Genomic DNA, 57,671 nt, shown 5'->3' with positions numbered 1-57,671 from the left:
TCCAGCGCGCCGGAGAAGAGCGACTGCCAGCAGGTGCACGTGCGGGGCCTGCGGGTCTATCCGCCGGACTCCTACCAGGCGGCGTTCGTGCCGCTGCCCGGCGTGACCTGCGCATCCGGTGGTCCGTACCTCACGGTCGGTCCGGTCAAGCCTGGCTCGGGCAACACGGTCTGAGACCCGGTCGGCAGCCGACCGCTTCACATACCCGGTGGGGGTATATGGTGGCGGGTATGGCAGTGAATCCGAAACACGTCCGACGTATGACACCGGCCGCCCTGATCGCGTCCGCCGCCCTCGTCCTGGCCGGGTGCTCCTCCGGGGGCGCGGCGCCGGCGCACCACGGGTCCTCCATGTCGTCCGCGATGTCGTCCGCGAGGTCGTCGTCCGCGATGCACCACGACATGTCCGGCAGTGCCGTGCCGGCGGGTATGACGAAGGCGAAACACCCGAAGTTCGCCCCGGGCAGCACCGTGGTGCTGACGGCGGACCACATGGAAGGCATGCAGGGTGCGAAGGCCACCGTCGTGGGCGCCTACGCGACCACCGCCTACGCGGTCACGTACACCCCGACCACCGGTGGCGACCCGGTGGTCGACCACAAGTGGGTCGTCCAGGAGGAGATCCAGGGTGCCGGCGACAAGCCGTTCCCCAAGGGCGCCGAGGTCACGCTGCTGGCCGACCACATGAAGGGCATGAAGGGCGCACACGCCACCATCGACAGCTCGACCCGCCAGACCGTCTACGTCGTGGACTACACGGCGAACGGTATGACGATGAAGAACCACAAATGGGTGGTGGAGGACGAGATGCGTGCGCCGTGATCCCTTGCGGCGGCTGCAGACTCGGCGGAGCGGCTCGGTGGTCTCTGATGAAAAGAAGGAGGACCCCGACGCGCTGTGCGTCGGGGTCCTGCTTCATCGGGCGGTGGCGGTGGGATTTGAACCCACGGTGGAGTCGCCCCCACACAACATTTCGAGTGTTGCACCTTCGGCCGCTCGGACACGCCACCGCCGAAGAGGCTACCTGACGGGCCGCGCGACGCCAAAACGAGGTGGTCGGATCCGATACGCCGCTCGACCAGCGCGGACGGCTGGGACCTCGAGACGCTCGTTCCTCGCACCTCGGCCACCGCTTCGAGGGTCGCGGGGACCTCGAGACGCAGCGGTCGTGCATGACCGGCAACGGTCGCTACGCACCGGCGACGCGCCCCGTTCCTCAGGAACCGCTACGGAGCAGCCGGGCAGCCGGGCGGGGGCGTGACCGTGGTGGGCGGCGCGGAAGGCACCTTGGCCGCGCTGGCACCGAGGACCAGGTCGACCGAATCGTCGGTGCGGCCGTCCTCGACCAACGTGGCGTCCGGCGCATACTTCTTGACGTATTCGGTGGCGTTCTTCTTGCCCTTGGGCCCGAAGCGGATCTGCCCGGCACCGGTGAGGTGCTCCTTGTAGGGGTCGTTGCTCACCGTGCCGATGCGGAAGCCGTGGGATGTCATGGCGATGCTCGTGTCCTTGGCCTGGCCGCTGTCCGGTGAGGCGTTGTAGACGTTGAGCACGAAGACCGACTGCGGGGGAGGCGTCGGCGTCACGTCGCACGAGGACGACGGTGTCGGCGCCGCCTGGCTGTGCCGGTTCATGTAGCTGACGGCATACAGGAACGCACCCAGCACCAGGGCAACCGCGACCGCGATGACGATCATCGACCTGCGGCGGCGCCGGCGGCGTGCCTGGGCGAGGCCGCCGTCCTCGCGTACATAGCTCACAGCATTAGGACCCGCGCGTGCAGCACAGGTCGTTGTTGCAGCGCTGCTCGCAGCGCGCGGTGCAGTCCGTCCTCAAGATAAAGATCCCCCTGCCACGACACGACGTGCGCGAAGATGTCGCCGTAGAAGGTCGAGTCCTCCGACAGCAGCGTGTCCAGGTCGAGCGTGCGTTTGATCGTGACGAGCTCGTCCAGACGCACCACGCGCGGTGACACGGTGCGCCAGTCCTTGGAGCTCACCAAGCCGTGATCCGGGTAGGGCCGCCCCTCGCCCACAGCCTTGAAGATCACAAGGGACAGCTTAATGGCGAGGTGTCGCAGAACCCCTCGGTCACCGGCGTGGCGTGGCTATTCTCGGTCAATGTGACTGAATCCACGGCTGACGCCCAGCTCGCACAGCTCAAGAGCGGCTACTCCTTCGACGGGGCGGTGATCGAGCTCGGCGCCGCCGTGATCGACGACGCTGCGCATCCGGACACGCCGATCCGGCTACCGCTGTCGATGATGAACCGCCACGGTCTGGTGGCCGGCGCCACCGGCACCGGCAAGACCAAGACGTTGCAGTTGATGGCCGAGCAGCTGTCGACGGCGGGCGTGCCGGTCTTCCTGGCCGACATCAAGGGCGACGTCTCGGGCATTGCATCCCCCGGCGAGGGCGGCGAGAAGATCGACGCTCGCGCCAAGGACGTCGGTCAGGAGTGGAAGGCCACCGGTTTCCCGACCGAGTTCCTGTCCCTGGGTGGCAAGGGCAAGGGTGTCCCGGTGCGCGCCACCATCACCTCCTTCGGCCCGACGCTGTTGTCGAAGGTGTTGGGGCTCAACGACACTCAGGAGTCCTCGCTCGGTCTGGTCTTCCATTACGCCGACAAACGCGGGCTGAGCCTGCTGGACCTGAAGGACCTGACGGCGGTCATCCAGTTCCTCACCTCGGACGAGGGGAAGGCCGATCTCAAGGGGCTCGGCGGACTGTCCGCGTCGACCGCAGGCGTCATACTGCGCAACCTGATCGCGTTCTCCGACCAGGGCGCCGACGTGTTCTTCGGCGAGCCGGAGTTCGACACGGCGGACCTGATGCGGGTCGCCGAAGACGGCCGCGGAGTGGTGACCTGCCTGGAGGTCCCCGGCGTGCAGGACAAGCCGGCCCTGTTCTCGACCTTCCTGATGTGGTTGCTGGCGGACCTCTTCCACGACCTGCCCGAGGTCGGTGACGCGGACAAGCCGAAGCTGGTCTTCTTCTTCGACGAGGCGCACCTGCTCTTCAGCGACGCTTCCGATGCGTTCCTGCAGGCGATCGAGCAGACCGTGAAACTGATCCGGTCCAAGGGCGTCGGCATCTTCTTCGTCACCCAGACGCCCAAGGACGTCCCGAACGACGTGCTCTCGCAGCTGGGCAACCGGGTGCAGCACGCGCTGCGGGCCTTCACCCCGGACGACGCCAAGGCACTCAAGGCCACCGTGCAGACGTTCCCGACCAGCGACTACGACCTGGCCAAGCTGCTGACCGCACTGGGCACCGGCGAGGCGGTCGTGACCGTGCTGTCCGAGAAGGGCGCCCCGACGCCGGTCGCGTGGACCCGGATGCGGGCTCCGTTGTCGCTGATGGCGCCCACCCCGGCCGAGGCGATGGACGGAATCATCGCCGCGTCGCCGCTCGCGCCGAAGTACTCCCAGGCGGTCGACCGGGAGTCGGCATACGAGATGCTCAACAAGAAGCTCGCCGCCGCGCCGACCGAGGACACTGCCCCCGCGGACGCCTCGGCTTCGGAGAAGAAGCCTGCGCCCACCCAGCAGGACGAGCCGAGCATCGTGGAGCAGGTGGTGAAGTCCTCGGCGTTCAAATCGGCGCTGCGTTCGGCGGGCACAGTGCTCGGCCGCGAGATCACCCGCAGCCTGTTCGGCACGGCGCGTCGCCGGCGCTGAAGCCCGGCAGACTCAGGAGGTCTTCGTCGGCATCGTGCACGTGGGCGTCGTCGGCGACGGCTTCGGCGGCACGGTCGCCTGCGCCGCCGGCACCACGGCGCCGTCGGACCACTTGCTGCCGATCACGATGTCGATCGTGGTGCCCTTGCGATGGTCCTGCACCATGCGCACGTCGTGGAACTGCAGCGCGAGCCGGCGAGCTGCCGGCTCGCCACGAACGCCGTAGCGCACGATCGCCGCATGGTCGGGGTAGAAGTCGCTGGTGTCGTTGGCGACCTTGGCGACCGTGAAACCACGCTTGCGCAGCGTCGACGCGAGCTGGCCCGCCGCGCCGGGTATGACGTAGGCGTTGTAGACGTTGACCGTGATCTTGGACGGAGCCGGCGGCGGCACCGGCACCAGCGAGAAGTTGCTGCCGATCACCACGTCGACGCTCGGGTTGGTCCGGTCGTCCTGCTGCAGCGTCGCGTCCTTGATCTGCTGGGCCAGCGTCAGCGCGATCTGCTTGCCGTTGGCGCCATACCGGATCTCGGCGTGCTTGGGCGGCTCGCCGCCGACCGGGTCGTTGCCGGTGTCGATGATGTGCACTCCGCGCCAGGACAGCTGCGAGGCCACGCTGGCCGCCTGTCCGGTCTTGCCGGCGGCGTTCCAGACGTTCGCGTGGATCGTGGTGAGCGCGATCTTCATCGACGGGGTCGACGGGGTGGTGACGCACGACTCGCTGATCGCGTGACCCGGTGCCGAACTGTCGCACGCCGCGAGCGCCGGCAACGCCAACGTCATCACGACCGTGGCCCCCGCCACGCGCCTCCCGGTCATCCCCATGTTCCCACCTGTGCGCCCCGACGATCCTTGTGGCACACAGTATGAGTCGTGTTGATGTGAATCCCGTGCACCCCGAGGTGGCGGTTCGGTCACAATGCAGATGGGGCCCGACACCGAGGAAGGGCGTCCCCGAACTCGTTCGGGAACGCCCTTCACAGTGCTGCGAGGAGTCGAACAAGACGACTCAGCGGCGGAGGATAGGGGATTCGAACCCCTGAGAGCTTTCACTCAACACGCTTTCCAAGCGTGCGCACTAGGCCACTATGCGAATCCTCCGCCGAGGAGAATACCTGCTCGCCGCCCGGACGCCGAATCGGCATCCGGTGGCGGCCTCGATTGCGTATGACGGCGCCGCGTGTTCTACAGTTGGCGCCGGACCCCTCGTGCGGTGGTACCTCTCCGAACTCCCCCAGGGCAGGAATGCAGCAAGGGTAGGAGAGCTCTTCCAGGTGTGCGGGGGGTTCACTCATGCCGCGGCACGTCCGCCCCGAGCGGACCCGGTCAGCGGGTGGGGCTCGGTGACGAGGACGGTGACGTCGTCTCGTCCGGCGACACACATCCGGGCGGCTGGGAGCGCACCGGTGTGAAGTCGCTGGTCAGCCGCACCTGTCTGCTGACCGGCAGGGTCACCCGCAGCCAGCCGTTGTTGTCGACGATGCACGCGGTCAGCGGTTTCTTGGTGCGCGGATCGACCGCCCCGATGTATGCCGAGTAGCGCACCTTGAGATCGATCGGCCGGCTCGCTGTCGCGTCGAGGGTGACCCCGTGCGAGTCGATCGTGACCACCGTCCCGCCGGTCGCCAGCGGCGCCGGGTTGATGACCCGGAAGAGCCGCCAGTCCGAGTTGCTCCAGGTCAACTTCAGGTAGGGCAGGCCGCCCAGCACCAGCTTGGCCTCATCCCGCGAGGCGTAGTCGATGGGTGCCTTCGGCACCGCGACCCAGCCCACCGCCAGGGAGTCCAGCCACTGCCGATAGCTGACCGGGTTGAGCAGTCCCTGCTGGTAGAAGATCGGGTTGTCCGCCTGATCGGCCTGCCGGTCCCAGCCGCGGGCGATCGAGAAGGACGCGAGGTAGACCGAACCCCAGTGGTTCTTGGTGTCCACCACCTCCACGCGCCGGCCGATCGCCGCGGCGCCGACCTTCTGCTGGTCGGACTTGAGCGCCGTCGCCAGTGGTTGGTAGTAGACGTAGCTGCTCGAGGGCTGCCCGGCCAGATGCAGCTGGTTGACCAGGTCGCTCACCGGCCAGACCGCGACGACCAGTGCACACAACCAGGTGAGGGAGTCGCGGATCTCGGCATACGCGATGATCACCGGCACTGCGGCGAGCCAGGCCAGCCGGGTGGCGTTGGTGCCGATGGCCAGCGGCACGACCAGCAGCGGCAGGAACGACACGGCCAGCAGCAGGGCGGTGGCGCGGATCAGTTTCTGGTGACAGACGCCGAAGACGACGATGCAGCTGAGCATCGCCGGCGCGGCGTCGCTGATCGGGAACGGCATCCGTCCGGTGCCGGGGAACAACACCGCCATCGCGAGTCCGGCGGCCAGCAACGCGGCCGCGCAGATCAACGCCGTCCGCCGCAGGTCCTGCCGGAGTATGGCGACCACGATCGCGATGATGCCGACGAAGAAGCCGGCCAGCGGCGAGCCGAGGAACGACAGGAACGCCAGCACCACGGTCGTCTTCTCGTGCCGATTGCGCAGCGCCACCAGGGCCCAGATGCCGACCGCGGCACCGACGGTGAAGGTCACCCGGCCGTTGAGCAGGTCCGCCGCCTGGGCGAGCGCGATCGCGACCGCGCCGGCCCGTGGGCGAGGGGCGTTGCGGACGAGCAGCGCCCCGCCGTACGCGCTGAGGATGACGGCCGCGACACCGGTCAGCCGGATGCCGAACGTCGCCATCGAGAACGGCACGAACGCGCTGTAACTGGGTAGCGTGATGCCGCCGAACCAACCGCCCCACCACACCGGCGTGCCGCCGACCCGGGCCACCTTGGCTCGGGCGACCTGTGCGGCCAGGTCGGGCACCTGCGGGGTCCAGAAGATGTAGACCAGCGCGAACACGACAGCGCACGCCGTTGCCAACGTCGTCGGCGAGCGCAGCCGACGCGACGAGAGCATGGGTCCACGCTACCTTCCGCCCCTGAACGGGCTCCGTCGATGATCCGCTCACGGATCGCTGATGAGTGCCTGCTTGTCCCTGCTGAATCCCCTGGTGCCACACCCATGATCGCACCGCGCCAGCAGGTGATGCGCACGGATCGCGAGGCAGCGAGAACGCTGGCCCGGCGCGTCGCGCTGCTTCGACACCGAGCCCTGACGCCCTGTGGGCGAAGGAGAATAGAGTCGGTCCCGTGAGCACCGCGCTGTACCGCCGCTACCGGCCCGAGACCTTCGCCGACGTGATCGGCCAGGAGCACGTGACCGAGCCGTTGATGCAGGCTCTGCGCACCGGGCGGGTCAACCATGCCTACCTCTTCAGCGGCCCCCGCGGCTGCGGCAAGACCACCTCGGCACGCATCCTGGCGCGCTGCCTCAACTGCGAGCAGGGCCCGACGCCGACACCCTGCGGCGTCTGCGAGTCGTGTGTCGCGCTGGCCCGTGGTGGGTCGGGCACGGTCGACGTGATCGAGATCGACGCGGCCAGCCACGGGGGCGTCGACGACGCGCGTGACCTGCGGGAGCGGGCGTCATACGGCCCGGCGCAGTCGCGCTACAAGATCTACATCATCGACGAGGCGCACATGGTGACGCCGCAGGGCTTCAACGCGCTGCTGAAGATCGTCGAGGAGCCGCCGGAGCACGTGAAGTTCGTCTTCGCGACCACCGAGCCGGAGAAGGTTATCGGCACGATCCGCTCGCGGACCCACCACTACCCGTTCCGGCTGGTGCCGCCGGCGCGGCTGACCGACTACCTGCAGCAGCTGTGCGACGCCGAGGGCGTGGCCGTCGAGCCCGGCGTGCTGTCCTTCGTGACACGGGCCGGCGCCGGGTCGGTGCGTGACTCGCTGTCCGTGCTCGACCAGCTGATCGCCGGGTCCAGCGAGGAGGGCCTGACGTATGCCGGGGCCGCCGCGCTGCTCGGGTTCACCGACGGCGAACTCCTGGACGCGACCGTCGACGCGCTGGGGGTGCACGACAGTGGCGCGGTCTTCCGGCAGATCGACCGGGTCGTCGAGTCCGGCCACGATCCGCGTCGGTTCGTCGAGGACCTGCTCGAGCGGTTGCGTGACCTGATCGTCATCGCGGCGGTGCCGGACGGCGCTGCCCAGGTGCTGCGCGGGGTGCCCGAGGACCAGTTGGAACGCATGCGGCAGCAGGCTGCGTCGTTCGGTCCCGGCGAGTTGTCCCGCGCGGCGGACATCGTCAACACCGGCCTGTCCGAGATGACCGGCGCGACCGGCCCGCGGCTGCAACTGGAACTCATCTGTGCGCGCGTGCTGCTGCCGGCCACCTCCGGCGAGCAGGGGTATGCCGCCCGCCTGGACCGCCTGGAGCGTCGCATGGACATCGGCGGCGCACCGCCGGCTAACGCTGGTCGAGTAGGCGGGGGGAGCGCAGCGGAGGAGGCCGTATCGAGACCCGAGCCGGCCGCCGCACCCCCGGAAACCGTCGCCGAACCCGCGCCGCAGCCGGCCGATGCTGGTCGAGTAGGCGGGGGGAGCGCAGCGGAGGAGGCCGTATCGAGACCCGAGCCGGCCGCCACAGCGGCGAGCGAGCAGCCCGGCGACGCTGGTCGAGTAGGCGGGGGGAGCGCAGCGGAGGAGGCCGTATCGAGAGCCGAGCCGGCCGCCGCCCCCGCAACCGTCGCCGAACCCGCGTCGCAGCCGGCCGCGCCGACGGGCACGGTGACGACCGACGCGGTGCGCCGCGCCTGGCCGGACGTGCTGGATCGCATCGCCCGCACCAAGCGCGTGACCTGGGCGCTGCTCAGCCAGCACGCGCACGTCGCTGAGTTCGACGGCGAGACACTGGTGCTGGGCACCAGCAGTCCAGGGCTCGCCTCGGCGGTCGAGCGTGCGCCGCACCCGGACGTCGTCGCCGCCGCGCTGTATGACGCCCTGGGCGTCCGGGCTCGGGTGCAGGCCCGGCCGGATGCCGGTGCGCCGGCGCCGCATCTGCCGCCGGAGCCGGATCGATCAGGCCCCCCGGCATCGGGCCCCCCGGCATCGGGCCCCCCGGCCCAACCCGGACCTGACCAACCCAGACCTGACCAACCCAGACCTGACCAACCGCGACCTGAACAACCGCGAATGACGGCGTCCTCGCCGACCGACGGTGCGATGCCGCCGTCACTCGCGGAGCAAGCCGTCACTCGGCAGAGTTCGGACGGTCCCGGTGGGCCGTCGAGCGACGACGCCGACATACCGCACGCGGCGCCGGCGACTTCGCAGCCCGCCCGGCGTTCCCGTGCGGCCGAGGCGCTCGCTCAGGCCGGGCTCTCGGCTGCCTCGGGGGCCATGGACAGCGGCGGTGGATGGGGTTCGGTCAACGCGCCGCCGCCGGAGTGGGCGACCGCCGAGAACCCCGCTGCGCCGGCGACGTCCGCGGAGCCGGACAAGCCCACGGAGGACGAGATCACCGAGTCGATGGACGACGAGGACGTCGACGATCCCGGCCAGGTGGGTCTGCCGGTGATGCAGGCGGTGCTGGGCGCCACCGTGATCGACGAGCAGGTCGACTGATGAGCGAGCGCAGCGAGCGATCGAACAAGGGCAGGGCTCATGACCGCACCCGAGGAACGAGGGGTCGGTCATGAGCGGCGGTCCGCTCTACCCGTTGTCGCGGATGACCATCTCGCCGATGCTCCGCGCGATCTGGCGGCCCCGTGTGGAAGGTGCGGACAACATCCCGAGGACCGGTGGCGTGCTGATCGCGAGCAACCATCTGACGTTCATCGACAGCGTCGTCATACCGCTGGTCGCGCCGCGCAAGGTGATCTTCCTGGCCAAGGCCGAATACTTCACCGGCAAGGGTGCGAAGGGCATTGCCATGCGCGCCTGGTTCAACGCGATGGGGATGATCCCGGTCGAGCGCGAGGACTCCCGCGCCGCCGTCAATTCCCTCGACCAGGCGTTGCGGGTGCTGCGGGAGGGCGAGGCGTTCGGCATCTACCCGGAGGGCACTCGCTCCCGGGACGGGCGGCTCTACCGTGGCCGGGTCGGTGTCGCACATCTGGCGATGCAGGCCGACGTGCCGGTCGTCCCGGTCGGACTGATCGGCACCCCGGACGTGCAGCCGAACCCGTCCGGTATGCCGCGGCTGGCGAAGGTCACCGTGAGGTTCGGCGAACCGCTGAGATTCGGCGACGACTACCGGACGATGCCCGCGGGCAAGGCGCGCCGGCAGGCCACCGACGAGATCATGGACGCCATCGCGGAGCTGTCCGGTCAGGAGCGGGCCGCGTCATACAACGAACGTCCGCCGGGCTAGTCCGGCGCGTCGGGCGTCGATGCGGGCGGTGTCGCGGCCGAGGATTAGGCTCGACCACTGTGTATGAGGGTGTGGTCCAGGACCTGATCGACGAGCTCGGCAAGCTGCCGGGCATCGGTCCGAAATCGGCACAGCGCATCGCCTTCCACCTGCTGCAGGCCGACCCCGCCGACGTCTCCCGGCTCACCGAGGTGCTGGCCGTCGTCCGGGAGAAGGTCCGCTTCTGCGAGCGCTGCTTCAACGTCGCCGAGGACACCCTGTGCCGCATCTGCCAGGACCCGCGCCGCGACGACAAGCTGCTGTGCGTCGTCGAGGAGCCCAAGGACGTGGTCGCGGTCGAACGCACCCGCGAGTTCCGGGGCCGCTACCACGTGCTCGGCGGCGCCATCAGCCCGATCGACGGCATCGGCCCCGACGACCTGAAGATCACCGAGCTGGTCCGCCGGCTCGGCGAGGAACCGGTCGAGGAGATCATCCTGGCCACCAACCCCAACCTCAACGGCGAGGCCACCGCGACCTACCTGTCCCGGCTGCTGCGCACGATGGGATTGCGCGTCACGCGGCTGGCATCAGGCCTACCCGTCGGGGGAGACTTGGAGTATGCCGACGAAGTGACCCTCGGCCGTGCATTCGAAGGACGGAGAGTTGTCGATGCCTGAGACACCGGACACCGAAGCCCTGCAGGTCGGTGCGCTGGCCGCCGAGACCGCGCAGGACGCCCGCGCGTTCTGCGAGTCCGTGCGTCAGCTCGCGGCCGGTTCCGCGCCGGACGCCGCCCTGCCCCTGATGCTGCTGATGCTGTCGCAGCTGCAGGTCGCGGGAGCACGGCTGGGCGCCATACAGGATGTGGTGCCGGAGGAGCGTTACGAGGCCGACCCCGGCCCGGAGAGCAACCTGGACGCACTGCGGATGGGGCTGGCCAACATGCTCGACGGGATCGACGACTACGCCGACGTGGTCGACGCCGTCACCTCGGTCGAGCCGGCGCGCGGCGCGCTGTCGGACGACCTGGCTGACATCGTCGGAGCGCTCGAGCACGGACTGGTGCACTTCGACCACGGACGCCTCACCGAAGCGCTCTGGTGGTGGCAGTTCAGCTACCTGTCGCAGTGGGGTGTGCGCTCCTCGGCCGCGTTGCGCGTGGTGCAGACGATCCTCGGGCACCTGCGACTCGACGCCGACGAGGACACGATGGCCGACGCGGAGTTCGAAGCGCTGCACCCCTGACCGGCACACGCCGTGAGCGTGAACGCGGCGACGGGACGAATAAGTGACGACAGTCGCGCGATCCTCGCCGGATCCACTCCACGCTGGCGAGTAAGTGACGACAGTAGCGATCTTTCGGCCGCAACTCGCTCTAGAGCGCGAGTAAGTGACGACAGTAGCGATCTTCGCCGGCACCCCGACGAGCGGAACGCCGAACCCTCAGACGGAGGTCTTCGCGGATGCGTCGGTGTCCTCGTGCGACGCCGATGCGACGGCGTCGCCGACCTGCTCGGCCTCCGGCGACTCACCGCGCAGCAACTGCGCCTTGTCGCGCGCCGGACTCCACGGGCTGTGGCCGAACAGCAACCACACCGCCAGCACCGAGACCGCGACGCACGCGTAACCGGCGAATGCGTCGAAGATGAAGTGGTTGGCCGTCGCCATCACCACGAAGACCGTCCAGAACCCGTAGGCCAGACCGACGATCCGGACCAGCTTGTGCCGCGCGACGAAGAACACCGACAACCCCACCCACAGGGCCCACGCACAGTGCAGGCTCGGCATGGCGGCATACAGGTTGGAGTGCTGCGCCACCGTCGGGCTGCCCCACGACCCGAAGGTGTTGAAGTAGACGACGGTGTCGGTGAATCCGCTGCCGTGCAGCAGCCGCGGCGGCGCCATCGGGAAGAGCCAGAAGCCGATCAGTCCCAGGATGGTGGTGAAGACCAGCACCGTGCGCGCCGTCTTGTAGACGCGCCGGTGCATCCAGAACAGCCAGATCAGCACCGCGCCGGTGATCGGCAGGTGGAAGAAGGAGTAGTCGTAGTTCGCGATCTGCGCCAGCCACTCGTGCCGCATCACGAAATGGTTGAGGGTCAGCTCGATGTCCAGCCCGATGCGCTGCTCGAAGTCGAAGAGATCCCAGCCGCGGTCCAGTGCCGCGGCCTCCCGCAGCGGGACCAGATTGCGCAGGTGCTCGTAGACGAGGTCGAGCACGACCAGCACGATGATCTCGAACCACCAGCGCGGTCGTCGGTAGGCGCGCCAGCCCAGCGGCAGCAGCGCCGGTCCCGATTCGGGTCGGCGCCGCTTCACGCTGAGGCCGTCGACCCCTCCCGAACGATTCGACACATGACCAATTCTGTCACTGAACTCTCACAGTCCGAAATCGCACTCTGTTCACGGAGTGTTCGTGTTATCGCCCGCGTGACGTGCGTGGGCGCGGGCGCGCCGTGCTGTGGTGTCCGTATGACGGAGCCAGGTCCCGACATGCGGGCGGCACCCGGCGGCCCGGGTGCGCTCGTTAGACTCTGCACATCCCATTTCCGTGATGTCGACCCGTGAAGGGAACCCCGACCAGTGCCTCTCGTGGTCCAGAAGTATGGCGGCTCGTCGCTCGCCGACGCCGAAAGCATCAAGCGGGTCGCCCGGCGGATCGTGGACACGCGCAAGGCCGGCAACCAGGTCTGCGTCGTGGTCTCCGCCATGGGCGACACGACCGATGAGCTGCTCGATCTCGCCGACGCGGTGTCTCCGGCGCCGCCCGAGCGTGAGCTGGACATGCTGCTCACCGCGGGCGAGCGCATGTCGATGGCGCTGGTATCCATGGCGATCGCCAACCTGGGCGATTCCGCCCTGTCCTTCACCGGATCGCAGGCCGGTGTGATCACCGACGACGTGCACGGCAAGGCACGCATCATCGACGTGACGCCCGGTCGCATCACCGAGGCGCTCGAGGGCGGCCACATCGTGATCGTCGCCGGCTTCCAGGGCGTCAGCCAGAACACCAAGGAGATCACCACCCTCGGGCGGGGTGGCTCCGACACGACGGCGGTGGCGCTCGCCGCCGCGCTCGACGCCGACGTGTGTGAGATCTACACCGACGTGGACGGCATCTTCACCGCCGACCCGCGGATCGTGCCGACAGCACGCAAGGTCGACCGGATCAGCAACGAAGAGATGCAGGAGATGGCCGCGTCGGGCGCCAAGGTCCTGATGTTGCGCTGCGTCGAATACGCCCGACGGTTCAACCTGCCGATCCATGTGCGGTCCTCGTTCAGTTACCGCGAGGGCACCTGGGTGCACCCAGCAGAAGGAGAAGAAGACGTGGAAGCCCCGATCATCGCCGGCGTCGCGCACGACCGCAGCGAGGCAAAGATCACGGTCGTCGGCGTGAAGGACACGCCGGGCAGCGCCGCGGCGATCTTCAACCTGATCTCCGTGCAGCAGGTCAACATCGACATGATCGTGCAGAACGTCTCGGCGGTCGCGACCGGCAAGACCGACGTCTCCTTCACCCTGCCCAAGAGCGACGGGCAGCGTGCGGTGCAGGCCCTGCAGGAGGCCAAGGACGAGCTCGGTTTCGAGTCGCTGCAGTATGACGACCAGATCGGCAAGCTCTCCCTCGTCGGCTCCGGCATGCGCAGCCACCCGGGGGTGTCCGCGACCCTCTTCCAGGCACTGGCCGATGCCGGCATCAACATCGAGATGATCACGACCTCGGAGATCCGGGTGTCCGTGGTCACCAAGGGTGATCTGCTGGACGACGCGGTCCGCGCGGTGCACACCGCCTTCGGGCTGGACTCCAGCGAGGGCGAAGCAGTCGTGTACGGAGGTACCGGGCGATGAGCGACGGACTGAACATTGGTGTGGTGGGCGCGACCGGCCAGGTCGGTGGCGTCGTGCTGAAGCTGCTTGCCGAGCGCAACTTCCCGGTGGGGGAGCTGCGGCTCTTCGCGTCGGCCCGGTCGGCCGGTCGTGAGATCGACTGGCAGGGCAAGCGATTGGTGGTCGAGGACGCCGCGACGGCGGACCCCGCGGGCCTGGACATCGCGATCTTCTCCGCCGGTGGTGAGACGTCTCGGTCACAGGCGCCGCGCTTTGCCGCGGCCGGTGTGACGGTGATCGACAACTCGTCCGCCTGGCGCAAGGACCCCGACGTGCCACTGGTTGTCTCCGAGGTCAACCCGGAGCAGATCGCCGATCCGCCCAAGGGCATCATCGCCAACCCCAACTGCACCACGATGGCGGCGATGCCGGTGCTCAAGCCGCTGTCCGACGCGGCGGGGCTGCGCCGGTTGATCGTCGCCACCTATCAGGCGGTCTCGGGCTCCGGGCTGGCCGGCGTCGAGGAGTTGGCCGGGCAGATCCGCCAGGGCGTCGAAGGCAACCTCGAGGGCCTCGCCCACGACGGATCCGCCGTGGAACTCGGCCCGGCGAAGAAGTATGTCGCCCCGATCGGCTACAACGTGCTGCCGATGGCCGGCTCGGTCGTGGCGGACGGCAGCGAGGAGACCGACGAGGAGCAGAAGCTGCGCAACGAGTCGCGCAAGATCCTCGGGCTGCCCGATCTGGCGGTCGCCGGCACCTGCGTGCGCGTGCCGGTCTTCTCCGGACACTCGCTGGCCATCCATGCCGAGTTCGACAAGCAGATCAGTCCGGACGAGGCCAGGGCGCTGCTCGCGAACGCGCCGGGTGTCGTGGTGACCGACGTGCCGACTCCGTTGGAGGCGGCGGGCAAGGATCCGTCATACGTCGGGCGCATCCGGCAGGACCAGTCCGTGCCCGACGGCAAGGGCCTGGTGCTGTTTGTCTCCGGCGACAACCTGCGAAAAGGCGCTGCGCTCAACACGATCCAGATCGCCGAGGTAATCGCCGCAGGACGGTGAGGGCATGAAGTCGGACAAACCCATCCTGGCGGTGGTCGGCGCGACCGGTGTGGTGGGGCTGTCGCTGTTGTCGCTCCTGCCGACCCGCGACGACCTGTGGGGCGAGATCCGGCCGATCGCGTCGGGCCGCTCCGTGGGCCGGCGGGTGTCGATCCTCGGTCACGAGACCGTGGTGCGGGAGCTCAAACCCGCAGCGTTCGAGGACGTCGACGTGGTGATCATGGCCGTGCCGAGCGACGTGTCGGCGCCATGGACGCCCGTCGCCGTCGATGCCGGAGCCACGGTCATCGACAACTCCGGCCACTTCGTCGGTGCACCGGACGTGCCGTTGGTGGTGCCCGAGATCAACCCGGACGCCGCACGCAACCCCGCTGCCGGCATCATCGCGAGCCCGAGCGCAGCCACCCTGATGATGGTCGGCGCGCTGCACTCGCTGCACAGTTCGTGGCAGCTGACATCGGTCGTGGCGACGACCTTCCAAGCGGTCACCGACGCCGGCGTCTCCGGTGCCCTGCGGCTGTATGACGAGACCATGGAGCTCGCCGGCAATCAGAGTGTCGGCCAGTCGCCGGGTGACGTCCGCCGGATGCTGTCCGACCTGGGGGAGTCGCCCTTCCCGGCGCCGGTGGCGTTCAACGTCATACCGTGGGTCGGCGGCGAGGCGAAGGACGGAGCCACCGACTCCGAGACGGCGGTCCGCGACGAGTTGCGCAGCCTGTTGCGGGTGCCGCATCTTCCGGTCGCCGTGACGTGTGTGCAGGTGCCGGTCGTGCGGACCCACTCGGTGTCGATCCACGCGACGTTCGCGACCGACACCGACCGCGACGACGCGGTGCGCGTGCTCACCGAGTCATCGAACTCCGTTGTGGTCCTTGACGATTCGGCCGGGTCGTTGGACGACAGCTGGCCGACACCGGTCGATGTCGTCGGCGCCGACCCGATCTTCGCCGGCCGCGTGCGCCGACTGGACGGCTTCCCCAACGCCATCGAGTTGTTCATCTGCGCCGACAACCTGCGCAAGGGCTCGGCGCTGAACGCGTTGCAGATCGCCGAACACACCATCTGAGGCCTCCCGAGCCTCCGACTCGCGGATTCGCGACAGAAAGTTCGCACACGTATGCTTTTGCGGTGCATAAGATCCGCTTATCGCTTGCTCGTGTAGCGGCGCTCCTCGCGACCCTCTTCCTGGTCGGCGGCGTGGCGCTCGCGCCATCGGCGCATGCCGCGTCCGATCCCTCGTCGGGGCTGCCGTCGACCCTGCGAGTGGGCACCGAGGGCGTCTATCCGCCGTTCAGCTATCACGACTCCTCCGACAAGCTGACCGGTTACGACGTCGACTACATCGAGGAGATCGGCAAGCGGCTGGGTGTCAAGATCACGTTCGTCGAGACGCCGTGGGATTCGATGTTCTCGGCGCTGCAGTCCCACCGCATCGACCTGGTCGCGAACGAGGTCACTCTCAACCCGGAGCGGAAGGCGAAGTACGACCTGTCGGCGCCATACGTCACCACGACCGGGGTGCTGGTCGTCGCCTCGGACAACAAGTCGATCACGTCGCTGCAGGACCTGAAGGGCAAGCGGGCCGCGGAGAACGTCACCAGCAACTGGGCTGACGTCGCCACACAGCATGGCGCCACCGTCGTCGGCGTCGAGGCGATGGACAAGGCGATCAGCGCGCTGTCCCAGGGGCGGGTCGACGCGATGGTCAACGACCAGCTCGCCGTCAAGAACTACCTGAACACCAAGGGCGACAGCGGAGTCAAGATCGTCGCCACGACCGCCGACAAGAGCCAGTCCGTCTTCGCCGCTCGCCAGGGCAGCGGCTACATGCCGGCGATCGACAAGCAGATCGCGGCGATGCAGCAGGACGGCACCGCGCAACGCCTGTACGACAAGTACTTCGGCGCCAAGGCGCAGCAGGCGTCCGGCACCAGTGACTGGCAGGTGGTCAAGGACAACGCCTGGCCGATGTTGCAGGCAACGCTGAAGACCACCATCCCGTTGACGATCGTGGCATTCATCATCGGACTGGCCATCGCCGTCGTCGTGGCGCTGATGCGACGTTCCAGCGTGCTGGTGCTGGCCTGGGTCGCGCGAGTCTTCATCTCGATCATCCGCGGCACGCCGCTGCTCGTGCAGTTGGTGATCGTCTTCTACGGGCTGCCCGAGATCGGCATCAAATTCTCGACCTTCGTCTCGGCCGCGATCGCGTTGAGTCTCAACGTCGGCGGCTACGGCGCGGAGATCGTCCGGTCGGCCATCTCGTCGGTGCCCGACGGGCAGTGGGAAGCTGCCGAGACGATCGGCATGGACTATCCCACCTCGCTGCGTCGGGTCGTGTTGCCGCAGGCCGCCCGGATCGCGGTGCCACCGCTGGGCAACACGCTGCTCTCACTGGTCAAGGACACCTCGCTGACCTCGACCATCCTCGCGCTCGATCTCTTCCACCAGGCGCAGATCGCCGCCGCACCGACCTACAGCTATTTCGCGCTCTACTGCGCCGCAGCGGTCTACTACTGGGTGATCTGCTTCGTGCTCAACCATTTTCAGGGTCGTCTGGAAACCCGACTGAACAGGTATGTCGTCGCATGAGTGAGCTGTTGGAGGCCACCTCACTGGCCAAGAAGTTCGGTGACCACGAGGTCCTCAAGGACGTGTCGTTCAGCGTGCCGCGTGGCACGGTGACGGCGATCATCGGACCGTCCGGGTCGGGCAAGACGACGCTGTTGCGCGGACTCAACGCCCTGGAGCGGCCGGACAGCGGCGTGGTCCGGATTGCCGACGTCACAGTGGATTTCGCCACGATCCGGGCGTCGCGTCGAGGCCGGCTCGGGTCGCGCGACCGGTCCGTGCTCAGGCGTTACCGGTCGCACAGTGGCATGGTCTTCCAGGGTCACAACCTCTTCCCACATCGCACGGCGTTGCAGAACGTCACCGAGGGTCCGATCGTCGTACAGGGCCACCCCGCGGCCGAGGCGAATGAGCAGGCCCGGGCGCTGCTGGCGAAGGTCGGCCTGGCCGAACACGCCGACAAGTTTCCCTACCAGTTGTCCGGCGGTCAGCAGCAACGGGTCGGGATCGCTCGAGCGCTCGCGCTGCAGCCGGATCTGCTGCTCTTCGACGAACCCACCTCGGCGCTCGATCCGGAGCTGGTCGGGGAGGTGCTGGACGTCATCCGCCAGCTGGCCCGGGAGGGCCGCACGATGGTGATCGTGACGCACGAGATCCGCTTCGCCCGAGACGTCGCCGACCAGGTGCTCTTCATCGACGGCGGGGTGGTGGTGGAGCGGGGCACGCCGGCCGAGGTGCTGGATCATCCGCGACAGCCGCGGACCCAGGCCTTCCTGCACCGCATGCTGGAGGTATGACGCGGGCGTGTGTCGTCGGCTGCGGCCGGCTTATTAGATTGGACCGACCATGATCGACATCGCCGACTGCCGCGCCGCATTCGCTGCGGCCGCCGAGGTCTTCACCGGTCCGCTCTACCGGCATTGGTGCGCTCTTGCCGGGGCCGAGACCGGGTCGGACGACCGGACCTTCACCGCGTTCACGTCCTACGGGCTGGACTTCGCCGACTGGCGATCGCCGCAGCAGCTGTTGCGTGCGACCAGTGAGGAACTGCGCGCCCTCGGAGCGAGTCGGCCGCTCGCCGGCTACTTCCCGGTGCTGCACGGGACATTGCCACCCGACGGGCGCTCCTATCAGCTGTGGACCGAGCTGCTGCGCGACCGGCGCGGCCCGATCGGTCGTCGCCTGCTGGAACCGCCGCTGCCGCTCAACGATCCGCTGGCCGGTGTGCGCATGCTGCGGCTGGCGACCGAGCACCTGCAGGCCATGTATGCCGAACCGGTCACCCTCGAGCTCGTCGCGGTCGGCGCGGCCGCCGGACTCGAGCTGGTGGCCGAGGCGTTCGAGCCGGATCTGTTGCGGGGACAGCACATCGCCGCCCGTCGCGGCTACGATCTGCACCCGCTGCACCCGCAGCAGGACGGCGTCCTGGACCGCATGCTGGCGCAGTTGGAGCCGGAGCAGGTCCAGGCGCAGGCCCGCGTGCGCCGCGCTGCGCAGATCGTGGACGAACAGGACATCGTCGTGTCCCGGCGGAACGCCTTCGAGGTGGTCTCGGCCGACGGATTCGGCTTCGGACGGCTGCCCGTGGTCATCGGCTCGTCGTTCCTGTCCTCGGTCGAGGACCGAGGACGAATGGACCAGCTGATGCGAGCTCGGCACGCGGAGGGGATCTGGGTGTCGGACGACACCGTCGCGGTGCTGCGTTCGGTGAGCGACTCCCCGGTGCTGCGGGATGCCGATCCACGGCGACGCGCGACGAGGCTGACGCACTACCGAGCCGGGGAACTGCTCGCCGAAGTGGTCGAACTCGGCTGATCTCCTGGCGGCATACAGCTGTGGTTGCCAGAATGACCGGACCTCGACCCGTAGGAGGACGCACATGGAAGTGCCACTGATCGTCCGTGATTTCCTCGACCGCGCGGAGACCGTCTACGGCGACCGCGTCGCGATCGTGGACGAACCCGACCAGCCGGCAACGCCTTTCGGCGGCGGCGCGATCACCTACCGCAGGATGGCCCAACTCGCAAGGGCACAGGCGGCGGGGTTGGACCGGATGGGCGTGCCCGTGGGCGGCCGCGTGGCGGTGGTGTCGCACAACAGCGCGCGCCTGCTCACCTCGTTCTACGGAGTCAGTGGCTACGGGCGCATCCTGGTGCCGGTCAACTTCCGGTTGTCGGTCCCCGAGGTGCAATACATCGTGCAGCATTCCGGCGCCGAGGTCCTGATGGTCGACCCCGAACTACGCCACCTGCTCGACGCGGTCGACTGCAACCGCAAGTTCGTGCTCGGTGAATCGGACGACGAGATCTTCGGCGCCACGGCGGAGCCGCGCGCGTGGGACGGCGACGAGCACGCCACCGCGACGATCAACTACACCTCGGGCACCACGGCGCGGCCCAAGGGTGTGCAGCTGACCCACCGCAACAACTGGCTCAATGCGACGGTCTTCGGTTGGCAGGCAACCGTTTCCGACGAGGACGCCTATCTGCACACGTTGCCGATGTTCCATGCCAACGGCTGGGGTATGCCGTTCGCGGTGACCGGCATGGGCGGCAAGCACATCGTGCTGCGCAAGGTCGACGGCACGGAGATCCTGCGTCGCGTCGAGGAGCACGGCGTGACCCTGATGTGCGCCGCGCCGGCCGTGGTCGCAGCGGCGCTCGACGGCGCCCAGCAGTGGGACGGTCCGATCCCCGGCCGGGACCGCACCCGGATCGTCGTCGCCGGCGCACCGCCGCCGACCCGCACGATCGAACGGGTACGGGACGAACTCGGCTGGGAGTTCATCCAGATCTACGGCCTCACCGAGACGGCACCGTTGCTCACCATGAGCCGGATGCGCGCCGAGTGGGCCGACCTGTCGCCCACCGACCAGGCCCGCAAACTAGGCCGCGCCGGTTATCCGGCGATCGGTGTGCGGATGTCGGTCGACCAGAGCGGCGAGGTCCTGTCGCGGACCAATCACAACCTCGAGGCCTACTGGGACAACCCCGAAGCCACCAGCGCGGCGCTGGCGGGCGGCTGGTTCCACACCGGCGACGGCGGCCACCTCGAGGACGGCGCGGTGGTCATCGCCGACCGGAAGAAGGACGTCATCATCTCCGGCGGCGAGAACGTCTCGTCGATCGAGGTGGAGGACGTGCTCATGTCGCACCCCGCCGTGCGCGAGGTCGCCGTCATCGGCATACCGGACGAGAAGTGGGGTGAGCTGGTCACCGCACTCGTTGTCGCCGACGGCGGGGTGACCGAGGACGAGCTCATCGCGCACGCCCGCGCGTCGCTCGCCGGTTACAAGGCGCCGAAGAAGGTCGAGTTCCGCGACGAACTCGCGCGCACGGCGACCGGGAAGTTGCAGAAATTCAAACTGCGCCAACCGTTCTGGGCCGACCAGGACAAGCAGGTCAACTGAGTGGCGCGCGAGCTGTCCGGCATCGGTCGCGCCGTGCAGGGCGCGATCTACGCGGCAGGTGCCTATGGCCGCAAGTCGAAGGTGCCGGTCGAGCCGGCCGCACTGTATGACGCCGCGCGTCGCCGGATGAGCCCGCAGGCGTGGTCGTATGTCGCCGGCAGCGCCGGGATGCAGCGCACCGACCGGGCGAACACTGCTGCGTTCGAACGGTTTCCGATCGTTTCGCGTGTTCTGCGGGACGTTTCGGAGCGCTCCCTCGGCGTGACGCTCTTCGGGCACGACCTGCCGGCGCCGGTGCTCTTCGCGCCGATCGGAGTGCTGGAGATGGTGCAGCCGGAGGCCGAGTTGGCTGTCGCACGAGCGGCGCGATCGCTGGGCCTGCCGATGGTGTTGTCCACGCAGGGTTCGGTCCCGATGGAGCAGACCGCCCAGGAGCTGGGCGCCCATCCGATGTGGTACCAGCTCTATTGGAGCAACAACGACGAGCTCGCCCGATCGCTGGTGCAGCGCGCCGAGGCGGCCGGCGCCCAGGCGATCGTGGTCACCCTCGACACTCACCTGCTCGGCTGGCGGACCCGGGACCTCGACCTCGGCTACCTGCCCTTCGCCCGCGGGGAGGGCATCGCGCAGTACCTCACGGACCCGGTCTTCCAGGAACTCATCCACAAACGTGTGGCGGAGCAGACTACTACAAGCAAGTACAGCACTGCAGAGAGGAGTCCGGGGTCCCCGCGAAGCATTCGGGGGAGCGAAGCGGAGGAGAAACTTCGGGGGGCGGAGCGGCCCACACCGGCCGCGGTGCGCACGTTGCTCTCCATCACCCGCCATTACCCGGGCCGCTTCCGCGACAACCTCCGCTCGCCGCTGCCGCGTGCCGCGGTCGAGACGTTCCTGGATGTGTTCCCCTGCCCAGCGCTCACCTGGGACGACCTGGCGAAACTGCGCGAGTGGACCTCGTTACCCATCGTGCTCAAGGGCATCCAATCGGTGCAGGACGCGCAGTTCGCGACCGACCACGGCGCCGACGGCATCATCGTCTCCAACCACGGCGGCCGTCAGATCGACGGCGCGATCGCCTCGCTGGACGCGCTGGCCAGCATCGCCCCGGTCGTCGACGGCCGCCTGCCCGTGCTCTTCGACAGCGGGATCCGCAGCGGCGCGGACGTCTTCAAGGCGCTGGCCCTGGGTGCATCGGCCGTGCTGGTCGGCCGGCCCTGGCTCTACGGGCTGGCGTTGGACGGTGCCGCCGGAGCGGAGGCAGTCATGGAGCGGATCCTGGCCGAGCTCGACCTGACCATGGCGCTGTCCGGCGTCACGTCGATCGAGCAGATCACCCGCGACTGCCTGGCCGATCCAGCTCGATGGTGATCTGCGGTCCGTAGAGCGCCATGGCCGCGAGTGCCCGGTCGTGGTTGTCCTGCGTGGACCCGGCACACAGTGCCGACGCCACGTGGACGGTGGCGCCGGCATCCGCGGCGGCCAGCGCGGTGGACAGGACGCAGCAGTCGGTCGCCACCCCTGCGAGCGTGAGTCGTGGTGTGCTGCCGACGATCTCGGCGAGCGCCGGCCACTTGCCGAACGTCGGGGCGGTGATCACCGGTGCACCGTCGGCGACCACATCCGCGAACTCGGGCACCAGCGCGTAGAGCGGGTCGCCGTCAGGGACCTGCGCGAACGGCCATTCCCGGTAGTAGCCGACCCAGGATCCCCGCGGCCGCGCGTCCGCGACGAAGCGGGTGAAGACGACCCGGCCGGCATACGCCTCGACGGCGGCCCGGATCCGCGGCACCGTGCCCGCCCACATCGGCGAACCCCACGGTGAGGTCTGCGGGTCGGCGAAGATCGCCTGCGAATCGATGACGACCAGCCACCCGTCGCCGGGCGAAACGCCTTCGGCGTCCATCGGATCAGGCCTCCACCGCGGCGCGGTCTGCGTTTTCCTCGGTCGAAGCCTCCTGGCGGGCGACCGTGCCGCGCCGCAGGAGGTATGCCGCCACGAACGACAACACGAGGGCGACGATCACACCGAGGTTGGCGTAGGCCCAGTTGCCGCTCCAGGCGGCAGTTTTCGGGTCATACGTGCCGAGCCCAAGCGGATGCAGCAGGTAGCCCTGCCAGTTGTTCCAGGACGCGTCCTGTGCGTAGTTGTTCACCACCAGACCCCAGCCGACGACCGACGTGACGAAGAGGATGCCGATCGATGTCCAGTCCCAGGACCCGTAGCGGCCGGCGGAGTCGAAGAGATCGTTCTCGTCATACGACCGCTGGCGCAGGACGATGTCGGCGATCATGATGCCGGCCCACGAAGCCAGCGGCACGCCCAGCGTGATCAGGAACGACTGGAACGGGCTGGCGAAGTTCTCCGCCACGAAGACGACGTAGATCGTGCCGGCGGTGAGGATCACGCCGTCGACGAAGGCCGCGGCCGGACGCGGGATCCGCACCCCGAGCGAGAGCAGGGTCAGTCCCGAGGAGTAGATGCCCAGCACCGCACCGCTGACCAGGGACAGGATGGCTGCGACCAGGAAGGGCACCAGGAACCACGTCGGCAGGATGTCGGCGAGGGCACCGATCGGGTTGCTCAGAATGCCCTCGGCGACCGTGCCGTCCGAGCCGGCGAGCAGCAACCCGAAGATCACCAGGACCACCGGCGCCACGGCACCGCCGAAGGTGTTCCAGGCGACGATCGCCCCGCCGGAGGCGTCCCGGTGCTGGTAGCGCGACCAGTCCGCGGCGATGTTGATCCAGCCCAGGCCGAAGCCGGTCATCACCATCACCAGCGCGCCGACCGTCTGCTGCCAGCTGCCGGTGGGCAGCGCCGTCACCTTGGACCACTCGATGTGTGACGCGGCCACGACCATGAAGACGACGGTGATGATGCCGGTGATCCAGGTCAGCCAGGACTGCAGCCGCATGATGACGTGGTAGCCGGCGACGGACGCGAGGACGACGAGGGCCGCGACGACGAAGCAGGCGATGATCTTCGTCGCGGTGCCGCCGCCCCAGCCGAGCTTGCGCATCACGGTCGCCGTGGCCAGGGTGGCGTTGATGGTCAGGAAGGTCTCCCAGCCGATCGAGGTCAGCCAGCTGATGACGCCCGGCACCTTCTGCCCGGTCACGCCGAATGCCGCACGGGACAGGATCATGGTGGGTGCCGAGCCGCGTTTGCCGGCCAAGGCGATGACCCCGCAGAGCGCGAAACTGACCACCACACCGACGAGTACGACGAGGACCGACTGCCAGAAGGAGATCCCGAAGCCGAGCACGAAAGCGGCATAGGAGATCCCGAACACCGACACGTTGGCGGCGAACCACGGCCAGAACAGGTCGCGCGGCTGCGCGGTGCGCTCGGACTCCTCGATGATCTCGATGCCGGTGGTCTCCACGCCGAGGCGCCGGACCTCCTGCCCGGTTGCGGTCGCTGGGGTGCTCATGGCGAGAGCATGGCAGATCCGCGGCGTCGGCGCCGACCAGATCGGCGATGACCTCCGCGGTCAGGATCCGTCGGTGGGGTGACGGACCTGTCGGCCCGCGTCGACTCGCTCGCGCTGCGGCACCACGGTGTACTTGGGGTCGCGGGCGGAGGCCTGCCCGGCCTCGAAGATGCCGAATCTGGTCAGCGCAGAGCCGACCAGCAGCGCCACGCCGGACGCCATGGCGACGGGACGCGAGCGCCGGCCGAGCACGGTGCCCAGTGCCCCGATGCTGGAGGTCACCGCGGCGGCGCGCAACATCGCCCCGGGTCGGCCCTCATCCAGCGTGCGTGCCGACAGGCCCATGGACCGGCGCATCCAGGTGTATGCCGCGAGCTCCGCGGCCACTCCGCCGACCGCCATCCGGCGGGCGGGTGCGGCTTCGTGCCTCGGAGAGGTCAGCATCGCCAGGCCACCGGCGGCGCTGGCGGCCGACCCGGCGAAGACGAAGGGCAGCTGGCCGGACGCCTCGTGCCAGGCCGGAGTGGCGGTGTCCCCGAGCAGCACCGCGGTGTAGGTCGCGACCGCCGAGCCGGTCACCGCGGCCAGCAGCCCGGCCGGTCGAGCTGCCAACTGCAACCCCGTGGTGGCCACATCCGGCAGCGCGTTGCGGGCGCCGGCCGGTAAGGCGGCGACGGCTTCCGCGGTGGCGGCCAGGCCGGCCGCCGGCCCGTAGGCGAAAAGGATCCAGGAGCCCATCGACATCGGCGAGGTCGGCCGGAACACGCGCAGCATATTGAGGAACCGGCTGGGCCGGCCCAGGTCGTGGATCAGGAAATAGGTGCTGGCGCCGATCGACACCAGCGCCGAGATCCGGCTGTTACGAGCCAACGCCCGGCGTCCGCTCAGCTCCGCACCGGCCGCCAGGAGTGAAGAGGCCCCGGCCAGCCCACCGGTGAACAAGTATGCCGGGATGTCGGCCTGCCACGGCGACGCCTTGACCACGGGTCGTCCGTAGTACGAGCTGAATTCGGCCTCGGGCACCATCGCACGCTCACCGCCGCGGCCGCCGCGGCGCCGTCGGCCCGCGCCGGCAGCCCGTCGCATCCGCCCCGCCGCGCGCCGTCCTCGGCGGGGCTGGTCGTCGTCGGGCCACCGGCCGTACCTGCTCTCGGCGTGTCCGGCGGTGCTCATCCGCGCGCCCCCAGGAAACTGAGCACGACCCCGGTCGCGAGCCCGGCTGCTGCCAGACCCGCTCGCTGCCACATCATCGGCAGGTCACGGGTGGTGACGACCGGGTCGGGTGGCAGTCCGTAGACCTCCGGCTCGTCCAGCAGCAGGAACATCGCACCCGTGCCGCCGACCCCGTCCTGCGGGTCGGCGCCGTACAGCCGGGCACTGTCGACACCTTGCTCCTGCAGTTGCGCCACGCGCTGCCTGCCGCGCTCGCGCAGTTCGTCGACGTCGCCGAACATGATCGACTCGGTCGGGCAGGCCTTGGCGCACGCCGGCATGTCACCGACACCGATCCGGTCGTAGCACAGCGTGCACTTCTGGGCGATGCCGGCGTTCTTGACCTCCGGGCCGCCGCCCCGGCGCTCGATCACGCCATACGGGCAGGCGGGGACGCAGTAGCCGCAGCCGTTGCACACGTCCTCCTGCACGACAACGGTGCCGAACTCGGTCCGGAACAGCGAACCCGTGGGGCAGACGTCCAGGCAGGCCGCGTGGGTGCAGTGCTTGCACACGTCCGAGGACATCAGCCACCGGAAGTCCGGACGTGCGCCGGACTCGTCATCCGCCGCATCCGCCGCATCCGGCGGCGGACCCACCGACGGCATACCCAGGTCGACTGTGGGGGGACCGGCGGGGACGGTCTGCTCGATGAAGGCGACATGCCGCCAGGTGTCCGCACCCAGTGCACCGGTGTTGTCGTAGGAGTCGCCGGTCAGGCCCTCACCGAGATCTGCCGGTATGGCGTTCCACTCCTTGCAGGCGACCTCGCAGGCCTTGCACCCGATGCATACCGAGGTGTCGGTGAGGAACCCCTTGCGGGCCTGCTGGTCCCAGCCGGCGTCGGCGGCGGGGTCGAGCGGGCCGAACAGGCGATGTGAACTCACGCTTCCTCCGGGTCCTGGTGCCGGGTATTGCTGGTCTCCACGGTGATCCCTGCCCGGGACACGTAGTCCTCGACTAGCTGCCGCACCCGGCTGTCGTCCGGCCGGCGCCCGGCTCGTACGTCGCAGGTGCCGGCCTTGCTCTCCTGGATGTGCACGTTCGGGTCCAGCGTCACGCCGATGAGGTCGTTGGCGCTGTCACCTTCCACGACGGCACCCTTGCCACCCTGCCCCCAGTGATAGGGCAGCCCGACCTGATGCACCGTCTGCCCGTCCACGACGAGCGGGACCATCCGATCGGTCACCAGGACGCGCGCCTCGACGGCGCTGCGGGCGGTGACGATGGTCGCCCAGCCACCGTTGACCAGTCCGCGCTCGGCTGCCAGGGCCGGCGACACCTCACAGAAGAACTGTGGTTGCAGCTCGGACAGGTAGGGCAGCCACCGGCTCATGCCGCCGGCGGTGTGGTGCTCGGTCAGCCGGTAGGTGGTGAAGACGAACGGGAATTCGTCGGCACCGGGCGTATCCGCCGACGGGTTGGACAGGTTGTCCTTGCGCTTGTACACCTGGCGGGTCGGGTTGGACTGCTGGGCATAGACGCGGTTCCGGAACGGCGATTCCTGCGGCTCGTAGTGTGCGGGCAGCGGCCCGTCCAGCAGCCCGCTCGGCGCGAACAGCCATCCCTTGCCGTCCGACTGCATGATGAACGGGTCATCGCCGGCCAGCCCCTCCGGCCCGGCGGTCCCGTCCTCCGGCTGGAAGTCGGGGCGCTTGCTCGCCGGGAAGTCCGGTATGTCGTGGCCGGTCCACGTGGCCGCTTGCTCGTCCCACCAGACGTACGCCTTGCGTTCACTCCACGGCTTACCCTGCGGGTCCGCGGACGCCCGGTTGTAGAGGATCCGCCGGTTGGCCGGCCACGCCCAGCCCCACTCGGGGGCGACCCAGGACTGCTCCGACCCGGGCTTGCGTCGCGCCGACTGGTTGACGCCGTCGGCATACACACCGGTGTAGATCCAGCATCCGCCCGCGGTGCTGCCGTCGTCCTTCATCTCGGTGTAACTGGACAGCAGGTCGCCCGCGCTGCCGTCGGCGTTCACCTGCCATCCGTTGATCTCGCGCAGCACCGCGTCCGCGGACGGCTCGTCGCTGCCCTCCTGGCCGTAGTCCCAGGTCAGGTCGAGCAACGGCCGGTCACGTTCGTCGGTGGAGTCCGCGAGTCGCTGACGGATCTTGTTGCCCAGGTGCCACATGAAGTGCAGCTCGCTGCGGGCATCGCCCGGCGGGTCGATCGCCTTGTGGTGCCACTGCAGCATGCGCTGGGTCTGGGTGAACGTGCCGTCCTTCTCGACGTGGGTCGCGGCCGGCAGGAAGAAGACCTCGGTGCCGATGTCCTCCGTGCGCAACTCGCCGGAGCGGACCTCCGGACCGTCCTTCCACCAGGTCGCCGATTCGATCAGCTGGAAGTCACGCACCACCATCCACTTGCAGTGCGCCATGCCCAACCGTTGCAATCGGCCGTGAGCCGACCCGACCGCAGGGTTCTCACCCATCACGAAGTAACCGTCGACCTGGTCGTCCAGCATCCGCATGACGGTGTTGTAGGTGCCGTGGTCGCCGCTGATCCGCGGCAGGTAGTCGAAGCAGTAGTCGTTGTCCGCCGTGGCGGCTTTGCCCCACCACGACTTCAGCATGCTGGTGGTGTATGCCGCCGCCTCGGTCCAGTAGCCCTTCTGGGTGTCGCTGGTGACGGACGTGAGGTATTCCTGCAGCGTGCCGTGCTGGTCGGCGGTGGGCATCGGCAGGTATCCGGGCAGGATGTTGAACAGCGTGGGGATGTCGGTGGAGCCCTGAATGCTGGCGTGCCCGCGCAACGCCATGATGCCGCCGCCCGGCCGGCCCATGTTGCCCAGCAACAGCTGAATGATCGCCGCGCCACGGATGTATTGCACCCCGACCGTGTGCTGGGTCCAGCCGACCGAGTAGACCCACGCGGTGGTGCGGTCCCGGCCGCTGTTGGCGGTGACCGCCTCGCACACCGACAGGAAGTCCTCCTCGGAGACGCCGCACACCTGCGCCACCAGCTCGGGGGTGTAGCGCTGGTAGTGGCGCGCCAGGATCTGGAACACGCACCGCGGATCCTGCAGCGACTCGTCCCGCTCGGTCTGGGTGTGACCATGCCCGACCGCACCGGCGCTGCCGTGCGTGTCACCGGCCGCACGGTCCCGGTGATCGTCGGCCGACGCCGCGGACGCACGGGCATTGCCCGCCGCCGCGTATGCCTCGACGCCCTCATAGCTCCAGCTGGCGGGATCGTAGGTGCCGGTCTCGGGGTCGTAGCCGGAGAACAACCCGTCCAGGTCCTCGGTGTCGCGGTAGTCCTCGCCGACGATCGTGGCGGCATTGGTGTAGGCGACCACGTAGTCCCGGAAGTACTTCTGCTGCTCCAGGATGTAGTGGATGATCCCGCCGAGGAAGACGATGTCACTGCCGGCGCGCAGCGGCACGTGCTGATCGGCGACCGCGGAGGTGCGCGTGAAACGCGGGTCGATGTGTATGACGCGAGCGCCCCTGCGCTTGGCCTCCATCACCCACTGGAAGCCGACCGGGTGACACTCGGCCATGTTGGAACCCTGGATGACGATGCAGTCAGAATTCTGCAGATCCTGCTGGAACGTCGTCGCGCCACCGCGACCGAACGAGGTCCCCAGACTGGGAACCGTGGCGCTGTGTCAAATACGCGCCTGATTCTCGATCTGGATCGCGCCCAGCGCGGTGAAGAGCTTCTTGATGAGGTAGTTCTCCTCATTGTCCAACGTTGCGCCACCCAGGTGCGCCATACCGAGGGTGCGGCGCAGCATGCGCCCCTGCTCGTCGGTGTCCTGCCAGGTGCGCCGACGGGCCTCGAGCACCCGGTCGGCGATCATGTCGGTGGCGGTGTCCAGGTCCAAGTGTTCCCACTCGGTGGCGTAGGGACGTCGGTAGAGCACCGATGTCTGCCGGGTGGAGGAGTTGACCAGCTGCTCACTCGCCGACCCCTTGGGGCACAGGCGACCGCGCGAAATCGGCGAGTCCGGGTCTCCCTCGATCTGGGTGACCCGACCGTCCTTGACGAAAACCCGCTGACCGCACCCGACGGCGCAGTAGGGGCACACGCTCTGCACGACCTTGTCCGCGGACTCGGTGCGCGGCGTCCAGTCCTTGCCGGATTTGGCGGCGGCGCCGCGACCCAGCCGGTCCGGCCCCAGCGCCTGGCGCACCACGGGCCAGGAGAGGAAGGTTTTGCCGCGACCCATCACAGCCACCAATGGTAGCCGAGGGAGAAGTTCACCGTGGCTGCGAACGTCAAATACATCAGCCACACTCCGGTCAGTGTGTGGAACAACCCGAGGGCGCGTTCCCCGAGCTCGATGGCCAGGGACGCGAAGAAGTCCGCGAAGTAGACGAGGAACAGCCCGACGAACAGGATGAACACCGGGATGTCGTCGGCCTGGAAGAACACCGTCGCTCCTAGCGCGGAGATCACCATGTACGCGATGCACATCCCGGCGTTCGGGCGGGGGTCGTTGCCCTGATAGCGATTCCAGCCGATCGCGAACCAGTGGATCCCGTATGCCGAGAACGCCAGGGCAGCCATGTAGACGGGCCCTTCGCGGAAGACCTGGAACCACGTCATGCCGACGAAGAGCAGCACTCCGGTGACGAACTGGCAGAATCCGGGAAGCCAGATCCCCCAGACCCCGACGGACCGGTCCACGCTCGCATCACGTGGCGGATAGCCGAACAACTCCTGCGGGCCGTAGATCAAGTAGCCGGTGCCGAGCCCGAAGAAGCCCAGTGCGAACGGCAGGTACGGCGACGCGAGGAGGGTGACATCTGCGCCCATGGTCGACTCCTTCGCGACTGTCGGTCCTCAGCGTCATACCCACACCGGACCGTTCGAATCGCCGAAGGTGCCCGATCAGCTGATCCGGATGCCGGAGCCGGCGACCGTGTGGCCGATGACCGGATGGCCCGGCAACTCGCCGACGACCAGCAGCCCGCCCGAGGTCTGGGCGTCGGCGAGGAAGAGCAGGTCGTCCTCGGTGATGGTCGATGCCGACTGCAGGTGCGGTCGCACCCAGTCCAGGTTGCGCCGGGTGCCCCCGGACACGTAGCCGCCGGCCAGGGCGTCCAGCGCGCCGTCGACGGCGGGGACCGCGGAGCGCTCGAGCACCGCGCCGATGCCCGACGCTCGGCACAGCTTGTGCAGGTGGCCGAGCAGGCCGAAACCGGTCACGTCGGTCGCGGCCGTGACGCCGGCGGCGAGTGCCTCGCGGGCCGCGACGTCGTTCAGGGCGGTCATGCTCGCGATCGCCGCTTCGAAGACCTCACCGGTCTGCTTGTGCCGGTTGTTGAGCAGGCCGACGCCGATCGGCTTGGTGAGTGTCAGCGGCATACCGGCGACGCCGGCATCGTTGCGCAGCAAGCGATCCGGGTCGGCGACCCCGGTGACCGCCATGCCGTACTTCGGCTCCGGGTCGTCGATGGTGTGCCCGCCGATCACCGGGCAGCCGGCCTGCGTGCCGACGTCGAGTCCGCCGCGCAGCACCTCGGTCATCAGCTCCATCGGGAGCACGCCGCGCGGCCAGCCGACCAGGTTGATCGCCACCACCGGACGGCCGCCCATCGCGTAGACGTCGGACAGGGCGTTCGCCGCAGCGATGCGGCCCCAGTCGTAGGGCGAGTCCACGACGGGTGTGAAGAAATCGGCTGTGGAAAGCACGGCGAGGTCATCGTGCACCCGGACCACCGCGGCGTCGTCGCCGTCGTCCACGCCGACGAGCACATCCGGTCCGGTCTGGCCGACGAGTCCGCGCACGGCGTCCTCGAGTTCACCGGCCGGGATCTTGCACGCGCAGCCGCCGCCGTGCGCGAAGGTGGTGAGTCGGAGCGTCTGGGTGCCGGTCATGTGATCGAGGGTAGACAGCTCGCGCTGCCCGGGTGCCGGCGGCGCGCAGCGCGGGAGGTGCCGCGCGAGCGAACACCACGGACGGTAGGTTGACGCCTGGAGGCGTCAGGGTTCCTGGTGGGCCCCCCGGTCTTCAAAACCGGTGAGGCCGAGCATCTCGGTCTGGCGGGTTCGATTCCCGTCCGTCTCCGCCAGGTCGTGACGTTCGACGAGAAGAGCCGGCCACGTTGCCATGCCGCTGGAGGTGCCGATGTCGTCGCAGGACCCGCGCAGCCGCATCCCGCGCACCGACACGCTCCTCGCGTCACCGCTGGTCACCGCCGCCGCGGCACACCTGGGCGCCGACACCGTGCGCCGCCTCGTCGTCGCCGCGCAGGATCGGGCCCGCCGTGGCGAGATCGACCCCGAACAGGTGCCCGCGGCGCTGGAAGCGTCGCTGCGGGGCGGTGCCACACAGCTGCGCCCGGTGATCAACGCCACCGGCGTCGTCATACACACCAATCTGGGGCGTGCGCCTCTGTCGCCGGCGGCGGTCGAGGCGATCCGCGCGGCCGCGGGGTATGTCGACGTCGAGATCGCCCTCGCGACCGGCAAGCGGTCCCGACGGGGCACGGCGGCGCGTGCGGCCCTGCTCGCCGCGTGCCCGGCCGCGGAGGAGGCGCTGGTCGTCAACAACGGCGCCGCGGCGCTGGTGCTGGCCACGACCGCGCTTGCGCAGGATGCCGAGATCATCGTCAGCAGAGGCGAACTCGTCGAGATCGGCGCCGGCTTCCGGCTGCCGGACCTGATCGCCTCCACCGGTGCCCGGCTGCGCGAGGTCGGCACCACCAACCGCACCCATCTGCGTGACTACGCCGACGCCATCGGGGCCGGCACCGGCGCGATCCTCAAGGTGCACCCCAGCAACTTCCGCGTCGATGGCTTCACGTCCGCCGCGCCGGTCGATGCACTGCACGACCTCGCGCTGCAGCACGACGTGCCGCTCGTGGTCGACCTGGGCAGCGGGCTGCTGGCGCCGGACGCGCTCATCCCGGACGAGCCCGACGCGACCACCACGCTCGTCGCCGGCGCCGATGTGGTCACCGCCAGCGGTGACAAGTTGCTGGGCGGACCGCAGGCCGGCATCGCGCTGGGCCGCAAGGCATTCCTCGACCGTATGGCGAAACACCCGCTCGCCCGGGCGGTCCGGGCCGACAAGCTCGCGTTGGCCGCACTCGAAGCAACGCTCCGCGGACCGCATCCACCGACCACCGAAGCGCTGCACGCCGACGCCGACCGGCTCCGCAGCCGCGCCGAGGCGCTCGCGGCGGCGGTCGGAGGAGTCGTCATCGCGCACGACGGACGAGTCGGAGGTGGCGGCGCCCCCGGCGTGCCACTGCCCGGCTGGGCTGTCGCGCTGCCCGAAAACCTGGCGACCGCACTGCGACTCGGCGATCCGGCGGTGCTGCCGCGCATCCACGGTGGTCAGTGTCTGATCGATCTGCGCTGTGTGCCGGAGTCCGACGACGAGCGGCTCACCGTCGCGGTCCGTGCGGCGCTGGGCAGCTGACATGTATGTCGTCGCCACTGCCGGACACGTCGACCACGGCAAGAGCGCGTTGGTGCGCGCCCTCACCGGGACCGAACCCGACCGGTGGAGCGAGGAGAGGCGCCGCGGACTGACCATCGACCTTGGGTTCGCTTCGATGACAACACCTTCGGGCGCCCAGCTGTCCTTCGTCGACGTGCCGGGACACGAGCGGTTCCTGGGCAACATGCTCGCCGGGATCGGGCCCGCGCCCGTCGTCTGCTTCGTCGTCGCCGCCGACGAGGGCTGGCGACCGCAGTCCGCCGAGCACCGGGACGCGCTGCGCGCCCTGGGCATCGAACGCGGTGTGGTGGTGATCACCCGCACCGACCTGGCCTCCGAGCGCGTCGACACCGTCACGGCGCAGGTGCGCGAGGAACTGGCCGGGACAGGACTGCACGACGCGCCGGTGGTGGCGGTCTCGGCACACACCGGTGCCGGGCTCGAGCTGCTGGTCGACACGCTCGACGAGATGCTCGCTGCTGCGCCGAAACCGTTGCAGCAGGGCAGGATCCGTCTCTGGATCGACCGCTCCTTCTCGATCCGCGGCGCGGGGACGGTGGTCACCGGAACGCTGCCCGCCGGCACCCTGACGACCGGCGATCGACTCAGCCTGCTCGGCGCGGGCGCGTCGGCGGTCACGGTGCGCGGCCTCCAACAGCACGGTGCGACGGTCGCGACCGTCGGTCCGGTCAGCCGGGTCGCGGTCAACCTGCGGGGGATCGCAGCGGACGCCGTCCATCGCGGCGACGCCCTCCTGACACCGGACGCCTGGCAACTCACATCTGAGCTCGACGTGCGTCGCGGGTCGGGCCCTGAGCTGCCCGAGTTGCCGGAGCATCTCATGGTCCACTTCGGCACTCTTGCCGTCCCCGCGCGACTGCGGCCGTTCGACGGGACGACCGCCCGCGTACTGCTGGAGCGCGAGGTGCCGGCCACGCTCGGCGACCGGATGATCTTGCGGGACAACGGATCCCGTCGGTTCGCCGGGGTGCGGGTGCTGGACGTCGAGCCACCGCGGTTGCGGCGCCGTGGTGCGGGTGCCCGGCGCGCCCGGCAACTGGCCGACCGTCCCCCGACCGGTGATCTGCGGGCCGAGGTGGCGCGGCGTGGTGCGGTCCGTCGGGACCAGCTGGAACGGCTGGGCATCGTGCTGCCGGCGAACCCCGCGCAGGACATCGTGGTGCACGGCAATTGGTGGATCCACCGGGGGGCATTGGATGGCTGGTCCGAGGCGCTGCAAGCCGCGGTCGCCGCCGACCTGGCGCGTCACCCGTTGTCGGCCGGACTGACCCGTGGCGCCGCGATCAGCGCGCTGGGCCTCCCGGACGCCTCGTTGCTGGACGTGGTGGTCGCCGCAGCGGGTCTGACCCGGCAGTCAGGTGTCGTGACCGGCACCACCGCCTCGGACCTGGGCAGTGCGGAAACGGCTGTCGCGACGCTGGAGCAGCGACTGCGGCAGGCGCCGTTCGCGGCACCGGAGGCCGACGAACTCGCCGAGCTCGGCATCGGTCGCGAGGCGCTGGCCGCTGCCGAACGGCTCGGCCGGTTGCTGCGACTGGGTGACGGCGTCGTGTTGCTGCCGACCGCCCCGGCCTTGGCGATGCGTGAACTGGCTAGATTGCCAGACGTGTTCACCACCAGTGAGGCACGAAGAGCGCTGAGCACAACGCGCCGTGTCGCCATACCCCTGCTGGAGCACCTGGACGCTCGTGGCTGGACCAGACGCATCGACGCCGGACACCGCACCGTGGTGCGGGCCGGCGTCAGGGCGTGAAGCGACGGCTCAGGCGTCGGCGAGCGCGAGCTCGTCGACCACCGGCTCCCAGTCCTTGGGACGACGTCCGGAGATCGTCAGGGCGATGGCGCCGCCCACCAGCGCGGCGAGCGCGCCCACCAGGAAGCACACCTTGAACGCATCCTCGGACGGTATGGCGGGTGTGCCCGGCTTCAGTGTGATGGTCTGGCTGGTCAGCAGGCTGGCCATGACAGCGCCGGCGACCGTGGTGCCGATCGACCGCATGACGGTGTTGATCCCGACGCCGGAGCCGGCCTCGGCCGGCGGCACGTTCTCCAGGATGAGGGTCGGCATGGCGGCATACCCGATGCCGACGCCGGCCATGCTGATGCAACTGGCCACCAGTAGCTGCCACGGCGCGCTCATCATGAACAGCGCCACCAGGTAGCCGGCGCCGATGACTCCGGCACCGATCGCCAGGGTGATCCGTGCGCCGAGGGTGGTCATCAGCTTGCTCGACACCGGGGCGAGGAACATCATCATCAGCCCGCCGGGCGCCATCCAGAGGCCGGCCTCGAGGATCGACTGACCCAGGCCGTAGCCGGTGGCCGCGGGCATCTCCAGCAGCTGCGGCACCACGATGGACTGCGCCATCATGCCGAATCCGATGAGCATGGCGGCGATGTTCGTCAGCAGGACCGGCCGGCGCGCGGTGGTCCGCAGGTCGACCAGCGGGTCCTTGCGGCGCAGTTCGTAGAGTCCGAACAGCACCAGCACCGCGAGCCCGCCGATCACGCAGAGCAGGGTGTCGGACGATGCCCAGCCCCAGTCGTTGCCCTTGGAGACGCCCACGAGAGTGGCCACGAGCCCGATCGCCAGGGCGACGGCGCCGACGACATCGATCGATGCCGGGTGTCCATCGGAGACATTGGGCACCAGCAGCCCGGTGGCGACGACCATCAACACGGCGAGGACGGCAGACACCCAGAAGAGCGCGTGCCAGTTGTAGTCCTGCGCGATCCATGCGGCGAGCGGCAGGCCGATGGCGCCGCCGACGCCCATCGTGGCGCTCAGCGTGGCGATCGCGGTCGAGGCCATCTGCGGCGGCGCCACTTCGCGGACCATGCTGATCGCGACCGGGATGAAGCCCATGGCGATGCCCTGCAGGAACCGGCCGCCGATCATCGGCCAGACGGTCGTGGACAGCGCGCAGATGATGGAGCCGACCACCAGGACGATCGATGATCCGACGAGCACGCGCTGCTTGCCGATGATGTCGCCGAGACGTCCGGCGACCGGCATGGCGACGGCGCCGCCGAGCAGCGTCGCGGTGACGACCCAGGAGGCGTCGCTGGCTGACGCGTGCAGCAGGTGGGGCAGCTCGATCTGGATCGGCAGCACCAGTGTCTGCATCAGCGCGGCGGACAGCGCGCCGAAGCACAGCACGGCGATGATCAGGTGGGGTTTGACCGCGGTCGGTGGCGCGGGTGGTGCATCAGCGGTGGTTTTCATCGGACCTCACGTTTCTCTTGTTATATGTATGGTGCATGCATATGACTCCATCTGTCAAAATGCCGACATGACCACCGATGACGTGCCGCACTCGCGCACCCAGGAGGCCGAGCTGACCGTGCTCGCGCGCAATGCGCGCCTCACCCCGGCGCAGCGAGCGGCGGCGATCCTGCACTCGTTCGACGTCGACCGACGGGTGGTCGAGGCTCGGACGAGTCTGACGACCGCGGACCTCCGCCTGCTGTGGTTGCTGTCCGACGGTCGGGCGCGGACGCAGCGCGACATCTCCACCGAGCTGAATCTCGAGCAGTCGACGGTCAATCGGCAGGTCAACGCAGCGCTGCGCGCCGGCCATCTGGAGCGGCAGGCCGCCGACTCGGGTCCCGCGCTGTTGGTGGCGACCGGCGAGGGCCGGCGGCGGTATGACGCCGACGTCGAGGCGCTGATCCGGTTGCTCGGGACGGCGTTGCAGTCGCTCGGTGACGAGCGCGAGCACTTCCTGGTGTCGCTGGCGACCTTCGTGGAGGCCTATCGGGCGGCGGCCGGCGTCCACCCGGGCCCCTGATCTCGTGTAGCCCCGGCTCCTGGGCTGTTGGGACCCCGCCATCGCAGAGTGGCGTCCGGGTGTCCGGGTGTCCGGCGGCGATTGGACCGCAAATACTTGGACGTCCTACCATTGAGGCGAGTATGTCGAGTCCGATCCTGAACAAACACGGGAGACTCGGGCTGAGGTGGTGTGGCCGAGCTCGCGAGTGACAGCACCACCTCGGACCGGGTCTCGATGAGTGGAGATCCCATGTCCGAGGCACCCGAGCTGCACGTCCCGGAGAACCCGGTGCGCATCATCACGGCGTCCAGCCTGTTCGACGGGCACGACGCGTCGATCAACATCATGCGGCGCATCATGCAGAGCCAGGGCGCGGAGGTGGTTCACCTCGGTCACAACCGCAGCGTCCAGGAGGTCGTCGACGCGGCGATCGAGGAGGACGCACAGGGCATCGCGGTCAGTTCCTACCAGGGCGGCCACGTCGAATACTTCGAATACCTGGTGCAGCTGCTGCGCGACGCCGGAGCCGACCACATCCGCGTCGTCGGCGGTGGCGGCGGTGTCATCGTGCCGGAGGAGATCGACCGGCTGCGCGCATCGGGCGTGACGATCTTCAGCCCACAGGACGGCCAGCGGCTCGGCCTGGTCGGCATGATCAACCAGGTCATCAAGGACTGCGACTTCAATGTGTATGACGTCTCCCGTCCCGACGCGCAGGCGGTGATCTCCGGGGATCGCGCGGCCGTCGCGCGCACCATCAGCGGCGCCGAGCAGGGCGCGCTCGGTGCGGGTCTGCTGGACCAGTTGCGGTCCGCCGCCGAGGACCGCCGGACCCCGGTCCTGGGCATCACCGGCACCGGCGGCTCGGGCAAGTCCAGTCTGACCGATGAGTTGGTGCGCCGCTTCCGGATGGACCAGCAGGACAAGCTGCGCGTGGCGTGCGTCGCGATCGACCCGACGCGCCGCCGTGGTGGCGGCGCGTTGCTCGGTGACCGGATCCGGATGAACTCCCTGGACGGCGAGCGCATCTTCTTCCGGTCGCTGGCCACCCGCGGGGGTCGGGAGGTCCCCGAGGAACTCGCCGAGGTGCTGACGGTGCTGCGCGCCGCGGCATACGACCTGGTGATCGTGGAGACACCCGGCATCGGCCAGGGCGATGCCGCGATCATCGACTTCGCGGACGTCAACCTCTACGTGATGACGCCCGAGTTCGGCGCGCAGAGCCAGCTGGAGAAGATCGACATGCTCGACTTCGCCGACGTGGTCGCGATCAACAAGTTCGAGCGCCGTGGGGCGATGGACGCGCTGCGCGACGTCGGCCGCCAGATGGTCCGCAACCGCGAGGCGTTCGGCAAGAAACCCGAGGACATGCCAGTCTTCGGCACCTCCGCCGCCACGTTCAACGACGACGGCGTCACCGCTCTCTATCAGGAGCTGGTCGCCGAGCTCGGCGCGAAGGGCCTGGAGCTGCCCGCGGGGACGCTCGAGCCGGTGTCGGTGCGGCACTCCTCGGTGCTGCGGCAAGTGGTGCCGCCGCAGCGGGTCCGCTACCTGGCCGAGATCAGCGAGACGGTGCGTGGCTATCACGCCGACACGCGCCGGTATGCCGACGCGGCGCGCCGGGTGCAGCATCTGACGACGGCCCGGGATGCGCTGGCGGACAAGGCTCCCGGAGCGCTCAATGTCCTGATCGACGAGGCCGGCGAGGTGCTGCCCGGCTCGGTGAGCCGGCTACTCACCGACTGGCCGAAGGTCGTGGAGTCCTACAGCGGCGACGAGCAGGTCGTGACCATCCGCGACAAGGAGATCCACACGACGCTTGCGCGGGAGTCGTTGTCCGGAAACAAGATCCGCCGGGTCGCCTTGCCGAGGTACCAGGACGACGGGGAACTGCTGTCCTTCCTCCGCCGGGAGAACCTGCCGGGCCACTTCCCTTACACAGCAGGGGTGTTCCCGTTCAAGCGGGACAACGAGGATCCGGCCCGGATGTTCGCCGGCGAGGGCGACCCGTTCCGCACCAACCGTCGCTTCAAGCTGCTGTCAGAAGGGCAGCCGGCGACCCGCCTGTCGACGGCGTTCGACTCGGTGACCCTCTACGGCCGGGACCCGGATCTGCGTCCGGACATCTACGGAAAGGTCGGTACCTCAGGCGTTTCCATCGCGACGCTGGACGACATGAAGGTCCTCTACGACGGCTTCGACCTCACCTCGCCGTCGACCAGTGTGTCGATGACGATCAACGGACCGGCGCCGACCATCCTGGCGTTCTTCCTCAATACGGTGATCGATCAGGAGCTGGCGAAGTTCTCCGAGCGTGAGGGGCGCGAGCCGAATGCCGAGGAGACGCAACAGGTTCGGGCGCGGGCGCTCGCGACGGTGCGTGGCACGGTGCAGGCGGACATCCTCAAGGAGGACCAGGGCCAGAACACCTGCTTGTTCTCCACCGAGTTCTCCCTGCGGATGATGGCCGATATCCAGGAGTGGTTCATCGCCAACCAGGTCCGCAACTTCTACTCGGTGTCCATCAGCGGCTACCACATCGCCGAAGCCGGCGCGAATCCGTTGAGCCAGCTGGCGTTCACGCTCGCCAACGGGTTCACCTACGTGGAGGCCTACCTGGCGCGCGGCATGGACATCGACGATTTCGCGCCGAACCTGTCGTTCTTCTTCTCCAACGGCATGGACCCCGAATACTCGGTCATCGGCCGGGTGGCGCGACGCATCTGGGCGGTCGCGATGAAGGAGAAGTACGGCGCCAACGCGCGCAGCCAGAAGTTGAAGTACCACGTGCAGACCTCCGGCCGTTCGCTGCACGCGCAGGAGATGAACTTCAACGACATACGCACGACGCTGCAGGCGCTCATCGCGATCTACGACAACGCCAACTCACTGCACACCAATGCGTATGACGAGGCGGTGACCACGCCGTCGGAGGAGTCGGTGCGGCGCGCGCTCGCCATCCAACTGATCATCAACCGCGAATGGGGCCTGGCGATGAACGAGAATCCGTTGCAGGGTTCGTTCATCATCGACGAGCTGACCGATCTGGTCGAGGAGGCCGTGCTCGCGGAGTTCGACCGGATCGCCGAGCGCGGCGGGGTCCTGGGCGCCATGGAGACCGGTTACCAGCGCGGCAAGATCCAGGACGAATCGATGGTCTACGAGCACCGCAAGCACGACGGGTCGCTGCCCATCGTCGGGGTCAACACCTTCCGCAACCCGCACGAGGACGAGCAGCGGCAGAAGGTCGAACTCGCCCGTGCCTCGGAGCAGGAGAAGGAGTCGCAACTGACGCGTGTCGGTGCCTTCCAGCAGGAGCACCGCGACGAAGCGCAGGTCGCGCTGGCCCGGCTGCGGGAGGCGGCGACCAAGGGCGAGAACGTGTTCGCGGTTCTCATGGACGCGGCGCGGGTGTGCTCGCTGGGCCAGGTCACCGAGGCGTTCTTCGAGGTCGGCGGACAGTACCGCCGCAACGTCTGAGTTCGGCGGCTGTCAGCTGAGTCCGCTGCTGGCGCGGGCCTCGAGGTCGTCGAGCACCTGATCTGCGGCGGCGACGCTGACCCGTCCCGTGCGGCGGGCGGTGAGGATCGTCTCGCGCTCGACCTCGGCAGCGCGGGACAGCGCCCGGCGCAGAGCCTGCACCTGCCGTTGGGGATCCTCCTCGTCGGCGACCGACGTGGTGAACTCCAGCGCGCTCTGTGCGGCCAGATAGCCCTCGTACTGTTCGATCGCCGCCCGGCGGGCAGGTTCGGGCAGGTCGTCGTCGGTGCTCTCTCGCAGCGAGGTCAGGGCCGCGGCGGCCGCCTCGCGGCGCAGGCCGGCGACCTCGTCCGCGCTGCGGTCGGTCGTGGCCACGCCCAACGCCGCGACCAGCGGCGCCAGCGTTAATCCCTGGCCCAGCAGGGTGATCAGGACACAGCACAGCGCCGTGAAGGTCAACGTCGCGCGTGCCGGGAAACCAGAACCGTCGGCGATCGTCATCGGCAGGGCCAATGTCGTGGCGATCGTGACGACACCTCGCATGCCGGCCCACACCACCACAGTGGTCTCCCGCAGGCCGTACGGTGCCTCGACGTCGCGTCGCAGCTGCCGTCTTCGGGCCAGCAGCACCGCGGGGTAGAGCCAGACCGCCCGCAAGACCACCACGGTCCCGATCGTCGCGCCGGCCACCAGCAGCATCGATCCGGTGACGTGGCTGCTGCGCAGCAGCCCGGTCAACTCGAAACCGATCAGCGTGAAGACCAGACTGGTGATCAAGAAGTCGGCGAAGCGCCATACCGACCGGCCCAGCACGTAGCCGCTGGCGGTGATGGCGCGGTGGCCGTAGCTGCGCAGATACAGGCCCAGTGTGAGAACGGCCAGCACCCCGGACCCGTGCAGGTGCTCGGCCACCAGGTACACCGCGAACGGCATGGCGGCGGTGATCGTCGTCTCGGCAGGTCCGTCGTGGATCGCCGCCAGGAGCACCTTGGTCAACCATCCGCCGACAGCGCCGAGACCGACCCCCACGGCCACGGCGAGCAACAGCGCCAGGACCACCCGATCGGCCCGCAGTCGGGACGTGACCACTGCGGCGACCGTCACCTGGTAGATCACCAGCGCCGTCGCGTCATTGAACATGCCCTCGCCCTCGAGCACCGTGACGAGCCGATGCGGCAGGCGCAACCGACGGGCCACGGCGGTGGCCGCCACCGGATCGGGTGGGGACACCACGGCGCCGAGCACCCAGGCGGCACCCCAGGCGACACCGGCCGCGTGGGAGGCGACGGCGACCGCGGCGGCCGTTGCGAACGTCAGTCCCACTGCCAGCAGCAGGACCGGACGGGCGTTCTCCCGGAACTCACGGACCGTCGTGCGTTGGGTGGCGGCGAACAGCAGCGGCGGCAGCACGACCGGCAGGATCAGCTCCGGTGAGACCGTGAATCTCGTCAGGCCCGGGATCAGGGCGACCAGCAGCCCGAAGACGGTCAACAGGACCGGCTGCGGCACCCCCATGCGGTCCGACAGCGGCGTCAGCGCTACGACGCCCGCGACCAGGACGGCGATCGTCAGCAGGGTCATGTCGGCTCCGACACCTCACTTGCCCTCGTGCGGACGGTGGTGCAACACGGTGTGCACGAGAGGGGCATCGGCGTCCCGCTGGTGCACGATCGTGAGTCCACCGCGTGACTCGTAGAGGACGTACCGCAGATCGCTCAGATCGAAGACCCCCGCTGGCGCAACTGTGCCTCCAGATCCGCGGTGGTGACTCCGCAGCGGGTCAGTTCTCGGCGGCACAGCTGCCCGTCCCGCACCAGGATCCGCACCCGGTGGTCGAGCGCCGGTCCCAGCCGCGGCAACATCCGGACCCGGCTGAGCAGCCGATGCACCACCAGCAGGGTGAGCAGTGCGACCGCCCCGGTCACGAAGGACTGTTGGTCGGCCGCCGTACGGCCGACGATCGCGCCCGTCGCCACCGCGGTGACGACATCGATGATCGACCATTCGGCCAACGTGCGGCGCTCGGCAACGCGTAACCCGACCGCGGCCGGCCCGAACATCAGCGACGCTTTCAGCACCACCTCTGCCAGTCGGGACCAATCGCCGATCAGCCAGTGCATGCCACTCACCCTCCCGCGCGCCGATCCGAACTGCCCGGTGCCATGCTAGGGCTCAGGTCGGGCACGCGAACGCGATCGCCGTCGGTTTTGGCCGGGCCGCGGGCTCAGCAGGGCAGCGCCTGTTCCAGGTCGGCGCGCAGGTCGTCGACGTCCTCCAGTCCGATCGACAGCCGGACGACGCCGGCATCGGGCCGGGCGTCCGCGGGCACCGGGCGATGGGTGAGCGAGGCCGGGTGGGAGATCAACGAGGTGACGCCACCGAGTGAGACCGCGTGCTCGAAGAGCTGCACCGAACTCACCAGATGCGCGGCCGCGGCATACCCACCGGCGAGGCGCAGTGCGAACATCGCACCCGGACCGCGCAGCTGACGGCCGACCAGGCCGCGCGGGTCGCACTCCGGCAGCCCCGGGTAGAGCACCTGCTCGATGGCCGGGTGGTCGCTCGCCCAGCTGACCAGCTTGTCGGCGGAGGCCTGGCCGGCACGCACCCGCAGCGGCAGGGTCGCCAGGCCGCGGTGCAGCAGATAGCCGCCCAGCGGGTGCAGCAAGCTTCCGGTGATCGCGCGTACCCGACGCAACGCCTGGGCCCACCCGGTGCTCGTCGCCACCACGCCGGCGATCGCATCGCCATGGCCACCGATGAATTTCGTCGCGCTGTGCAGCACCAGCGCTGCACCGAACTGTGCGGGGTTCTGCAGGACCGGGGTCGCGAAGGTGTTGTCGACCACGACGGGTGCCGTGCCGGCGGCCGCGGTGATCGCCGCGATGTCGACCAGTTGCAGCGTCGGGTTGGCCGGGGTCTCGACCACCACCAGGCAGGTGTCCGGACGGGTCGCGTCGGCGACCTCTTCCGGTAGGCAGTACGTGGTGTCGATGTCCAGCAGCGGTGAGCCGAGCAGGTGATCCGTGCCGCCGTACAGCGGGCGTACGGCGACGACGTGCCGCCCCTGGTGCTCGCTCTTGGCCGCCAGTATGACGGCGGTCATCGCCGCCATGCCGGAGGAGAAGGCGACCGCCTCGTCCGTGCCTTCCAACGCCGCCAGGCCGTCCTCGAAGCGGGCGACGGTCGGGTTCCACAGCCGCGCATAGACGTTGCCGCCGTCCGGCACCGGCCGGCCGCCGCCGGCCATCGTCTCGTAGGACAGGCCGCTGGCATCGAGATCGGGCACCGGGTTGGTCGTCGACAGGTCGATCGGTGGAACATGCACGCCGTCTGCGGCCAGACCGGCGCGGCCGGCGTGCGTGGCGATCGAATCGAACTGCAGCGGCGGTGTCGTCATACTCCGAACGGTAGGAGGGATCCGCGCGAATGCGACCTCTTGCTGCAGATCCTGCGCCAGAATGCCTCAGGTGGGACGGAATCCGATGACAGGGCTGCCGCGATGACCGCGTTGTCGAAGAATCCTCCGCGGGGGCTGGACGGTGTCGACCTGGCCATCCTGGCCGAGCTCGCTGGTAACGCGCGCATCACCGGCGCGGCGCTCGCCAAGCGCGCCGGTATCGCGGAGTCGACGTGTGCCAAGCGGGTTCAGCTGTTGCGCGAGCGGGGAGTCATCACGGGGTTCACCACCCAGATGGATCTGGCCGCGCTCGGTCACCCCATCCAGGCCGTCATCGCGGTGCGGCTGACCAGCCACAACCGCGACCATGTGCTGCGGTTCCACGACACGCTCACCGCCATACCGGGTGTGCTGACGGTGTTCCACGTCGCCGGCGAGAACGACTACCTGCTGCACGTCGCGGTGCGAGGGCCGGAGCAGTTGCGCGACCTGGTGCTCGAGCACATCAACGTGCACCCGGGTGTGCGGCACACCGAGACGCAACTGGTGTTCAGTGTGATGCCCGGTGCTGGAGTCTTTGCTTAGCAGATCTGCCGCCAAGCCTCGATGAGGGAGGGGCCGTACCAGGTGATGAGGCGGCCGCTGATCAGTCGTGTCGGGGTGCGGAACACCTCGGGTCCGTCGTCCGCGGTGAACACGTACGGCTCGTCCGGCAGAAGTATGACGTCCGCCCCGGTGGCGTCGATGTCCGCGACCTCGGTGTGCGGGTACCGACCGGCGGCATCGGCATACACATTGTCGAAACCCGCGCGCCGCAACAGATCCCCGGTGAAGGTGCGCGCGCCGACCACCATCCACGGGTCGCGCCAGATCGGCACGGCGACCCGTGCGTGGACCGGTGGCAGCTTGCCGGACCACAGTTGCCGTGCCTCCTGCAGCCATGGCGGGCGTGCCCAGTGCAGCACGTCGTCATACAGCTGGTCGAACGCGGCGAATGCTTCGGGCACTGTTTCGATCTCGCTGACCCACACACGTATGCCGGACTCCCGCAGCCGGCGGACGTCCAACTCGCGGTTCTCCTCCTTGTTGGCCACGACCACGTCGGGCTGCAAGGATCGAATGACGTCGAGGTTCGGGTTCTTGGTACCGCGCACACGTGTCACGTCCAGGTCGGCGGGGTGGGTGCACCAGTCGGTGGCTCCCACCAAGGCATCGGGGCAGGAACCGGCCAACGCCTCGGTGATCGAGGGCACCAGCGAGACGACACGGCGTGCGGTCATCGGCATCTCCTCCTGACTCGATCCTTTCATCCCGGAGGCGGGGTCCCCCGGATGCCCCGGTGCCATGATGACGACATGGACTCGACGGCGACCACGGCATACCGCGCGGCACGGGACTTCCTGCTGCGGCACGACGACGACTACGTGGAGGCAACCCGCGGCTTCCGGTGGCCGGAGCTGGGCGACCAGTTCTGTTGGGCAGTCGACTGGTTCGACGCCATCGCGGTCGACAACGAACGGCCGGCGCTGGTCATCACCGAGCAGGACGGCTCACGCACGAGCCGCAGCTTCCAGGAGATGTCCCGGCGTTCGGATCAGGTCGCGACCTGGCTGCGCACGCTCGGGGTCGGCAAGGGCGACTCGGCCATCATCATGCTGAACAACCAGGTCGAGCTGTGGGAGACGATGCTCGGCGTGATGAAGCTGGGTGCCGTGGTCGTGCCCACCACGACGGCGGCCGGACCCGCCGACCTGACCGACCGGGTCGAACGGACGGCGGCTCGCGCGGTCGTGTGCAATCCCGTCGACACCGCCAAGTTCGACGAGGTGCCGGGGGACTACCTGCGGATCAGCGTCGGCGAGGCGGATGGTTGGCGCGACTTCGCCGGGGCGTTCACCGCCGAGTGGCAACCGGTCCCGCATCCCGGCACCGCCCCGCAGGACCGGCTGCTGCTCTACTTCACCTCCGGCACGACATCCAAGCCGAAGCTCGTGGAGCACACCCAGGTGTCCTACCCGGTCGGGCACCTGTCGACGATGTACTGGATCGGTCTGCGCCCCGGCGACATACACCTGAACGTCTCGTCACCCGGCTGGGCCAAGCACGCCTGGTCCAACTTCTTCGCGCCGTGGATCGGTGAGGCCACGATCTTCCTCTACAACTTCACGCGTTTCGACGCTGCCGCGATGCTGAATCAGCTGCGCACCGAGGGCGTCACCAGCTTCTGCGCACCGCCGACCGTATGGCGCATGCTGATCAACGCCGACCTGGGCGCGAAGCCGGACGCACTGCGCGAGGTCGTCGGCGCCGGAGAACCGTTGAACCCGGAGGTGATCCGGCAGATCGAGCGATGCTGGGGCCTGACCATCCGGGACGGTTACGGGCAGACCGAGACCAGTGTGCAGATCGCGAACACGCCGGGTTCGCAGGTGAAGCCGGGCTCGATGGGCCGCCCGTTGCCCGGTGTCCCGTCCGGCCTGGCCGACCCGGTCACCGGCGAGCTGTTGCCGGCCGACGCCGACGAGGGCGAGATCTGTCTCGACCTCGGCCAGCGTCCCGTCGGCCTGATGACCGGGTATGTCGCAGATCCCGAGCGTAACGACGCCGTCATGGCGCACGGCGTCTACCACACCGGCGACGTCGCCTCCCGCGACAGCGACGGTTACTACACCTACATCGGCCGCACCGACGACGTGTTCAAGGCGTCCGACTACAAGATCAGCCCGTTCGAGCTGGAGTCGGTGCTCATCGAGCACCCGGCCGTGGCGGAGGCCGCGATCGTGCCCGCGCCGGACCCGGTGCGACTGGCCGTGCCGAAGGCCTACATCGCGCTCGCGCCCGGCCACGAGCCCACGGAGCAGACGGCGTTCGAGATCCTCCAGTACGCGAGGGAGCACCTGGCGCCATACCAACGAGTGCGACGGGTGGAGTTCTACGAGCTGCCGAAGACGATCTCGGGCAAGATCCGCCGGGTCGAACTGCGCGGCCGCGAGGAGGAGATCGCCGGCGAGCGTCCGGTGCCCGAATGGCGCGACGACGATTTCCCGGAGTTGAAGAGCTAGCGCAGCACGACGGTGCGTAGTCCCTGCACGAACACCCTGCCCTCGCAGTGCCAACGCACCGCGTTGGACAGTGCTTTGCACTCGGTGTCCCTGCCCGCGGCGACCAGGTCGGCCGGCGTGTAGGCGTGGTCGACCTCCTGCACCTGCTGGGAGATGATCGGACCCTCGTCGAGGTCGCCGGTGACGTAATGCGCCGTCGCGCCAACGGTTTTCACGCCTCGCTCGTACGCCTGATGGTACGGCCTGGCGCCCTTGAAACTCGGCAGGAACGAGTGATGGATGTTGATCGCCCGGCCACTCAACGTGCGTGCGAGGTCGTCGGACAGGATCTGCATGTAACGCGCGAGCACGACCAGGTCCACGTCCAGCTCGTCGACCAGCTGCAGCAGGCGGGCCTCCGCCTCCGGCTTGGTGTCACGGGTCACCGGCACGTGGTGGAACGGCACCCGATGCCAGCGCACGAGGTCCTCGTGGTCGGGATGGTTGGAGACGACCGCGACGATCTCGATCGGCAGCTCGTCGACGTGGGTCCGGAAGAGCAGGTCGTTGAGGCAGTGCGCAAACTTGGACACCATGACCAGCACGCGCTGCTTGTCGGCCGCCCGGCGCAGTGCCGCACTCAACTGCCACTCGCGCCGCAGGAGGTCCAGTGAGCCATTGAGCGCCTCGAGGCCGGGATCGTCGTCGTCCGGCACGACGAAGTCGATGCGTCCCATGTAACGCCCGGCCGACTGGTCGTCGAACTGCTTCATCTCCCGGATGTCGGCACGGTGGTCGACGAGGAAACCGGTGACCGCGTGCAGCAGCCCCGGGCGTTCGGCACCGTCGAGGGTCAGCACGTAGCGGTGTGCACCGTTGTCTGGGCTCATGCCGAATCTCCTTGTCCTGCGAGCACTGTCCGTACGAGAAATATCCCTGCGAGCAACGTCCCTGCGAGCCGCTTCACTCAGCACTCAATCACGTTGACGGCCAGACCCCCGCGGCTGGTCTCCTTGTACTTGCTCTTCATGTCGCGTCCGGTCTGCCGCATGGTGCGGATGGCGGCATCCAGGCCCACCCGGTGATCACCGTCGCCCTGCATCGCCAGCCGGGCGGCGTTGATCGCCTTCACCGAGGCGATGGCATTGCGCTCGATGCACGGCACCTGCACCAGGCCCCCGACCGGGTCACAGGTGAGCCCGAGGTTGTGCTCGATGCCGATCTCGGCCGCGTTCTCCACCTGGTCCGGCGCACCGCCGAGGACGGCGCACAACGCGGCCGCGGCCATCGAGCAGGCGGACCCCACCTCGCCCTGGCAGCCGACCTCCGCGCCGGAGATGGAGGCGCCCTCCTTGAAGAGGATGCCGATGGCCGCGGCCGTCAGCAAAAAGTCGACCACGGCTGCCTCGTCGGCGCCGTCGACGAACCGGGTGAAATAGTGCAGCACCGCGGGCACGATGCCCGCGGCACCATTGGTCGGTGCCGTGACCACCCGGCCACCGGAGGCGTTCTCCTCGTTCACCGCCAGCGCGTAGAGATTCACCCACTCCATCGCCCACAACGGATCGCTCATCGTGCCGGTGCGGGCACGCTCGGCCGCCTCGTGAGCGCGCAGTTTCCGGCGCAGTTCCGGCGCCCGGCGCCGCACCTGCAGCCGACCGGGCAGGAACTTCTCGTCCCGGGTGCAGCCGTTCTCCACGCACTCCTGCATCACCGCCCAGATGCGTAGCAGGTGCGCTCGCGTCTCCGCCTCGGGCCGGAACGCCGCCTCATTGGCAAGCATCACCTCGGCAATCGAGCCGCCGGTGCGTGTGCATTGCGCGAGCAGATCCTCGGCCGTGGCGAAGGGATGTGGCACCGCCACCTCGTCCGCGCCGAGCCGTTCGCCGTCGTCCTTGTCGACGACGAAACCGCCTCCGACCGAATAGCTCTCGGTCTCGGCCAGCGCAGCGCCTGACGCGTCATACGCGATGAAGCGCAGGCCGTTCGGATGGCGGGGGAGCGGCTTGCGGTGGAACTCCACGTTCACGTCGGGGTCGAAGTCGATCGGGCGCGCGCCGCCGAGCATCAGCCTCCTTCGGTCGCAGATCTCGTCGAACTGTTCGAACGCCGCTGTCACATCGATGGTCTCGGGGTCAGCACCGGTCAGCCCGAGCACCACGGCCCGGTCGGTGCCGTGCCCGACGCCGGTGGCGGCCAGCGAACCGTGCAGCTGCACCGTCACCCGCTGCACCTGCCGGAGCATGGACTGCCGCCGCAGCCCGGCGACGAACCGGGCTGCGGCACGCATCGGGCCGACCGTGTGGGACGACGACGGCCCGATGCCGATGGAGAACAGGTCGAGCGCCGAGAGCGCCATCAGCGGTACTCGCGCATGCCGTCCAGCAGCCATCGCGCGGTGTGGGACGCGAACGAGGACCGCGGCATGATCCGCCAGACGTCGGCAGCGACCCGCCACAGGATGACGTTGACCGTTCCGAGCAGAGTGACCAGCGCGGATCCGGCCGGGAAGGTGATCGGGTCCAGGTCCAGCCGGCAGGACTTGTCGAGCACCTGCTGCGCGCGGGCCCCGCGCAGTTCCAGCGTTGTGCGGTTGGCCGACAGGTCGACCACCTGACCGGGCAACGCGCCGAGTGCGGCACTCAACCGGTCCACGATGCGGGCCGGATCCTCACCGCCGTTGGCCTCGTCCGGTGCCACGAGCAGGAATTCGTCCGGGCCCAGCCACAGCAGTTGCCGGTCGCCGCCGAGTTCGGTGACGTCACCGACACCGTGCGGCAGCGGTCCGGCCAGGGCCGCCTCCAGGGCGGCAGCCGAGGCGCTGCCCGGTTCGGCGCGCAACCCGACCTGGGCCAGGAACGGGATCTCGCGGAGGGCGACCTGTGGACTGCTGCCCGCGGCCAGTTCCTTCGCCATCCGCTGCAGGGGACTACGGCGGCGCTCCAACACTGCACTGCGCTCAACCATCGCGACGTGCTCCTTCCTTGTCGTAGACGACTGCTTCGGCGATCTGCACCGGGTGGAACCTGCCCTCGAACGAGGCCATCACCTGCTCACCGATCCGTGATCGGCCGTCCCGCACCAACGCCAACGCGAAGGTGCGATCCAGTGCCTCACTGCGGTAGCTGGAGGTGACATGGCCGATCATCGGGATCGGTTCGGCCGCGAAGCCGTCGATCGGCTCGGCTGGCGCGTCGGCCTCCGCCACCAGCTGACTGCCCTCGGGCAGCCGTAGCTCACGGTCCAACGGCAGCACGCTGACCAGCTGCTTGCGGCCCGCCTCGACGTGGCCAGCACGCGCGTAGGACCGCATCCCGATGAAGTCCTTCTTCTTCTTGGCCACCACCCAGTCCATCCCGAGATCCTGTGGCGTGACCGTCCCGTCGGTGTCCTGCCCCACGATGGGGAAGGCCTTCTCCGCGCGCAGCACGTGCATCGTCTCGGTGCCGTACGGCGTGATGCCGAACGGCGCACCGGCGTGCGTGATGTCGTCCCACACCGCCTCGCCGTACCAGCCACTGACGTTCACCTCGAAGGCCAGTTCGCCGGAGAACGTCACGCGGGCGATCCGAGCGGGTATGCCGCTGGCCAGCACCGTGTCGTGGAAGGCCATGAACTCGAAGCCCTCCTTCGAGACGTCCAGGTCCGGCGCGATCGCGTGGATGACGTCCCGCGAGCGCGGACCGGCCACAACCGTGGTGGACCACTGCTCGGTCACCGAGGTGCAGCAGACGTCCAGCTCGGGCCATTCGGTCTGGTGCCACTCCTCGAGCCAGTCGAGCACCCCGGCCGCGCCGCCGGTGGTGGTGGTCATCAGGTAACGGTCCTCCGCCAACCGGAACGAGACCCCGTCGTCGAACACCATGCCGTCCGGCCGGCACATCACGCCGTACCGCTGCTTGCCGACCGGGAGCTTGGCGAACGCGTTGGTGTAGATGCGGTTGAGGAAGGTCGGCGCATCCGTGCCGCGGATCTCTATCTTGCCCAGCGTCGAGCCGTCCATGTAGGCGACACCGGTTCGTGCTGCACGGCATTCACGGGCCACGGCCGCGCCCATGTCCTCACCCTCCTGCGGGTAGAACCACGGGCGCTTCCACTGGCCGACATCCTCGAACCGGGCTCCGCGGGCGACGTGCCGGGCTTGTGCCGGGGTCACCCTGGCCGGGTCATAGAGGTCGCCACGGGCCCGACCGGCCAGTGCTGCGAAGGCGACCGGCGTGAACGGTGCACGGAACGTGGTGGTTCCGATGGCACCGGGTGACGGCGGCGGGACGACGCCGCCGGCCAGACCCCCCTCGTCGGCCTCCGTGTTCTGTCCCTGGTCCTGACCCGGCTGACCGACGGGCATCGAGGCCATGTCGTGGTCGCCGAGCAGCTGGCTCAGCAGCCCGATGGTGAGCACCCCGCCGATCTTGCCCTGGTCCAGGCCGGTGCTGATCGAGGTGTACCGCTTCACGTGCTCGACCGAGCGCATCCCGGCACGGACCGCGCGCACGACGCCTGCGGCGGTCTCGTCGCGCTGAAGGTCGACGAAGTGGTTGTCGAATTCCCCATTCGGGGAAGCGATCACCCACACGGGATCGGTGCTGCCGGAACGGCTGCGACGGTCCTCGACGGTGATCGGCAGCGGTTGGCCGGCACCGGCCGCCCGGCCTTCGGCGACCGCGCCGTCGGTCCAGTAGGTGCCGGTGACCGCCCCGGCGAGCGTCTGGTCGCGGACAGTACCCGAGGGTACGAAGCCGAGCAGCGCGTCGTCCCAGGCCAACGCACCCTGCCGCTGTGAATGCAGGTTGACGTTGGCGGACCAGCCGCCGGAGACGCCCAACACGGCACAGTCCAGCAGCTGGGTGTCGTCATCGGCGCTCGCGCCGACCCGGGCGATGCGGATCCCTTCCAGCCGGCCGGTGCCCAGAGCCTCGACCACCACGCTGCCGTGACGGACATCCACGGAATCCGGGTCGGCGACGCCGGCCTGGGGCCGGCTGTCGACGAGCGTGACGTGTGCACCGGCCGCGGCCAGGTCGGCGGCAACGGCGTATGCCGAGTCGTTGGTGGTGAAGACGACGATCCGGTCGCCTGCCAGCACGCCGAAGCGGCCGAGGTAGTTCTGGACCGCCGAGGCGAGCATGATCCCGGGAAGGTCGTTGTTCGCGAACACCAGGGTCCGCTCGAACGCGCCGGTGGCCAGCACGACGCGTCCGGCATTGACGTGCCAGACCCGCTGACGGGAGACGCCGTCTCGTCGCGGCGCGTCGACGCGCTTCTCCAGGGCGATCAGGTAGTTGCTGTCGTAGCTGCCGAAAACACCTGTCCGAGTAAGGATCCGGCAGTTGTCCGATTGCTGCAGCTCCTCGTGCACATCGGTGATCCAGGCGCCGGCAGGGACCCCCTCGACGATCTCGTGCGGGCGGCCGAGCAGGCTGCCGCCCAGCGCGAAGTCCTGCTCGAAGAGGGTGACGCGGGCACCGGTCGCGGCAGCTGCACGGGCCGCGGCCAGGCCGGCCGGTCCGGCGCCGATGACGGCGACGTCGGTGTGGACGTGCATGTGGTCGTATTCGGCAGGATCGACCGATTGGTCGAGGTTGCCGATGCCGTCCTCCCAGGTCAGGTCCAGTCCCTCGAGGAGTTCGGTGGTGGTGGCCGGTTGCATCGACTCGCCATACCCACCGTTGATCCGCACGAAGGCATTGGGTTCTTCGACACCGCTGCTCAGCACGCCGCGGGGCCGACCGCGATAGATCGAGTCGCCCACCCGGACGATGCCGTTCGCCAGTGCAGCAGAGGCGACGGTGTCGCCGGCGAAGCCCTCCAACGGCCGGCCGTCGATCGTGAAGCGGCGTGCGGCGGCGCGGTCGACGACGCCGCCGGACTCGAGACGGTGTGCGCTCATGACTGCGCTCCTTGCGTGCTGTTCGCGTCGACCGGTGCTGCGCCGACGTAGGTGGAGGTGATGTCGTAGGTGCGGGTGTCACGCACGGCGTTGAACCACTTGCGGCAGCCGGCGCTGTGCACCCACCGCTCGCGAAAGGCGCCCTTGGGGTTGTCGCGGTAGAAGAGGTACTGCGCCCACTGCTCGTCGGTGAGCGCGTGCGGGTCCTCCGGGTAGGGGATGTGCGCCTGTCCGCCGTAGCCGAACTCGCCCTCCGGGCGGACGCCGCAGTGGGGGCATTCGATCATCAACATCTGAAGGTGTCCTCTCGGTGCTCAGTGGGCGACGGCAGCAGCGCCGTGTTCATCGATCAGCTCGCCGCTGACGAAGCGTTCGAGCGAGTAGGGGCGGTTGAGCTCGTGCGGTTCGTTGTGGGCGATGGTGTGTGCGAAGGCGAAACCGGCGCCAGGCACGGCCTTGAAACCGCCGGTGCCCCAACCGCAATCGACATACATGCCCTCGACGGGCGTGAGCCCCATGATCGGTGACGCATCCAGCGTGACGTCGACGATGCCGCCCCAGGTGCGCAGCAGGTGTGCGCGCGAGAAGGCCGGGAAGAGTTCGACCGCAGCCGACATCTGGTGCTCGATGACTTGGAACGACCCGCGTTGGCCGTAGCCGTTGTAGGAGTCGACACCGGCGCCCATGACCAGCTCGCCCTTGTGCGCCTGCGAGACGTAGACGTGCACGTGATTGGACATCACCACGGTCGGGTGAATCATCTCGTGCAGCTCGGAGACGAGGGCCTGCAACGGATGGGACTGGATCGGCACCCGGAAGCCGGCCAGCTCGGTCAGCGTCGAGGTGTGGCCGGCGGCGGCGAGGGCGACGCGTCCTGCCTTGATGTTGCCCCGGGTGGTCCGCACGCCGACGACGCGGTCGCCGTCCATGTCGAAGCCGGTCACCTCGCAGTTCTGGATCAGGTCGACGCCGAGCTCGCTGGCCCGACGTGCATATCCCCAAGCGACCCAGTCGTGCTTGGCGATGCCGGCCCGCGGCTGGTAGGTCGCGCCCATCACCGGGTAGCGGATGTCCTGGCCAATGTTGATGATCGGGCAGATCTCCTTGACCTGCTCGGGGGTGACGAACTCGGCGTCCACGCCGTTGAGCCGGTTCGCCTCCACCCGGCGCACCGAGTCGCGCACGTCCTGCAGGGTGTGGGCGAGGTTGAGCACGCCGCGCTGGGAGAAGAAGATGTCGTAGCCGAGCTCGTCCTCCAGGCCTTCCCAGAGCTTGAGCGACTTCTCGTAGATCGCGGCCGACTCGTCCCACAGATAGTTGCTGCGGATGATGGTGGTGTTCCGGGCCATGTTGCCGCCGGCCAGCCAACCCCGTTCCAGCACGGCCACGTTGGTGATGCCGTGGACCTTGGCGAGGTAGTAGGCGGTCGCCAGGCCGTGGCCGCCGCCGCCGACGATGACGACGTCGTAGGAGTCCTGCGGGTCGGGATTGCGCCACAGGAACGACGGGTGGGCCGGCAGTGCTCGCTGGTTGCTCATCAGTTCTCCTGGTGGGCGAGATCGGGGTAGAGCGGGAAGCGCGCAGTGAGCGCGGCGACACGAGAGCGCAGGTGGTCCGCGACCGCGTCGATGTCGTCGGCAACGAGTGTCGCCGCGATGATGTCGGCGACCTCGGTGAACTCCGTGTCACCGAAGCCGCGGGTCGCGAGCGCCGGCGTACCGATCCGCAGCCCGGAGGTGACCATCGGAGGTCGAGGATCGTCGGGAACGGCGTTGCGGTTCACCGTGATGCCGATGCGGTGCAGCCGGTCCTCGGCCTGTTTACCGTCCAGTGCTGCCTCGCGCAGGTCGACGAGGATCAGGTGCACATCGGTGCCACCGGACAGCACGCGCACCCCCTGCTGTGCCGTGTCGGCCTGCAGCAGCCGCTCGGCAAGGATGCGCGCGCCGGAGAGAGTGCGGCGCTGCCGGTCTGCGAATTCGTCCGACGCGGCAGCGCGGAACGCGACGGCCTTCGCGGCGATGACGTGTTCCAGCGGGCCGCCCTGCATGCCGGGGAAGACCGCCGAGTTGATCTTCTTGGCGAGCGCCGCATCGTTGGTCAGGATGATGCCGCCGCGCGGGCCGCCGAGGGTCTTGTGGGTGGTGCTGGTGGTGACGTCGGCATACGCGACCGGGTTGGGGTGCAGCCCGGCGGCAACCAAACCGGCGAAGTGCGCCATGTCGACCATCAGTAGCGCCCCGACCTCGTCGGCGATCGCGCGGAAGGCCGCGAAGTCCAGCGTGCGCGGGTATGCCGACCAGCCGGCCACGATCATCTTCGGACGGTGTTGGCGGGCGAGCCTGGCGACCTCGTCCATGTCGATCCGGCCGCTGTCGTCCACGTGATAGGCGGCGACGTCGAACATCCTGCCGCTGTAGTTGATCCGCATGCCATGGGTCAGGTGGCCACCGTGGGCCAGATCGAGGCCGAGGATGGTGTCGCCCGGCTGCAGCAGGGCGAAGTAGACGGCGGTGTTGGCCTGGGCGCCCGAGTGCGGCTGGACGTTGGCGTATGCCGCGCCGAACAGCGCCTTGGCCCGGTCGATCGCGAGGCTCTCGATGACGTCCACGTGTTCGCAGCCGCCGTAGTACCGCCGGCCGGGATAGCCCTCGGCGTACTTGTTGGTCAGCACGCTGCCCTGCGCCTGGAGCGCGGCGACCGGCGCGAAGTTCTCGGAGGCGATCATCTCCAGCGTGTCCTGCTGGCGGTGCAGTTCCTGCGCGATCGCGGCAGCGACCTCCGGGTCTGCCTGAGCCAGCGGCGAATTGAAGCCGCCTTGCGCCCTACCGGGTCCTGCTGCGTCCGGCAGGACGGTGCTTGCTGTGGTCACGACGCTTCCTTCCGCGAGTGAGATCGACGACTGATATATCAGTTGTCGGGTAAGCTAGGCCCGCACTCCCGACCTGTCAACCCCTGGAGGTGCGCCATGATGCGGACCGTGCCCAACCACGTGCGGACCCACGGATCGTTGACCGAGGCTGCCTACCAGGCGCTCAAGGAGCGCTTGGTGTTGCTCGACATCGAGCCGGGGGATCCGCTGAGCGAACACGCGCTCGCCGCGGAGCTGGCGGTCGGTCGCACGCCGTTGCGCGAGGCGCTCAAGCGCCTGGAGTCCGACCATCTGGTCGTGACCTACCCCCGGCGGGGCACGTTCGCCACCCCGGTCGACATCACCGCCCTGTCGGAGATCTCCGAGATCCGCCGGGCGCTCGAACCGCTGGCCGCCGGGCTGGGCGCGGTGCGCGCCGACGCCGAGAACCGCCGCGAGCTGGAGGAGCTGCGCGACGGGCTGCGCTCGCTGCCCTCGGCGACGTCGCCCCGCGACCACATGGAGTGGGACCTGCAGGTCCACCGCGCGATCTATCGGGCGACGCACAACGGCCACCTGGAGACCGCGCTCGTGCGCTACGGCAACCTGGCCACCCGCATCTGGTCGGTCGCGGCGCCACGCCTGGCCGACGTGGGATCGCACATCCTCGAGCACATCGAGCTGCTCGACGCGGTGTTGCAGGGCGGGAGCGAGCACGCCGAGCGGTTGATGCTGGAGCACATGGAGGCCTTCGAGGTGCGGATTCGCACCGTGCTGTAGGTCGCCTGCACGACGACCCGGCAGCGGCGACCGGGAATTACTGGCAAGTAGCTCTTGACGGGTGGCGCGGATCACATCTAGTTTCGGTGCAACCAAGTTGCGTTCAACGCAACAAGAACGTTCTCGAGGGAAACGCCTCGGTCGGCAACAGCTCTCCGCGGCACCTGAACTCATCCACGCAGCACGAGGCGGACGGGCCGACCGGACCGGATCTCCCGATCCCGGCCACGACGCCGTCTCGGCGGCTACAGCGGACCGCTGGGTCCCGACACCCGGAATCCCTTCCCCCAGAAAGAACCGGAATGCAAACCACTGATGCATCAGCCGACGAAGGCCGGACGGCCGACGTCGAGGACGTGTTGCAGCCGATCCCCGAGTCGAAGCGGACGACCAAGGTCTCCGGTCAGTTCTGGATCTGGCTCGGCGCCAACGTCGCGCCGATCAACTGGATCCTCGGCGCCCTCGGCGTCCAACTCGGGCTGAGCCTGCGCGACACCATGATCGTGCTCGTCGTCGGCAACCTCATCGGCATGTTCGGCTTCGGCTTCTTCGTGCTGCTCGGGCAACGCTCCGGAGCCACCGGAATGTTGTTGTCCCGCGGCGCTTTCGGCCGCAAAGGCGCCTACCTGCCGGCCGCCATACAGGCGATCGTCGCCATCGGCTGGGCCGCCGTGAACACCTGGATCATCCTCGACCTGGTGATGAGTCTCTTCGGCCTGCTCGGCTGGGTGGACCCGCACGCGCACAACTATGGCGCGCGCATCGCCGTCGCGGCATTGATCATGGTCGTGCAGGTCACCATCTGCTTCCTCGGTTACCGCGCCATCGCCGCCTTCGAACGTTGGTCGATGCCACCCACCATGATCGTGCTGACCATCATGACGATCCTGGCCTGGACCAAGGTCGACGTGAACTGGGGCTACCAGGGCGCGGGCCTGCACGGCACCGCGCGCTTCGCGACGATGACCGCGATCATGACCGCCATCGGCATCGGCTGGGGTATCGGGTGGTTCACCTACGCACCCGACTACTCCCGGTTCGTCAGTCGCACCGTCCCGCGCCGCCGGCTCTACCTGGCCAGCGTCTCGGGCCAGATCATCCCGGTGATCTGGCTGGGCGCGCTGGGTGCGTCACTGGCCACCACGAACCCCAAGGCCGACCCCGGCCAGTTGATCGCCGGCAGCTTCGGCACCATGGCGATCCCGATCATCCTGTTGGTGATCCACGGGCCGATCGCGACGAACATCATCAACATGTACACCTTCAGCGTCGCCAGCCAGGCCCTCGACATCAAGATCTCCCGGCGCAACCTGTCGCTGCTGGTCGGCGGGCTGTCGATGTGCGCCGTGATCGGCTTCATGTTCGCCGGGGACTTCGCCACCGTGGTCGACACCTGGCTGGTCGCGATCGCCGGCTGGGTCGCCACCTGGGGCGGCATCATGGCGGTGCACTACTTCATCTTCGAGCGCAAGCACCGCAACTACGACTACCTCTTCCGCGACCCCAAGGACACCCACCTCAAGGCGGTCAACAAGTACGCGATCATCGCCTTCTTCTGCGGGCTGTTCATGACCTGGATGTTCATGTATGGCGGCAT

Annotated in this window: 47 protein-coding genes, 3 tRNA genes and 1 other RNA gene (2 of these 51 cut by a window edge); 25 read left to right on the top strand and 26 right to left on the bottom strand. The window is 68.8% G+C overall.

Translation table 11 applies throughout. The features are described 5' to 3' along the window. Positions 1–174: the 3' portion of a DUF4232 domain-containing protein gene (locus ACYVBN_RS09050; protein ID WP_460600211.1), read on the top strand. It extends 543 nt beyond the left edge of the window; only the last 174 of its 717 coding nucleotides appear in the window; its start codon lies beyond the left edge, outside the window; its stop codon occupies positions 172–174. 56 nt (positions 175–230) lie between these two features. Continuing rightward, complete coding sequence (locus ACYVBN_RS09045; protein ID WP_460600210.1) at positions 231–821, top strand: YdhK family protein; 591 nt, start codon at positions 231–233, stop codon at positions 819–821. 101 nt (positions 822–922) lie between these two features. Here the strand turns inward: ACYVBN_RS09045 and ACYVBN_RS09040 are convergent. The 3 genes from ACYVBN_RS09040 to ACYVBN_RS09030 form a co-directional block, all read right to left on the bottom strand. Further along, positions 923–1,009 (bottom strand) — tRNA-Ser (locus ACYVBN_RS09040). 216 nt (positions 1,010–1,225) lie between these two features. Beyond that, complete coding sequence (locus ACYVBN_RS09035) at positions 1,226–1,759, bottom strand: LytR C-terminal domain-containing protein (protein ID WP_460600209.1); 534 nt, start codon at positions 1,757–1,759, stop codon at positions 1,226–1,228. Beyond that, complete coding sequence (locus ACYVBN_RS09030) at positions 1,756–2,049, bottom strand: type II toxin-antitoxin system VapB family antitoxin (RefSeq protein WP_460600208.1); 294 nt, start codon at positions 2,047–2,049, stop codon at positions 1,756–1,758. The genes ACYVBN_RS09035 and ACYVBN_RS09030 overlap by 4 nt, the downstream gene beginning before the upstream one ends. A gap of 72 nt (positions 2,050–2,121) precedes the next feature. Here ACYVBN_RS09030 and ACYVBN_RS09025 point away from each other — a divergent pair, with 72 nt between their 5' ends. Then, positions 2,122–3,678, top strand: a complete 1,557-nt coding sequence (locus ACYVBN_RS09025; RefSeq protein ID WP_460600207.1) for a helicase HerA-like domain-containing protein — start codon at positions 2,122–2,124, stop codon at positions 3,676–3,678. 12 nt (positions 3,679–3,690) lie between these two features. Here the strand turns inward: ACYVBN_RS09025 and ACYVBN_RS09020 are convergent, their stop codons facing one another. Both ACYVBN_RS09020 and ACYVBN_RS09015 read right to left on the bottom strand, forming a co-directional pair. Beyond that, entirely contained in the window at positions 3,691–4,497 is an 807-nt protein-coding gene (locus ACYVBN_RS09020; RefSeq protein ID WP_460600206.1) for a LytR C-terminal domain-containing protein, read from the bottom strand. A 197-nt stretch (positions 4,498–4,694) separates the two neighbouring features. After that, a tRNA-Ser gene (locus ACYVBN_RS09015) sits at positions 4,695–4,779 on the bottom strand. Positions 4,780–4,874: 95 nt separating this feature from the next. Here ACYVBN_RS09015 and ffs point away from each other — a divergent pair. Then, an RNA gene (gene ffs, locus ACYVBN_RS09010) (signal recognition particle sRNA small type) lies at positions 4,875–4,973 on the top strand. A gap of 31 nt (positions 4,974–5,004) precedes the next feature. On the opposite strand, the gene ACYVBN_RS09005 is transcribed toward ffs, so the two are convergent. After that, positions 5,005–6,624, bottom strand: coding sequence for a hypothetical protein (locus tag ACYVBN_RS09005; RefSeq protein WP_460600205.1), 1,620 nt, complete (start codon positions 6,622–6,624; stop codon positions 5,005–5,007). Between the two features lie 233 nt (positions 6,625–6,857). On the opposite strand from ACYVBN_RS09005, the gene ACYVBN_RS09000 reads away from it, so the two are divergent. The 4 genes from ACYVBN_RS09000 to ACYVBN_RS08985 all read left to right on the top strand — a co-directional run bounded on the left by ACYVBN_RS09000 (position 6,858) and on the right by ACYVBN_RS08985 (position 11,163). Further along, a complete protein-coding gene (locus ACYVBN_RS09000; protein WP_460600204.1) occupies positions 6,858–9,188 on the top strand; it encodes a DNA polymerase III subunit gamma and tau in 2,331 nt (776 codons plus the stop codon). A gap of 70 nt (positions 9,189–9,258) precedes the next feature. After that, positions 9,259–9,936: a lysophospholipid acyltransferase family protein gene (locus tag ACYVBN_RS08995; protein ID WP_440283398.1), complete on the top strand. Its 678-nt coding sequence runs from the start codon at positions 9,259–9,261 to the stop codon at positions 9,934–9,936. 59 nt (positions 9,937–9,995) lie between these two features. Next, positions 9,996–10,595 (top strand): recombination mediator RecR, encoded by a 600-nt coding sequence (gene recR, locus ACYVBN_RS08990; RefSeq protein ID WP_460600203.1) that lies wholly within the window; start codon positions 9,996–9,998, stop codon positions 10,593–10,595. Then, on the top strand, positions 10,588–11,163 hold the full coding sequence (locus tag ACYVBN_RS08985) for a DUF5063 domain-containing protein (RefSeq protein ID WP_440283396.1): 576 nt from the start codon (positions 10,588–10,590) through the stop codon (positions 11,161–11,163). Before recR ends, ACYVBN_RS08985 begins: the two co-directional genes overlap by 8 nt. A gap of 198 nt (positions 11,164–11,361) precedes the next feature. On the opposite strand, the gene ACYVBN_RS08980 is transcribed toward ACYVBN_RS08985, so the two are convergent. Continuing rightward, complete coding sequence (locus tag ACYVBN_RS08980) at positions 11,362–12,273, bottom strand: phosphatase PAP2 family protein (RefSeq protein WP_460600202.1); 912 nt, start codon at positions 12,271–12,273, stop codon at positions 11,362–11,364. 228 nt (positions 12,274–12,501) lie between these two features. On the opposite strand from ACYVBN_RS08980, the gene ACYVBN_RS08975 reads away from it, so the two are divergent. The 8 genes from ACYVBN_RS08975 to ACYVBN_RS08940 all read left to right on the top strand — a co-directional run bounded on the left by ACYVBN_RS08975 (position 12,502) and on the right by ACYVBN_RS08940 (position 22,158). Then, entirely contained in the window at positions 12,502–13,770 is a 1,269-nt protein-coding gene (locus ACYVBN_RS08975) for an aspartate kinase (RefSeq protein ID WP_460600201.1), read from the top strand. After that, positions 13,767–14,810, top strand: a complete 1,044-nt coding sequence (locus ACYVBN_RS08970) for an aspartate-semialdehyde dehydrogenase (RefSeq protein ID WP_460600200.1) — start codon at positions 13,767–13,769, stop codon at positions 14,808–14,810. The genes ACYVBN_RS08975 and ACYVBN_RS08970 overlap by 4 nt, the downstream gene beginning before the upstream one ends. Positions 14,811–14,814: 4 nt before the next feature. Beyond that, positions 14,815–15,876 (top strand): aspartate-semialdehyde dehydrogenase, encoded by a 1,062-nt coding sequence (locus ACYVBN_RS08965; protein WP_440283392.1) that lies wholly within the window; start codon positions 14,815–14,817, stop codon positions 15,874–15,876. A gap of 62 nt (positions 15,877–15,938) precedes the next feature. Continuing rightward, a complete protein-coding gene (locus ACYVBN_RS08960; RefSeq protein ID WP_460600199.1) occupies positions 15,939–17,402 on the top strand; it encodes an ABC transporter substrate-binding protein/permease in 1,464 nt (487 codons plus the stop codon). Beyond that, entirely contained in the window at positions 17,399–18,178 is a 780-nt protein-coding gene (locus ACYVBN_RS08955; RefSeq protein WP_440283390.1) for an amino acid ABC transporter ATP-binding protein, read from the top strand. The genes ACYVBN_RS08960 and ACYVBN_RS08955 overlap by 4 nt, the downstream gene beginning before the upstream one ends. A gap of 49 nt (positions 18,179–18,227) precedes the next feature. Next, positions 18,228–19,196, top strand: a complete 969-nt coding sequence (locus tag ACYVBN_RS08950) for a DUF2332 family protein (protein WP_460600198.1) — start codon at positions 18,228–18,230, stop codon at positions 19,194–19,196. Between the two features lie 64 nt (positions 19,197–19,260). Next, on the top strand, positions 19,261–20,790 hold the full coding sequence (locus ACYVBN_RS08945; protein ID WP_460600197.1) for an acyl-CoA synthetase family protein: 1,530 nt from the start codon (positions 19,261–19,263) through the stop codon (positions 20,788–20,790). Next, positions 20,791–22,158, top strand: a complete 1,368-nt coding sequence (locus ACYVBN_RS08940) for a beta/alpha barrel domain-containing protein (RefSeq protein ID WP_460600196.1) — start codon at positions 20,791–20,793, stop codon at positions 22,156–22,158. On the opposite strand, the gene ACYVBN_RS08935 is transcribed toward ACYVBN_RS08940, so the two are convergent. The 7 genes from ACYVBN_RS08935 to selD all read right to left on the bottom strand — a co-directional run bounded on the left by ACYVBN_RS08935 (position 22,121) and on the right by selD (position 31,268). Then, entirely contained in the window at positions 22,121–22,693 is a 573-nt protein-coding gene (locus ACYVBN_RS08935) for a cysteine hydrolase family protein (protein ID WP_460600195.1), read from the bottom strand. The two genes, ACYVBN_RS08940 and ACYVBN_RS08935, sit on opposite strands and share 38 nt — an antisense overlap. A 4-nt stretch (positions 22,694–22,697) precedes the next feature. Further along, a complete protein-coding gene (locus ACYVBN_RS08930) occupies positions 22,698–24,224 on the bottom strand; it encodes a purine-cytosine permease family protein (RefSeq protein WP_460600194.1) in 1,527 nt (508 codons plus the stop codon). A gap of 60 nt (positions 24,225–24,284) precedes the next feature. After that, positions 24,285–25,397, bottom strand: coding sequence for an NrfD/PsrC family molybdoenzyme membrane anchor subunit (gene nrfD / locus ACYVBN_RS08925; RefSeq protein ID WP_460600193.1), 1,113 nt, complete (start codon positions 25,395–25,397; stop codon positions 24,285–24,287). Next, entirely contained in the window at positions 25,394–26,323 is a 930-nt protein-coding gene (locus ACYVBN_RS08920; RefSeq protein ID WP_460600192.1) for a 4Fe-4S dicluster domain-containing protein, read from the bottom strand. Before ACYVBN_RS08920 ends, nrfD begins: the two co-directional genes overlap by 4 nt. Then, on the bottom strand, positions 26,320–29,613 hold the full coding sequence (fdh, locus tag ACYVBN_RS08915) for a formate dehydrogenase (protein ID WP_460600191.1): 3,294 nt from the start codon (positions 29,611–29,613) through the stop codon (positions 26,320–26,322). The genes ACYVBN_RS08920 and fdh overlap by 4 nt, the downstream gene beginning before the upstream one ends. Continuing rightward, positions 29,613–30,203, bottom strand: a complete 591-nt coding sequence (locus ACYVBN_RS08910; RefSeq protein WP_440283381.1) for a hypothetical protein — start codon at positions 30,201–30,203, stop codon at positions 29,613–29,615. The genes fdh and ACYVBN_RS08910 overlap by 1 nt, the downstream gene beginning before the upstream one ends. A gap of 75 nt (positions 30,204–30,278) precedes the next feature. Beyond that, positions 30,279–31,268 (bottom strand): selenide, water dikinase, encoded by a 990-nt coding sequence (gene selD, locus ACYVBN_RS08905; RefSeq protein WP_460600190.1) that lies wholly within the window; start codon positions 31,266–31,268, stop codon positions 30,279–30,281. Between the two features lie 98 nt (positions 31,269–31,366). Here selD and ACYVBN_RS08900 point away from each other — a divergent pair. The 3 genes from ACYVBN_RS08900 to selB all read left to right on the top strand — a co-directional run bounded on the left by ACYVBN_RS08900 (position 31,367) and on the right by selB (position 34,612). Further along, positions 31,367–31,462, top strand: a tRNA-Sec gene (locus ACYVBN_RS08900). A gap of 56 nt (positions 31,463–31,518) precedes the next feature. Further along, a complete protein-coding gene (selA, locus tag ACYVBN_RS08895) occupies positions 31,519–32,817 on the top strand; it encodes an L-seryl-tRNA(Sec) selenium transferase (RefSeq protein WP_460600189.1) in 1,299 nt (432 codons plus the stop codon). A gap of 1 nt (position 32,818) precedes the next feature. After that, positions 32,819–34,612 (top strand): selenocysteine-specific translation elongation factor, encoded by a 1,794-nt coding sequence (gene selB / locus ACYVBN_RS08890; RefSeq protein ID WP_460600838.1) that lies wholly within the window; start codon positions 32,819–32,821, stop codon positions 34,610–34,612. Between the two features lie 9 nt (positions 34,613–34,621). Here the strand turns inward: selB and ACYVBN_RS08885 are convergent, their stop codons facing one another. After that, the gene (locus ACYVBN_RS08885; RefSeq protein ID WP_460600188.1) at positions 34,622–36,085 is read right to left on the bottom strand and encodes an MFS transporter; all 1,464 of its coding nucleotides are present in this window, start codon (positions 36,083–36,085) and stop codon (positions 34,622–34,624) included. Positions 36,086–36,152: 67 nt separating this feature from the next. Here ACYVBN_RS08885 and ACYVBN_RS08880 point away from each other — a divergent pair, with 67 nt between their 5' ends. Next, positions 36,153–36,650, top strand: coding sequence for a MarR family transcriptional regulator (locus ACYVBN_RS08880; protein WP_460600187.1), 498 nt, complete (start codon positions 36,153–36,155; stop codon positions 36,648–36,650). Positions 36,651–36,881: 231 nt separating this feature from the next. Further along, positions 36,882–40,112, top strand: coding sequence for a fused isobutyryl-CoA mutase/GTPase IcmF (gene icmF / locus ACYVBN_RS08875; protein ID WP_460600186.1), 3,231 nt, complete (start codon positions 36,882–36,884; stop codon positions 40,110–40,112). A gap of 12 nt (positions 40,113–40,124) precedes the next feature. Here icmF and ACYVBN_RS08870 read toward each other — a convergent pair whose 3' ends face one another. From ACYVBN_RS08870 to ACYVBN_RS08860, 3 genes are all read right to left on the bottom strand, one after another. Continuing rightward, positions 40,125–41,693, bottom strand: coding sequence for a cation:proton antiporter (locus tag ACYVBN_RS08870; protein WP_460600185.1), 1,569 nt, complete (start codon positions 41,691–41,693; stop codon positions 40,125–40,127). A 134-nt stretch (positions 41,694–41,827) separates the two neighbouring features. After that, complete coding sequence (locus tag ACYVBN_RS08865) at positions 41,828–42,232, bottom strand: DUF421 domain-containing protein (protein WP_460600184.1); 405 nt, start codon at positions 42,230–42,232, stop codon at positions 41,828–41,830. Between the two features lie 104 nt (positions 42,233–42,336). Next, positions 42,337–43,512, bottom strand: a complete 1,176-nt coding sequence (locus ACYVBN_RS08860) for a trans-sulfuration enzyme family protein (protein WP_460600183.1) — start codon at positions 43,510–43,512, stop codon at positions 42,337–42,339. A gap of 102 nt (positions 43,513–43,614) precedes the next feature. Here ACYVBN_RS08860 and ACYVBN_RS08855 point away from each other — a divergent pair, with 102 nt between their 5' ends. Beyond that, the gene (locus tag ACYVBN_RS08855; RefSeq protein ID WP_460600182.1) at positions 43,615–44,097 is read left to right on the top strand and encodes an Lrp/AsnC family transcriptional regulator; all 483 of its coding nucleotides are present in this window, start codon (positions 43,615–43,617) and stop codon (positions 44,095–44,097) included. On the opposite strand, the gene ACYVBN_RS08850 is transcribed toward ACYVBN_RS08855, so the two are convergent. Further along, positions 44,094–44,792 (bottom strand): helical backbone metal receptor, encoded by a 699-nt coding sequence (locus ACYVBN_RS08850; protein ID WP_460600181.1) that lies wholly within the window; start codon positions 44,790–44,792, stop codon positions 44,094–44,096. The two genes, ACYVBN_RS08855 and ACYVBN_RS08850, sit on opposite strands and share 4 nt — an antisense overlap. A 75-nt stretch (positions 44,793–44,867) precedes the next feature. Between ACYVBN_RS08850 and ACYVBN_RS08845 the strand changes: the two genes are divergently transcribed. After that, positions 44,868–46,574 (top strand): acyl-CoA synthetase family protein, encoded by a 1,707-nt coding sequence (locus ACYVBN_RS08845; protein WP_460600180.1) that lies wholly within the window; start codon positions 44,868–44,870, stop codon positions 46,572–46,574. On the opposite strand, the gene purU is transcribed toward ACYVBN_RS08845, so the two are convergent. From purU to glyA, 7 genes are all read right to left on the bottom strand, one after another. Continuing rightward, positions 46,571–47,443, bottom strand: a complete 873-nt coding sequence (purU, locus tag ACYVBN_RS08840; RefSeq protein ID WP_460600179.1) for a formyltetrahydrofolate deformylase — start codon at positions 47,441–47,443, stop codon at positions 46,571–46,573. The two genes, ACYVBN_RS08845 and purU, sit on opposite strands and share 4 nt — an antisense overlap. 77 nt (positions 47,444–47,520) lie before the next feature. Further along, on the bottom strand, positions 47,521–48,912 hold the full coding sequence (locus ACYVBN_RS08835; protein WP_460600178.1) for a serine dehydratase alpha family protein: 1,392 nt from the start codon (positions 48,910–48,912) through the stop codon (positions 47,521–47,523). Beyond that, positions 48,912–49,520: a sarcosine oxidase subunit gamma gene (locus tag ACYVBN_RS08830; protein ID WP_460600177.1), complete on the bottom strand. Its 609-nt coding sequence runs from the start codon at positions 49,518–49,520 to the stop codon at positions 48,912–48,914. Before ACYVBN_RS08830 ends, ACYVBN_RS08835 begins: the two co-directional genes overlap by 1 nt. Beyond that, positions 49,513–52,443, bottom strand: a complete 2,931-nt coding sequence (locus tag ACYVBN_RS08825) for an aminomethyltransferase family protein (protein ID WP_460600176.1) — start codon at positions 52,441–52,443, stop codon at positions 49,513–49,515. Before ACYVBN_RS08825 ends, ACYVBN_RS08830 begins: the two co-directional genes overlap by 8 nt. Then, positions 52,440–52,736, bottom strand: coding sequence for a sarcosine oxidase subunit delta (locus ACYVBN_RS08820; protein WP_460600175.1), 297 nt, complete (start codon positions 52,734–52,736; stop codon positions 52,440–52,442). Before ACYVBN_RS08820 ends, ACYVBN_RS08825 begins: the two co-directional genes overlap by 4 nt. Before the next feature lie 21 nt (positions 52,737–52,757). Then, entirely contained in the window at positions 52,758–53,981 is a 1,224-nt protein-coding gene (locus tag ACYVBN_RS08815) for a sarcosine oxidase subunit beta family protein (protein WP_460600174.1), read from the bottom strand. Continuing rightward, on the bottom strand, positions 53,981–55,294 hold the full coding sequence (gene glyA / locus ACYVBN_RS08810) for a serine hydroxymethyltransferase (RefSeq protein WP_460600837.1): 1,314 nt from the start codon (positions 55,292–55,294) through the stop codon (positions 53,981–53,983). The genes ACYVBN_RS08815 and glyA overlap by 1 nt, the downstream gene beginning before the upstream one ends. Positions 55,295–55,411: 117 nt before the next feature. Here glyA and ACYVBN_RS08805 point away from each other — a divergent pair, with 117 nt between their 5' ends. Further along, positions 55,412–56,074, top strand: coding sequence for a GntR family transcriptional regulator (locus tag ACYVBN_RS08805; protein ID WP_460600173.1), 663 nt, complete (start codon positions 55,412–55,414; stop codon positions 56,072–56,074). A 302-nt stretch (positions 56,075–56,376) separates the two neighbouring features. After that, positions 56,377–57,671: the 5' portion of a purine-cytosine permease family protein gene (locus ACYVBN_RS08800; protein ID WP_440283365.1), read on the top strand. 250 nt of this gene lie beyond the right edge of the window; 1,295 of the gene's 1,545 nt are visible here — the first part of the coding sequence; it begins with the start codon at positions 56,377–56,379; its stop codon lies beyond the right edge, outside the window.

The sequence above is a fragment of the Flexivirga lutea genome, from assembly GCF_054778955.1.
Note: the sequence above shows the minus strand (reverse complement) of the source record. Positions and strands in the feature narration are given on the sequence as shown.

Excerpts from the sequence above, each read along its gene's own strand:
- ACYVBN_RS09045 (WP_460600210.1), top strand. The coding sequence starts at position 231 with ATGGCAGTGAATCCGAAACACGTCCGACGTATGACACCGGCCGCCCTG.
- ACYVBN_RS09020 (WP_460600206.1), bottom strand. The coding sequence starts at position 4,497 with ATGACCGGGAGGCGCGTGGCGGGGGCCACGGTCGTGATGACGTTGGCG.
- ACYVBN_RS09005 (WP_460600205.1), bottom strand. The coding sequence starts at position 6,624 with ATGCTCTCGTCGCGTCGGCTGCGCTCGCCGACGACGTTGGCAACGGCG.
- ACYVBN_RS08995 (WP_440283398.1), top strand. The coding sequence starts at position 9,259 with ATGAGCGGCGGTCCGCTCTACCCGTTGTCGCGGATGACCATCTCGCCG.
- ACYVBN_RS08985 (WP_440283396.1), top strand. The coding sequence starts at position 10,588 with ATGCCTGAGACACCGGACACCGAAGCCCTGCAGGTCGGTGCGCTGGCC.
- ACYVBN_RS08970 (WP_460600200.1), top strand. The coding sequence starts at position 13,767 with ATGAGCGACGGACTGAACATTGGTGTGGTGGGCGCGACCGGCCAGGTC.
- ACYVBN_RS08965 (WP_440283392.1), top strand. The coding sequence starts at position 14,815 with ATGAAGTCGGACAAACCCATCCTGGCGGTGGTCGGCGCGACCGGTGTG.
- ACYVBN_RS08955 (WP_440283390.1), top strand. The coding sequence starts at position 17,399 with ATGAGTGAGCTGTTGGAGGCCACCTCACTGGCCAAGAAGTTCGGTGAC.
- ACYVBN_RS08950 (WP_460600198.1), top strand. The coding sequence starts at position 18,228 with ATGATCGACATCGCCGACTGCCGCGCCGCATTCGCTGCGGCCGCCGAG.
- ACYVBN_RS08945 (WP_460600197.1), top strand. The coding sequence starts at position 19,261 with ATGGAAGTGCCACTGATCGTCCGTGATTTCCTCGACCGCGCGGAGACC.
- ACYVBN_RS08935 (WP_460600195.1), bottom strand. The coding sequence starts at position 22,693 with ATGGACGCCGAAGGCGTTTCGCCCGGCGACGGGTGGCTGGTCGTCATC.
- ACYVBN_RS08930 (WP_460600194.1), bottom strand. The coding sequence starts at position 24,224 with ATGAGCACCCCAGCGACCGCAACCGGGCAGGAGGTCCGGCGCCTCGGC.
- nrfD (WP_460600193.1), bottom strand. The coding sequence starts at position 25,397 with ATGAGCACCGCCGGACACGCCGAGAGCAGGTACGGCCGGTGGCCCGAC.
- ACYVBN_RS08910 (WP_440283381.1), bottom strand. The coding sequence starts at position 30,203 with ATGGGCGCAGATGTCACCCTCCTCGCGTCGCCGTACCTGCCGTTCGCA.
- selD (WP_460600190.1), bottom strand. The coding sequence starts at position 31,268 with ATGACCGGCACCCAGACGCTCCGACTCACCACCTTCGCGCACGGCGGC.
- selA (WP_460600189.1), top strand. The coding sequence starts at position 31,519 with ATGTCGTCGCAGGACCCGCGCAGCCGCATCCCGCGCACCGACACGCTC.
- selB (WP_460600838.1), top strand. The coding sequence starts at position 32,819 with ATGTATGTCGTCGCCACTGCCGGACACGTCGACCACGGCAAGAGCGCG.
- ACYVBN_RS08885 (WP_460600188.1), bottom strand. The coding sequence starts at position 36,085 with ATGAAAACCACCGCTGATGCACCACCCGCGCCACCGACCGCGGTCAAA.
- ACYVBN_RS08880 (WP_460600187.1), top strand. The coding sequence starts at position 36,153 with ATGACCACCGATGACGTGCCGCACTCGCGCACCCAGGAGGCCGAGCTG.
- icmF (WP_460600186.1), top strand. The coding sequence starts at position 36,882 with ATGTCCGAGGCACCCGAGCTGCACGTCCCGGAGAACCCGGTGCGCATC.
- ACYVBN_RS08870 (WP_460600185.1), bottom strand. The coding sequence starts at position 41,693 with ATGACCCTGCTGACGATCGCCGTCCTGGTCGCGGGCGTCGTAGCGCTG.
- ACYVBN_RS08865 (WP_460600184.1), bottom strand. The coding sequence starts at position 42,232 with ATGCACTGGCTGATCGGCGATTGGTCCCGACTGGCAGAGGTGGTGCTG.
- ACYVBN_RS08860 (WP_460600183.1), bottom strand. The coding sequence starts at position 43,512 with ATGACGACACCGCCGCTGCAGTTCGATTCGATCGCCACGCACGCCGGC.
- ACYVBN_RS08855 (WP_460600182.1), top strand. The coding sequence starts at position 43,615 with ATGACCGCGTTGTCGAAGAATCCTCCGCGGGGGCTGGACGGTGTCGAC.
- ACYVBN_RS08850 (WP_460600181.1), bottom strand. The coding sequence starts at position 44,792 with ATGACCGCACGCCGTGTCGTCTCGCTGGTGCCCTCGATCACCGAGGCG.
- ACYVBN_RS08845 (WP_460600180.1), top strand. The coding sequence starts at position 44,868 with ATGGACTCGACGGCGACCACGGCATACCGCGCGGCACGGGACTTCCTG.
- purU (WP_460600179.1), bottom strand. The coding sequence starts at position 47,443 with ATGAGCCCAGACAACGGTGCACACCGCTACGTGCTGACCCTCGACGGT.
- ACYVBN_RS08835 (WP_460600178.1), bottom strand. The coding sequence starts at position 48,912 with ATGGCGCTCTCGGCGCTCGACCTGTTCTCCATCGGCATCGGGCCGTCG.
- ACYVBN_RS08830 (WP_460600177.1), bottom strand. The coding sequence starts at position 49,520 with ATGGTTGAGCGCAGTGCAGTGTTGGAGCGCCGCCGTAGTCCCCTGCAG.
- ACYVBN_RS08825 (WP_460600176.1), bottom strand. The coding sequence starts at position 52,443 with ATGAGCGCACACCGTCTCGAGTCCGGCGGCGTCGTCGACCGCGCCGCC.
- ACYVBN_RS08820 (WP_460600175.1), bottom strand. The coding sequence starts at position 52,736 with ATGTTGATGATCGAATGCCCCCACTGCGGCGTCCGCCCGGAGGGCGAG.
- ACYVBN_RS08815 (WP_460600174.1), bottom strand. The coding sequence starts at position 53,981 with ATGAGCAACCAGCGAGCACTGCCGGCCCACCCGTCGTTCCTGTGGCGC.
- ACYVBN_RS08805 (WP_460600173.1), top strand. The coding sequence starts at position 55,412 with ATGATGCGGACCGTGCCCAACCACGTGCGGACCCACGGATCGTTGACC.